57 protein-coding genes and 6 pseudogenes (2 of these 63 running past the window's edge) are annotated in these 56130 nt (G+C 65.2%); 39 read left to right on the top strand and 24 right to left on the bottom strand.

All coding sequences use genetic code 11. The features are described 5' to 3' along the window. The 16 genes from JVH1_RS41570 to JVH1_RS41495 all read left to right on the top strand — a co-directional run. On the top strand, positions 1-260 hold the end of the coding sequence (locus tag JVH1_RS41570; RefSeq protein ID WP_009760402.1) for an SDR family oxidoreductase. 421 nt of this gene lie to the left of the window's left edge; only the last 260 of its 681 coding nucleotides appear in the window; its start codon lies off the left edge, out of view; the stop codon is at positions 258-260. A 66-nt stretch (positions 261-326) separates the two neighbouring features. After that, positions 327-1043, top strand: a complete 717-nt coding sequence (locus JVH1_RS41565) for a glutathione S-transferase C-terminal domain-containing protein (RefSeq protein ID WP_009760401.1) — start codon at positions 327-329, stop codon at positions 1041-1043. A 35-nt stretch (positions 1044-1078) separates the two neighbouring features. Further along, positions 1079-1780, top strand: coding sequence for a glutathione S-transferase family protein (locus JVH1_RS41560; protein WP_009760400.1), 702 nt, complete (start codon positions 1079-1081; stop codon positions 1778-1780). 77 nt (positions 1781-1857) lie between these two features. Continuing rightward, entirely contained in the window at positions 1858-3213 is a 1356-nt protein-coding gene (gene tadD, locus JVH1_RS41555) for a non-phosphorylative glyceraldehyde 3-phosphate dehydrogenase TadD (RefSeq protein WP_157173998.1), read from the top strand. Between the two features lie 79 nt (positions 3214-3292). Then, positions 3293-4816 carry an isoprene monooxygenase oxygenase subunit alpha gene (gene isoA, locus JVH1_RS41550; RefSeq protein WP_009760398.1) on the top strand — a complete coding sequence of 508 codons (1524 nt, stop codon included), beginning with the start codon at positions 3293-3295 and terminating at the stop codon, positions 4814-4816. Between the two features lie 38 nt (positions 4817-4854). Further along, a complete protein-coding gene (gene isoB / locus JVH1_RS41545; protein ID WP_009760397.1) occupies positions 4855-5139 on the top strand; it encodes an isoprene monooxygenase oxygenase subunit gamma in 285 nt (94 codons plus the stop codon). Continuing rightward, a complete protein-coding gene (isoC, locus tag JVH1_RS41540) occupies positions 5132-5476 on the top strand; it encodes an isoprene monooxygenase ferredoxin (RefSeq protein WP_009760396.1) in 345 nt (114 codons plus the stop codon). The genes isoB and isoC overlap by 8 nt, the downstream gene beginning before the upstream one ends. An 18-nt stretch (positions 5477-5494) precedes the next feature. Next, a complete protein-coding gene (gene isoD / locus JVH1_RS41535; protein ID WP_009760395.1) occupies positions 5495-5827 on the top strand; it encodes an isoprene monooxygenase effector protein in 333 nt (110 codons plus the stop codon). After that, positions 5824-6846: an isoprene monooxygenase oxygenase subunit beta gene (gene isoE, locus JVH1_RS41530; protein WP_009760394.1), complete on the top strand. Its 1023-nt coding sequence runs from the start codon at positions 5824-5826 to the stop codon at positions 6844-6846. Before isoD ends, isoE begins: the two co-directional genes overlap by 4 nt. 11 nt (positions 6847-6857) lie before the next feature. Next, the gene (gene isoF / locus JVH1_RS41525; RefSeq protein ID WP_009760393.1) at positions 6858-7895 is read left to right on the top strand and encodes an isoprene monooxygenase reductase; all 1038 of its coding nucleotides are present in this window, start codon (positions 6858-6860) and stop codon (positions 7893-7895) included. A 35-nt stretch (positions 7896-7930) separates the two neighbouring features. Continuing rightward, positions 7931-9313: an aldehyde dehydrogenase family protein gene (locus JVH1_RS41520; RefSeq protein WP_009760392.1), complete on the top strand. Its 1383-nt coding sequence runs from the start codon at positions 7931-7933 to the stop codon at positions 9311-9313. Beyond that, positions 9310-10359 (top strand): glutathione synthase, encoded by a 1050-nt coding sequence (gene gshB / locus JVH1_RS41515; RefSeq protein WP_083849765.1) that lies wholly within the window; start codon positions 9310-9312, stop codon positions 10357-10359. Before JVH1_RS41520 ends, gshB begins: the two co-directional genes overlap by 4 nt. Next, positions 10356-11003 (top strand): FAD/NAD(P)-binding oxidoreductase, encoded by a 648-nt coding sequence (locus tag JVH1_RS41510; RefSeq protein WP_009760390.1) that lies wholly within the window; start codon positions 10356-10358, stop codon positions 11001-11003. The genes gshB and JVH1_RS41510 overlap by 4 nt, the downstream gene beginning before the upstream one ends. Beyond that, complete coding sequence (locus tag JVH1_RS41505; protein WP_371113170.1) at positions 11000-11788, top strand: FAD-dependent oxidoreductase; 789 nt, start codon at positions 11000-11002, stop codon at positions 11786-11788. The genes JVH1_RS41510 and JVH1_RS41505 overlap by 4 nt, the downstream gene beginning before the upstream one ends. Before the next feature lie 41 nt (positions 11789-11829). Beyond that, entirely contained in the window at positions 11830-12834 is a 1005-nt protein-coding gene (locus tag JVH1_RS41500; protein WP_009760388.1) for an AraC family transcriptional regulator, read from the top strand. A 145-nt stretch (positions 12835-12979) separates the two neighbouring features. Next, a complete protein-coding gene (locus tag JVH1_RS41495; RefSeq protein WP_009760387.1) occupies positions 12980-14026 on the top strand; it encodes a hypothetical protein in 1047 nt (348 codons plus the stop codon). 312 nt (positions 14027-14338) lie between these two features. Here the strand turns inward: JVH1_RS41495 and JVH1_RS41490 are convergent, their stop codons facing one another. Together JVH1_RS41490 and JVH1_RS41485 are read right to left on the bottom strand one after the other, a co-directional pair. Next, positions 14339-14461 (bottom strand): hypothetical protein, encoded by a 123-nt coding sequence (locus tag JVH1_RS41490; RefSeq protein ID WP_257016439.1) that lies wholly within the window; start codon positions 14459-14461, stop codon positions 14339-14341. Positions 14462-14598: 137 nt separating this feature from the next. Then, the gene (locus tag JVH1_RS41485; RefSeq protein ID WP_237735176.1) at positions 14599-15081 is read right to left on the bottom strand and encodes a hypothetical protein; all 483 of its coding nucleotides are present in this window, start codon (positions 15079-15081) and stop codon (positions 14599-14601) included. Between the two features lie 303 nt (positions 15082-15384). Here JVH1_RS41485 and JVH1_RS41480 point away from each other — a divergent pair, with 303 nt between their 5' ends. The 3 genes from JVH1_RS41480 (at position 15385) to JVH1_RS41470 (ending at position 17769) form a co-directional block, all read left to right on the top strand. Next, the gene (locus JVH1_RS41480) at positions 15385-15528 is read left to right on the top strand and encodes a hypothetical protein (RefSeq protein ID WP_009760382.1); all 144 of its coding nucleotides are present in this window, start codon (positions 15385-15387) and stop codon (positions 15526-15528) included. A gap of 295 nt (positions 15529-15823) precedes the next feature. After that, positions 15824-16600 carry an enoyl-CoA hydratase gene (locus JVH1_RS41475; protein WP_009760381.1) on the top strand — a complete coding sequence of 259 codons (777 nt, stop codon included), beginning with the start codon at positions 15824-15826 and terminating at the stop codon, positions 16598-16600. Positions 16601-16845: 245 nt separating this feature from the next. Then, positions 16846-17769: a phytanoyl-CoA dioxygenase family protein gene (locus JVH1_RS41470; RefSeq protein ID WP_009760380.1), complete on the top strand. Its 924-nt coding sequence runs from the start codon at positions 16846-16848 to the stop codon at positions 17767-17769. Between the two features lie 36 nt (positions 17770-17805). Here the strand turns inward: JVH1_RS41470 and JVH1_RS41465 are convergent. Continuing rightward, positions 17806-18267, bottom strand: a pseudogene (locus tag JVH1_RS41465) (IS5 family transposase); the annotation flags it as partial. 249 nt (positions 18268-18516) lie between these two features. On the opposite strand from JVH1_RS41465, the pseudogene JVH1_RS41460 reads away from it, so the two are divergent. Continuing rightward, a pseudogene (locus tag JVH1_RS41460) lies at positions 18517-19742 on the top strand (IS110 family transposase). A 19-nt stretch (positions 19743-19761) separates the two neighbouring features. On the opposite strand, the pseudogene JVH1_RS41455 reads toward JVH1_RS41460, so the two are convergent. The 8 genes and pseudogenes from JVH1_RS41455 to JVH1_RS41420 all read right to left on the bottom strand — a co-directional run. Then, positions 19762-20109: pseudogene (locus JVH1_RS41455) on the bottom strand (transposase); the annotation flags it as partial. A gap of 171 nt (positions 20110-20280) precedes the next feature. After that, positions 20281-20805, bottom strand: coding sequence for a hypothetical protein (locus JVH1_RS41450; RefSeq protein WP_043779688.1), 525 nt, complete (start codon positions 20803-20805; stop codon positions 20281-20283). Positions 20806-20859: 54 nt separating this feature from the next. Further along, positions 20860-21507 carry a hypothetical protein gene (locus JVH1_RS41445; RefSeq protein WP_043779685.1) on the bottom strand — a complete coding sequence of 216 codons (648 nt, stop codon included), beginning with the start codon at positions 21505-21507 and terminating at the stop codon, positions 20860-20862. Beyond that, positions 21507-22211 carry a hypothetical protein gene (locus JVH1_RS41440; protein WP_043779684.1) on the bottom strand — a complete coding sequence of 235 codons (705 nt, stop codon included), beginning with the start codon at positions 22209-22211 and terminating at the stop codon, positions 21507-21509. Before JVH1_RS41440 ends, JVH1_RS41445 begins: the two co-directional genes overlap by 1 nt. A gap of 52 nt (positions 22212-22263) precedes the next feature. Further along, the gene (locus JVH1_RS41435) at positions 22264-22797 is read right to left on the bottom strand and encodes a hypothetical protein (RefSeq protein ID WP_009760375.1); all 534 of its coding nucleotides are present in this window, start codon (positions 22795-22797) and stop codon (positions 22264-22266) included. A 10-nt stretch (positions 22798-22807) separates the two neighbouring features. Further along, positions 22808-23404: a hypothetical protein gene (locus tag JVH1_RS41430; protein ID WP_237735175.1), complete on the bottom strand. Its 597-nt coding sequence runs from the start codon at positions 23402-23404 to the stop codon at positions 22808-22810. A 47-nt stretch (positions 23405-23451) separates the two neighbouring features. Next, positions 23452-23907 carry a hypothetical protein gene (locus JVH1_RS41425; RefSeq protein WP_009760373.1) on the bottom strand — a complete coding sequence of 152 codons (456 nt, stop codon included), beginning with the start codon at positions 23905-23907 and terminating at the stop codon, positions 23452-23454. A gap of 105 nt (positions 23908-24012) precedes the next feature. Continuing rightward, positions 24013-24426: a hypothetical protein gene (locus tag JVH1_RS41420; protein WP_009760372.1), complete on the bottom strand. Its 414-nt coding sequence runs from the start codon at positions 24424-24426 to the stop codon at positions 24013-24015. 853 nt (positions 24427-25279) lie between these two features. On the opposite strand from JVH1_RS41420, the gene JVH1_RS41415 reads away from it, so the two are divergent. Beyond that, complete coding sequence (locus tag JVH1_RS41415) at positions 25280-26440, top strand: globin domain-containing protein (protein ID WP_043779682.1); 1161 nt, start codon at positions 25280-25282, stop codon at positions 26438-26440. Between the two features lie 359 nt (positions 26441-26799). Here JVH1_RS41415 and JVH1_RS41410 read toward each other — a convergent pair whose 3' ends face one another. Beyond that, positions 26800-27519: a pyridoxamine 5'-phosphate oxidase family protein gene (locus tag JVH1_RS41410; protein WP_009760369.1), complete on the bottom strand. Its 720-nt coding sequence runs from the start codon at positions 27517-27519 to the stop codon at positions 26800-26802. Between the two features lie 669 nt (positions 27520-28188). Here JVH1_RS41410 and JVH1_RS41405 point away from each other — a divergent pair. Then, complete coding sequence (locus JVH1_RS41405; RefSeq protein WP_009760366.1) at positions 28189-28911, top strand: type 1 glutamine amidotransferase domain-containing protein; 723 nt, start codon at positions 28189-28191, stop codon at positions 28909-28911. A 415-nt stretch (positions 28912-29326) separates the two neighbouring features. On the opposite strand, the gene JVH1_RS41400 is transcribed toward JVH1_RS41405, so the two are convergent. After that, positions 29327-29449 carry a hypothetical protein gene (locus tag JVH1_RS41400; RefSeq protein ID WP_272943932.1) on the bottom strand — a complete coding sequence of 41 codons (123 nt, stop codon included), beginning with the start codon at positions 29447-29449 and terminating at the stop codon, positions 29327-29329. Positions 29450-29965: 516 nt separating this feature from the next. Here JVH1_RS41400 and JVH1_RS41395 point away from each other — a divergent pair. Further along, positions 29966-30139 (top strand): hypothetical protein, encoded by a 174-nt coding sequence (locus JVH1_RS41395; RefSeq protein WP_192817837.1) that lies wholly within the window; start codon positions 29966-29968, stop codon positions 30137-30139. Next, positions 30072-30772: pseudogene (locus JVH1_RS41390) on the top strand (Tellurium resistance). Before JVH1_RS41395 ends, JVH1_RS41390 begins: the two are co-directional and overlap by 68 nt. Before the next feature lie 487 nt (positions 30773-31259). Here JVH1_RS41390 and JVH1_RS41385 read toward each other — a convergent pair. Next, positions 31260-31784, bottom strand: a pseudogene (locus JVH1_RS41385) (histone-like nucleoid-structuring protein Lsr2); the annotation flags it as partial. 7 nt (positions 31785-31791) lie between these two features. Here JVH1_RS41385 and JVH1_RS41380 point away from each other — a divergent pair. From JVH1_RS41380 to JVH1_RS41370, 3 genes are all read left to right on the top strand, one after another. Then, a complete protein-coding gene (locus JVH1_RS41380; RefSeq protein WP_009760361.1) occupies positions 31792-32067 on the top strand; it encodes a hypothetical protein in 276 nt (91 codons plus the stop codon). Positions 32068-32172: 105 nt separating this feature from the next. Next, positions 32173-32421 carry a hypothetical protein gene (locus JVH1_RS41375; RefSeq protein WP_371113166.1) on the top strand — a complete coding sequence of 83 codons (249 nt, stop codon included), beginning with the start codon at positions 32173-32175 and terminating at the stop codon, positions 32419-32421. Positions 32422-32526: 105 nt separating this feature from the next. Next, positions 32527-32775, top strand: coding sequence for a hypothetical protein (locus JVH1_RS41370; protein WP_009760360.1), 249 nt, complete (start codon positions 32527-32529; stop codon positions 32773-32775). Positions 32776-32858: 83 nt separating this feature from the next. Here the strand turns inward: JVH1_RS41370 and JVH1_RS41365 are convergent. Then, positions 32859-32945: pseudogene (locus JVH1_RS41365) on the bottom strand (hypothetical protein); the annotation flags it as partial. A gap of 1371 nt (positions 32946-34316) precedes the next feature. Here JVH1_RS41365 and JVH1_RS41360 point away from each other — a divergent pair. Both JVH1_RS41360 and JVH1_RS41355 read left to right on the top strand, forming a co-directional pair. Then, the gene (locus JVH1_RS41360) at positions 34317-34868 is read left to right on the top strand and encodes a TIGR03086 family metal-binding protein (RefSeq protein ID WP_043779707.1); all 552 of its coding nucleotides are present in this window, start codon (positions 34317-34319) and stop codon (positions 34866-34868) included. 51 nt (positions 34869-34919) lie between these two features. Further along, entirely contained in the window at positions 34920-35042 is a 123-nt protein-coding gene (locus JVH1_RS41355) for a hypothetical protein (RefSeq protein WP_009760353.1), read from the top strand. Between the two features lie 453 nt (positions 35043-35495). On the opposite strand, the gene JVH1_RS41350 is transcribed toward JVH1_RS41355, so the two are convergent. Continuing rightward, positions 35496-35849 (bottom strand): hypothetical protein, encoded by a 354-nt coding sequence (locus JVH1_RS41350; protein WP_009760351.1) that lies wholly within the window; start codon positions 35847-35849, stop codon positions 35496-35498. Further along, positions 35846-36307: a hypothetical protein gene (locus JVH1_RS41345; protein WP_009760350.1), complete on the bottom strand. Its 462-nt coding sequence runs from the start codon at positions 36305-36307 to the stop codon at positions 35846-35848. Before JVH1_RS41345 ends, JVH1_RS41350 begins: the two co-directional genes overlap by 4 nt. A gap of 223 nt (positions 36308-36530) precedes the next feature. Here JVH1_RS41345 and JVH1_RS41340 point away from each other — a divergent pair, with 223 nt between their 5' ends. Then, complete coding sequence (locus JVH1_RS41340) at positions 36531-37178, top strand: hypothetical protein (RefSeq protein ID WP_009760349.1); 648 nt, start codon at positions 36531-36533, stop codon at positions 37176-37178. Beyond that, positions 37178-37819, top strand: coding sequence for an RES family NAD+ phosphorylase (locus tag JVH1_RS41335; RefSeq protein ID WP_009760348.1), 642 nt, complete (start codon positions 37178-37180; stop codon positions 37817-37819). The genes JVH1_RS41340 and JVH1_RS41335 overlap by 1 nt, the downstream gene beginning before the upstream one ends. Before the next feature lie 493 nt (positions 37820-38312). Here JVH1_RS41335 and JVH1_RS41330 read toward each other — a convergent pair whose 3' ends face one another. Both JVH1_RS41330 and JVH1_RS41325 read right to left on the bottom strand, forming a co-directional pair. Further along, positions 38313-38675 (bottom strand): cupin domain-containing protein, encoded by a 363-nt coding sequence (locus tag JVH1_RS41330; protein ID WP_009760345.1) that lies wholly within the window; start codon positions 38673-38675, stop codon positions 38313-38315. 2264 nt (positions 38676-40939) lie between these two features. Then, the gene (locus JVH1_RS41325) at positions 40940-41425 is read right to left on the bottom strand and encodes a hypothetical protein (protein ID WP_009760339.1); all 486 of its coding nucleotides are present in this window, start codon (positions 41423-41425) and stop codon (positions 40940-40942) included. A gap of 154 nt (positions 41426-41579) precedes the next feature. Between JVH1_RS41325 and JVH1_RS41320 the strand changes: the two genes are divergently transcribed. From JVH1_RS41320 to JVH1_RS41310, 3 genes are all read left to right on the top strand, one after another. Further along, positions 41580-41780, top strand: coding sequence for a hypothetical protein (locus tag JVH1_RS41320; RefSeq protein ID WP_009760338.1), 201 nt, complete (start codon positions 41580-41582; stop codon positions 41778-41780). A gap of 403 nt (positions 41781-42183) precedes the next feature. Then, a complete protein-coding gene (locus JVH1_RS41315) occupies positions 42184-42519 on the top strand; it encodes a hypothetical protein (protein WP_157173991.1) in 336 nt (111 codons plus the stop codon). A 498-nt stretch (positions 42520-43017) separates the two neighbouring features. Continuing rightward, positions 43018-43170: a hypothetical protein gene (locus JVH1_RS41310; protein WP_157173990.1), complete on the top strand. Its 153-nt coding sequence runs from the start codon at positions 43018-43020 to the stop codon at positions 43168-43170. Between the two features lie 365 nt (positions 43171-43535). Here JVH1_RS41310 and JVH1_RS41305 read toward each other — a convergent pair whose 3' ends face one another. Continuing rightward, positions 43536-44156 (bottom strand): FHA domain-containing protein, encoded by a 621-nt coding sequence (locus JVH1_RS41305; RefSeq protein ID WP_009760333.1) that lies wholly within the window; start codon positions 44154-44156, stop codon positions 43536-43538. A 1291-nt stretch (positions 44157-45447) separates the two neighbouring features. On the opposite strand from JVH1_RS41305, the gene JVH1_RS41300 reads away from it, so the two are divergent. Genes JVH1_RS41300 through JVH1_RS41290 form a run of 3 tightly spaced genes read left to right on the top strand, consistent with a single transcriptional unit; the run spans position 45448 to position 48740 of the window. Continuing rightward, positions 45448-45846, top strand: coding sequence for a hypothetical protein (locus JVH1_RS41300; RefSeq protein ID WP_043779670.1), 399 nt, complete (start codon positions 45448-45450; stop codon positions 45844-45846). Beyond that, on the top strand, positions 45843-46736 hold the full coding sequence (locus JVH1_RS41295; RefSeq protein WP_009760331.1) for a hypothetical protein: 894 nt from the start codon (positions 45843-45845) through the stop codon (positions 46734-46736). The genes JVH1_RS41300 and JVH1_RS41295 overlap by 4 nt, the downstream gene beginning before the upstream one ends. Before the next feature lie 12 nt (positions 46737-46748). After that, a complete protein-coding gene (locus JVH1_RS41290) occupies positions 46749-48740 on the top strand; it encodes a serine/threonine-protein kinase (RefSeq protein ID WP_009760330.1) in 1992 nt (663 codons plus the stop codon). A 230-nt stretch (positions 48741-48970) separates the two neighbouring features. Here the strand turns inward: JVH1_RS41290 and JVH1_RS41285 are convergent, their stop codons facing one another. Together JVH1_RS41285 and JVH1_RS41280 are read right to left on the bottom strand one after the other, a co-directional pair. After that, positions 48971-49276 carry a hypothetical protein gene (locus JVH1_RS41285; protein ID WP_009760329.1) on the bottom strand — a complete coding sequence of 102 codons (306 nt, stop codon included), beginning with the start codon at positions 49274-49276 and terminating at the stop codon, positions 48971-48973. Positions 49277-49695: 419 nt separating this feature from the next. Continuing rightward, positions 49696-50220, bottom strand: a complete 525-nt coding sequence (locus JVH1_RS41280; protein ID WP_009475977.1) for a hypothetical protein — start codon at positions 50218-50220, stop codon at positions 49696-49698. 743 nt (positions 50221-50963) lie between these two features. Here JVH1_RS41280 and JVH1_RS41275 point away from each other — a divergent pair. Further along, entirely contained in the window at positions 50964-51728 is a 765-nt protein-coding gene (locus JVH1_RS41275) for a hypothetical protein (RefSeq protein ID WP_009475976.1), read from the top strand. Between the two features lie 775 nt (positions 51729-52503). Then, complete coding sequence (locus JVH1_RS41270) at positions 52504-53826, top strand: hypothetical protein (RefSeq protein WP_371113162.1); 1323 nt, start codon at positions 52504-52506, stop codon at positions 53824-53826. Positions 53827-54728: 902 nt separating this feature from the next. On the opposite strand, the gene JVH1_RS41265 is transcribed toward JVH1_RS41270, so the two are convergent. Next, positions 54729-54989 (bottom strand): hypothetical protein, encoded by a 261-nt coding sequence (locus JVH1_RS41265; protein WP_009475878.1) that lies wholly within the window; start codon positions 54987-54989, stop codon positions 54729-54731. Between the two features lie 143 nt (positions 54990-55132). After that, a protein-coding gene (locus JVH1_RS41260) for a UPF0182 family protein (protein ID WP_009475879.1) crosses the window boundary here: on the bottom strand, positions 55133-56130 show its end. The gene runs 1984 nt beyond the window's last position; only the last 998 of its 2982 coding nucleotides appear in the window; the start codon falls outside the window, past its right edge — the gene reads right to left on this strand; its stop codon occupies positions 55133-55135.

The following is a 56130-nucleotide window of genomic DNA, read 5'->3' as shown; positions in this document are numbered from 1 at the left end:
TGTACAGCTACCGGATCTCCAAGGCCGCCGCCAACATGGCCGGACAGAACCTGCACCACGACCTGTCCAAGAACGGGATCAGCGTGCTCATGCTCCATCCGGGCATGGTCGCCACCGACCTGACCAAGGACTTCCCCGGCGAGCACACCTACATCACCCCGGAACAGGCCGCCGCCGGACTGATCAAAAACATCGACAACCTCACCCCCGAGAACTCGGGCCGGTTCCAGCACTCGGACGGAACCTTCCTGCAGTGGTGAGCAACAGCTCGCACCCTGTTCGCCAGTGAATCTCCATCCCATCGAGACAGAAGGACGTCACACACGATGATCACCGTCTACGGATATGTTCCCGCCTGGGGGATCCCGGACATCAGCCCGTACGTCACGAAGGTAGTCAACTACCTGAAGTTCACGGGTGTCGAGTTCGAGCACAAGACGCAGGACCTTGCGACCCTGGACGAGGACTCGCCCCACGGCAAACTTCCGTACATCGTCGACAGCGACGGAACCAAGGTCGGCGACTCCAACACGATCATCGCCTACCTGAAGGACAAGCACGGCGACAAGCTCGATGCGGATCTGAGCAAGCAGGAGCTTGCCCTGGCTCTCGCGTTCAATCGGTTGATCGAGGAGCACCTGTACTGGAGCGGCATCATCCAGCCGCGCTGGCGTGAGGACAGCGGGTGGGAGACCTACATCCCGTACATCGTTCAGGGCGCCGAGGTGACCCCGGAGATGCGCGAAGGCCTGGACGGGTTCCGGGGCCGGATCCTCACCGAGTTCGACGGCCAGGGTATGGGCCGGCGTAGCGCGGAGGTCGTCGTCGAGTTCTTCCGGGCGGATATCGATGCCCTGTCCGACTTCCTGGCCGACAAGGACTTCTTCCTCGGCGACAAGTTGCATTCGATCGACGCCTCGGTGTATTCGACGCTGCGGCACATCGCCGACCAGCCGCAGCAGTGGCTCGGATCCGGATATGTCCAGTCCAAGGCGAACCTCGTGGACTACATGGACCGCATCCGCAAGCAGTACGACATCTAACTCGCCGGTAATCGACTGTCTTGGAGCATTGTTCGATGATTGATCTCTACTACTACACAAGCCCCAACGTGCGGAAGGTGCTCATCGCGCTGGAGGAATTGGGACTTGACTACCAGATCGTCTGGACCGACATCAGTGAGGGCGATCAGTTCGAATCGGAGTACGTCGAGATCAATCCGAACAGCAAAGTGCCGGCCATCGTGGATCACGATGGCCCCGGTGGCCGGCGCTTGGCGATCTTCGAATCCGGTGCCATCCTGCTCTACCTGGCGGAGAAGACTGGTCGCCTGCTCCCCGAGGATCCGATCGCCCGCCAAGAAGTGTTGTGCTGGCTGTTCTGGCAGGTGGCCAACCAGGGACCGATGGCCGGACAAGCCGCCCACTTCGTCTCGCATGCCCCGAATCAGGGAATCGACAACCCGTACGCCCGAAACCGCTACGCGGGCGAGGTGGCCCGCCTCTACCGCGTCATGGATGACCGGCTCCGTGATCGCGAGTACCTCGCCGGCGAGTACTCGATCGCGGACATCGCGACCTTCCCGTGGACTCGGGTGGCCGCCGGGCACGGGGTCGATGTCGCCGACTACCCCAACGTCAAAGCGTGGGCCGACCGTATTTCTGCCCGACCCGCCGCCAAGGTCCGGATCTCCGACCCGCGCGAGGAGAAGGCCCGAAACCACGTCTACAGCGCGGAACAGTTCAAGACCCTCTTCCGCCCGGAAGGAAGTCAACCATGAGTATCACCGCAGATTCTCTGTCCAACATCACCCCACCTGGGCTGACCATCGACGGAGAGATCACGACTACCGCAGCGGTGATCCCCGTGATCAACCCCGCCACCGAGTCGGCCTTCATCGAGGTTCCGGACGCCGGAGTCGAGCACCTGGACGCCGCGGTCTCTGCCGCTCGGCGCGCCGCCAAGCACTGGGCTACGCACGACCTCCCCTTCCGACAAGGCATCGTCCTTCGCCTGGTCGACCACGTGCGTGCCAACATCGACGAACTGGCCCGTCTGGTGACCCTCGAACAGGGAAAGCCGTTGGCGAAGGCCGCCGGCGAGATCGAATCGGGTCTGCGTGGTCTCGAGCGGTATGCGAGCTGGGACATTCCTGTCGAGGTCATCCGGGACAACGCCGACGAGCTGATCGAGGTGCACCGCGCACCGGTCGGGGTCGTCGGGGGCATCACCGCCTGGAACTATCCCCTCCTGCTGGCGCTGTGGAAGATCGGCCCCGCCCTGATCACCGGCAACCCGATCATCGTCAAACCCTCACCCCTGACCCCGGTGGCCACCTTGCGCCTGGGTGAGCTCGCGCAGCAGATCCTCCCCCCGGGTGTGTTGCAGGTGCTCAGCGGCGGCGACGATCTCGGCCGGGCGATGACGGCTCACACCGGGATCGACAAGATCACGTTCACCGGGTCCGAACGCGCGGGGAAGTCGATCATGGAGGGCGCCGGCGCGACCCTCAAGCGCCTGACCCTCGAACTCGGTGGCAACGATCCCGGCATCGTCCTCGACGACGTCGACGTGGCGTCGATCGCGGCGGATCTGTACTGGGGCGCCCTGTCGAACTGTGGTCAGGTCTGCGCTGGCCTCAAGCGCCTCTACGTGCCCCAGCACCTCGCCCCCGCGATCGAAGAAGCTCTGGCCGAGGTCGCCAAGGGGGTGAAGGTGGGCAACGGGCTCAACGACGGGGTCGACATGGGCCCGGTCCAGAACGCCGCCCAGTTCGCCAAGGTGCGTGGCTATGTCGATGATGCGGCCCACCGCGGCGCCGACGTGTACTTCCGCGGTGAGGTGCCCGAGGGCCCCGGCTACTTCCACCCGGTCACGTTGGTGCGCGGGGTCGACGACTCCGCGCCCCTGGTTGGCGAGGAACAGTTCGGCCCGGTCCTGCCGATCCTGACCTACACCGACATCGATGATGTGATCGCACGGGCCAACGACTCCGAACTCGCGCTCGGCGCCTCGGTGTGGTCCTCCGACGAACAACGCGCGACCGAGGTCGCCGAACGGGTCGAAGCGGGCACGGTCTGGGTCAACCAGCACCCGATGCTCTCCTCCGATGTGCCGTTCGGCGGCGTCAAGCAGTCCGGCCTCGGAGTCGAGCAGTCCATCCACGGGGTCCTCGAGTACACCAACTACAGAGTGCTGCGGGTCAAACGATGACCGCGGCACCGAACAATCCAGCTGAACCGAACCATCCAGAAGATCACCGCCCATACCGTCACAATGGAAGGCGCACAATATGCTATTGAACCGGGACGATTGGTACGACATCTCGCGAGACCTCGACTGGGAACTGAGCTACGTCGATCCGGCGGTGGCGTTCCCGACGAGTTGGAGCGGTGCGGGGGACGTACCGAAGGAGGCCTGGGACAAGTGGGACGAACCCTTCCGGGTGTCGTACCGCGACTACGTCCGTATCCAGCGTGAGAAGGAGTCGGGCGTCAAGGCTGTCAGCAGCGCCCTGGTGCGTTCCGGCACCTACGAGAAGCTCGATCCCGCGCACGTCGCCACGACGCACCTACACATGGGCACCACCTGCATGGTCGAGCACATGGCAGTGACCATGCAGAGCCGATTCTGCCGGTTCGCGCCGTCCCCGCGCTGGCGCAATCTCGGCGTCTTCGGGATGCTCGACGAGACCCGCCACGCCCAGCTCGATCTGCGCTTCTCCCACGATCTGCTCAAGCAGGATCCGCGTTTCGACTGGTCGCAGAAGGCGTTCCACACAAAGGAGTGGGGTGTCCTGGCGGTGAAGAACTTCTTCGACGATGCGATGCTCAACGCCGACTGCGTCGAGGCAGCGCTGGCGACGAGCCTGACCGTCGAACACGGATTCACCAACGTCCAGTTCGTCGCATTGGCCGCCGACGCCATGGCTGCCGGCGACATCAACTGGTCGAACCTGTTGTCCTCCATCCAAACCGATGAGGCACGCCACGCGCAGCAGGGCTTCCCCACCCTGTCCATCATGATGGAGCACGACCCCGCCCGCGCGCAGAAGGCACTCGATGTCGCCTTCTGGCGGTCCACCCGGCTGTTCCAGACGTTGACCGGGCCGGCGATGGATTACTACACGCCCCTCGATCAGCGCAAGATGAGCTTCAAGGAGTTCATGCTCGAGTGGATCGTCAACCACCACGAACGGATCCTCGAGGACTACGGGCTGAAGAAGCCCTGGTATTGGGACCAGTTCCTGTACTCGCTCGAGAACGGCCATCACGCCATGCACCTGGGGACATGGTTCTGGCGCCCGACGCTGTTCTGGAAGCCGAATGCCGGCGTCTCGAAGGACGAACGGGAATGGCTGCGGGAGAAGTACCCCACCTGGGAAGAGAACTGGGGTGTGATGTGGGACGAGATCATCAAGAACGTCAACGATGATCGGATCGAGGACACTCTGCCGGACACGTTGCCGGCGCTGTGCAACCTCACCCAGCTCCCGTTGGGATCGGCGTTCTCCCGGCACGATCTCGCCGACCACAGCTTGACCTACAAGGGTCGGCTCTACCACTTCGATTCCGAGATCTCCAAGTGGTGCTTCGAGCAGGACCCCGAGCGCTACGCCGGCCACCAGAACTTCATCGACCGCTTCATCGACGGTCAGATTCTCCCGGCCGACCTCGCCGGTGGGCTGCTCTACATGGGTCTGACCCCGGACGTGATGGGAGACGATGTGTATGACTACGCCTGGGCGAAGGACTACCTCCCGTCGAAGCCCGCACCGGTGGAGGAGTCCGTTGAACGCGAACCGATCTCGATCTGAGCTCGAACTTCACTCGATCGGCAAGGAGAAGAACTGATATGGCACCGTTTCCCATTACCGGCCGTTTCGTCGGCGATTTCGTCCCAGTCCTCGTGGCCGTGGATACCGACGACACCTGGGATCAGATTGCCCGCAAGGTCGCGTTGCATTCGGTGGGCCGGCGGGTCCCGAAACCTGAGGTGAGCCCTGGATACGACGTGCTGGTGGACGGCACCGTGATGACGTCCGACGCCACCTTCGGCGAACTGCTCGGCACGCGCACGGTCCCACCGTTGCAATGGGTCGACGTTCGATTCCGGGAGCAGGTGGGTTCCGATGGCTGACGAGCTCGGCAACGACTTCGTCGACCTGGTCGCCGAGGACGAACTGTGGGACGACGAGATGGAATCGTTCGACGTCGGGGACGACGAAGTGCTCGTGGTGAAGGTGAACGGTGAGGTCCGCGCGTACGACGGAATCTGCCCGCACCAGAGCATCTCGCTGGTCGAGGGGGAATTCGAGAACGGTGTCGTCACCTGCCGCGCACACGAGTGGCAGTTCGACGCGCTGACCGGTGCCGGGGTCAATCCCCGAGACACCTGTCTGCACAAGCACGACGTCCGAATCGTGGACGGTGTCATTCAAGTTCGCCTCAAGTCGCCGGCCGCGGCGCATCACTGACCGTAGGAGTTCACACTCATGACCATTGTCGACATGGATGCCTCGGACGAGTCGTCCCCCGACCTTGTGGGTCCGGTCATCCGGGCCGGAAACCTTGCGGAGGCGGTGATCGATGCGATCGAGGAGGACAACCCGGGACAGGACGTGCTGGTGCTCGACCGCGAGGACTACGTCCGCATCCACACACGCGGAGCGTGCCGCCTGACGCAGTCGAGCTTGGAAAAGCACTTCGGCCAGAGTTGTCAGCTGGCCGCGCTCGAGATCGATATGCCCTCGTTCAAGGGGCGCCTCAAGACTCGCACCGATGAATACGTCTGGTTCTTCGAGAACTCGGGACAGGAGAAGTCATGACCAACAAGACACCGCGGTCCCGTTCGCGCGGGCTCAAGACTTGGAGTGCGTTCGGCAATCTCGGGCGACGGCCCACCGAGTACGAAGTGCTCACGCACAACATGAACCACACCACCGGGCCCGTGCCACTCGAAATGGGACCGGACGTTCACGGAAACGTGTGGCTGCGCGAGCACCGTGACTCGATGAAATTGACGGTCGCCGACTGGGATAGCTTCAGGGATCCCGATACCGTCACCTACGGCAGTTATGTTGCCGACCAGGACGATCAGGAGACGTACGTCGAGGGTTTGATCGCCCAGTTCGACGGCGAAGGCTCCGACGAGACGCTTTCGGATGAGGCACTGACCCTGCTGGTGCGGGCCCTGACCCCGACGCGGTATGTCGCGCACAGCCAGCAGATGTTGTCCGCCTACGTCCAGCAGCTCGCGATCAGTAGCTATGTCGCCAACTGTGCCGCCTTTCAGACCGCGGACCAGCTCCGCCGGGTGCAGCTCACCGCGTACCGCACGACCCAGCTGCAGTTGACGCATCCCGAACGCGGCTTCGGTACCGCGGAGAAGGAATTCTGGACCGAGCGCCCCGATTGGCAGCCGATTCGGGCCGCATTCGAATGGGCCCTGGTGGAATTCGATTGGGACCGAGCATTCGTCGCCACCAATCTGGTGACCAAGGCGATTGCCGATCAGCTCTTCCTCGTCCAGCTCCGGCGCCAAACCGCTCGTGTGGGAGCGCGATTGGACTCGCTCATTCTGGAGAACCTCTGGCGTGACAGCTTGCGGAGTCAGCGCTGGTCGGTAGCACTGGTCGAATTCATCGTCGCGGCTGACCCCGGCAATCTGGATGTGCTTCAGGGTCATTTGAGCGAATGGTCCGCACGCGGGAGCGAGATGATCGAGGCCGGCGCCCGGATCGTCGCGTCACCGAGTGGAGCGTCCGCGGACGAGATTGCCACCGCTGTCCGCCAGGACTGGCACTCGTTCCTCGACTCCGTCGGTCTGCGGGCTGAAACCGATTGAGATCTGAGACCATGACTGTCACAGTGAACTTCAGTGGGTACGAGGGACCGGTGACGTGCGGGCCCGAAGAGACACTTCTTCGGGCCGGCCTCCGGGCCGGACTGGCCCTGCCCTACGAATGCGCCAGCGGTGGATGCGGCAGTTGCCGCGCGCAACTCGTGGACGGGGAGGTCAAGACCCTCTGGCCCGACGCCGCGGGACTCTCCGAACGTGATCGCCGACGCGGCAATCGGATCCTGATGTGCCAGTCGATTCCCACGGCCAACTGCACAGTCAAGGCACCGATACTTGACGGGCCGACGGTGAGCCGAGAGGCAGTGCCCGAGCGTGTGACTGCCCGACTCCTGGGCCGGGAAGCGCTGACCCCCGACACCGCTCTGTTCACCCTCGACTTCAGCTCACCCATCGACTTCCTGCCAGGGCAGTTCATGCTCCTGGAATCACCGGACGGGGTTCGGCGGGCCTACTCGATGGCGCACCCCGCCGACGGTGCCGGCTCCACCACCGTGGAATTCATCATCCGCGCCAAGCCCGGCGGCGCGGCATCGAGTTGGCTCTTCGAAAAGGTCCAGGTGGGCGAGGAAATCCTCGTCGAAGGACCGTACGGGCGTGCATACGCACAACCGGGGTCCGAGCGTCCGGCGGTGTGTATTGCGGGCGGCACCGGGCTGGCACCGATCCTCGCGATCACCGAGGAACTTCTCGTCGAGAACCGGGCGCGGCGGGTGGACCTGTACATCGGTGCACGTATGGCCGGGGACATCGTTCTCCTCGACCGGCTCGCCCGCTTGAACGAACTGGGTGCCCGTGTCGCCGTCTCGGTCGAAGATCCCGACCTCGCTGGCAACGAGCCAGCGGGATGGGACGTGTTTGACGATTCCCGGGTAGGGCGGGTGATCGACCACGTCGCCGAAGACTGGACCGATCTCAGTGATCACGACATCTATCTCGCCGGCCCTGCCGGACTGGTCGACGCGGCGTTGCGAGCGCTGGTGCGCGAGCGTGGGGCCTCCGCGGACCGGCTGTTCTTCGACCGTTTCATCGCCTGAACGCAGTACCCCTCTCGAACTCGGAAGGATCCATCATGTTGCTGGAAACCATCGAACTACCGACCGATGAGCACTACGCACGTAACCTCATCGACGGAAGGTGGGTGTTTCCGGCCGCGCCTTACGAGTACGAGATCCGGAACCCCTCCGACAGCACGATCACCGCGGTTGTGCCCCTCTCGTCGCGATTCGACGTCGACCGGGCGATCTCGGCCGCCGGTGACGCGCTGTCGGGACCATGGTCCGAGCTACACACCCGGGACCAGCTGTTGGCTCTGTTGCTGCACCGGCTCGCCGAGGCGGCACCCGAGCTGGCGCGCCTGCAGTCGACCGAGACAGGTCTCGGGTACGCCGATTCCCTCGCCACTATCGAATCGACATTGAGGATCGCTCGCGCGATCCTCACCCGGGAGGTCCTGCACCCACGGCCCACACCCGCAGGCATCTCCGGGCACGTATTGTCCTGGGGGGCACCGTTCTCGGAGATGCTCCTGAATGTTTTCCCGGCACTGGCCGCCGGAAACACCGTAGTGGTCAAGCCGTCGCTGCGCGGTCCCCTGTCACCGGTGGCGGTCGCGTTCATCGCAGACCGGCTGGGATTTCCCGCCGGCGTTCTCAATATCGTGCAGGGCACCGGCGTCGACGTGGGCGCGGCGCTCATCAGTAGTACCGCACTGAAGACGCTGCACGTGCGGGCGAACGAGTCCACCCTGAGCCGGGCCAGCCGAGCTGAACGCCGGACACACGTGCCCCTGCGGACCCTGACCGGCGGCGGCAACGCCGCGATCATCTACCCCGGGCTCGGACAAGACAAATTCGCGACGATGGCCTCCGCCATCGCGGAAGCGGTTCGGGTCCACAACGCGGGCGGACCATTCGGTCTGCACACCGTCGCGGTGCACCGGGACGTCGCCAAGAATGCCATCGCCGCGGTTCTCGGCCAGCTGACCCTCTTCAACAATCGTGCCGCTCCCCTGCCCAGCGAACCCATCCGGCGGCGGGCCTTCGACCGGATCGACGAGTTGGACGCCGGCGGCGGGCGAGTACTGCTGGGGGGAACGATTCCCGATGACATCAGGCATCGAATGGGGTGGCGGCTGCCCACCACGGTCATCGACCTCGGCGACGCGACGTCAAAGGCCGCGGCAAAGGCACTGGCCCACTCCCGTGAACCACTGGGACCCGTGCTCACCATCGTCCATTGGGACACCCTCGCCGACCTCGACAGGGTATTCGACGCTCGGCGCCATCGTGACGGCTACGCATCGATCTGGGGGGACGACTCCGCCGACGACCGCACCCGGTTCGGTGTCGCCGCCCGCGAACAGGGACCGCAAAGTGCCATGTACGGCGGCCTGGTACCGGCCGCATGGACAGGGGAGTCGGCGCATCGCACTACCGGCGAGGTGGCGTCATGAGCGGGCCGCCGGTGCTCGACGACCCGCAGGCCCGGTCCGGACTTCGGTTGGACTTCGTGTTCATCACCGATCCCCTTGACGGGCTGGCACCCGCGCACGACACCACCATCGCCTTGATGGAGGAAGCGCAGTTGGCCGGCCATCGCGTGTTGACCACGACGATCGGCGAGCTCGGCATCGATCGAGGGCGCGCATTCGCCCGTTGCCGGGAGGTGACGTTACGCCCGGCGGTCTTGAGCGAAGACAAGTGGATCGCCGACACCGACTGGTACACCAGTGGCGCACCCCGCCGCCTCCCTCTCGACGAGGTATCGGCAATCTTCATGCGGACCGACCCTCCGGTCGACAGCAACTACCTTCGAGCCACCTTCATCCTCGACATGGTCGATCCCACCACGACGCTGCTGATCAATTCCCCTGCCGGGCTCCGCGACGCGAACGAGAAGTTGTTCGCCCTGCGGATGCCCGAACTGGGTCCCCCCACCCTCGTCTCCGCGGACAGAGACGAAATAGTCGAAGCCGTACATTCTTGGGGCACAGCAGTTCTCAAACCCACCGACGAAATGGCGGGCCGTGGCATCATGCTCCTGCGACCGCATGACCCGAACCTGCACTCGATACTCGACACCGCCACCGTCCGCGGTGGCCAGCACGTGGTCGTCCAGCAGTACATTCCGGAGGCGGAGACAGCGGGAGACCGTCGCGTGATCGTCCTCGACGGAAAACCGATCGGATCCGTCCGCCGCATCGTCGAGACCGGTGGCGCCGGCGACGAATTCCGGTGCAACATGGCCACCGGTGCACGCGTCGTGCGCGACACCGTGACCGCCCGCGATCGTGACATCTGCAACACACTCGGACCCGAGCTCGTCAGGCGCGGACTCGTGTTCGTCGGAATCGACATCATCGGAGACAGGCTCACCGAAGTGAATGTCACCAGCCCCACAGGAATCCGCGAGATCGATGCGCTCAGCGGAACCCACCTGGCAGCCGACACGATCGAATGGGCGGTTGCACGGTGCACAACCATGACGGAGATGCGATGAGCACGGCGGTCCCACCGAAACAGCGCGAGCAGATCGTCGTCATCGGCGCCGACGCCGCGGGTATGAGCGCGGCCCATCAGGCGCTGCGCAGCGCGAAAGCCGCGGGACGCGACGTCGACGTGATCGCGCTCGAGAAGACCTCCGACACCTCGTATTCTGCCTGCGGAATCCCGTACCTGGTGTCCGGGACGGTCGGCACGACCGACGAATTGAGCGCTCGCACGCCCGAGAAGCATCGGGCGATGGGGGTGGACCTCCGGATGAACGTCACCGCAACACAGATCGACCTCGATACTCGCACGGTCACCTACGCCCACAACGCCGGAGGTGAGGAGGAAGTTGTTCGATTCGACAAGCTTGTCCTCGCCACCGGTGCCCATCCGATCATCCCGGAGTGGGCGGTGACCGACGGGGGTGAGCTGGTGGGAGGCGTGCACCCGGTCAAGGATCTCGATCATGCCCGGCACTGGCTCGATCTCGTCTCTCGCCGGTCACGCGATGGAATAGCCATCCGCCGCCGCGCGGTGGTGGTGGGCGGCGGGTACATCGGCGTCGAAATGGCCGAGGCGATGGTGCAACGCGGATTCAGCACCACCCTCCTGACGCGCAGTGCTGTGATGAGCAGCCTCGACAGCGATATATGAGTGAGAGGGTGCGCGAAACCGTCCAAGCCGGCGGAGTTGACGTCGTCACGAACACCACGGTCGCCGATATCGACATCGACAGCATCGACGGCCACGTTCGGTCGGTCACCGGCAGCAACGGACAGGTCTACCCCACCGACGTCGTCGTCCTCGGACTCGGTGTGCACCCGGCCACCGAACTCGGCGTGGCCGCGGGATTGCCCATCGGCGAACGCGGCGGCTACTTGCCCAACGAGCGACAAGAGGTCGCCAAAGGCGTATGGGCGGCCGGGGACTGCTGCGAGGTCATCGACCGAATCCGGGGGAAGTACGTCCTTGCACCCCTGGGCACCCACGCGAACAAGCAGGGTCGTATCTGCGGGTACAACACGGTTGGCGGATCGCACGAGTTCCCTGGTGTTCTGGGCACCGCCATTACCCGGTTCGTGTCCGCCGGCACTCACGTGGAGGTCGCCCGTACAGGCCTCGGTACTCGGGAGGCGACCGAGGCGGGGTACGACGTGGAGTCTCTGGTCACTGTCGGCGGCACGGCGAGTGGATATATGCCGGAGCGATCACCGATCGCCACCAAGATCATCGCCGACCGTCGTACGCGCCGGATGCTCGGTGTGCAGATCGTGGGCGGGGCGCAGTCAGCCAAGAGGATCGACACTGCCGCCGCGGTGCTGTGGGGCGAGATGAGCGTCGACGACCTTGCCGCGATGGATCTCTCGTATGCCCCACCGTTCGCCACGGTGTGGGAAGCGATTCAGCTCGCCGCCCGCCGATTGTCGGATCGGATGTGACCGCGCCGAACCAGCACCGCTTCGGGACGAAAGGCGCAGTTGTGGACAGTGTGCCTGAGCCGATGCCGATGGAAGACCTGCTCGTCGAACTGAACTGTTGGGCCGGTGGGATCGGGGCCCGCGAGGCGCGGCCAGGGGTGACCGTCTGCCGGTTCGAGGAGCCGGGTCCGTATTCGTGGGAGCCGGCCCATGGCGTCACCTTCGGTCTCGTCGCCCAGGGGCGACTGTCCGTGGACATCGATCGCACCGCGCACGGATGCGGCCCACTCGAGGGAGTCGTCTTCACGGACCGTCTGTGCCCCGCGATCGAAGTAGTCGCGGCCTCCGCCGACCATCCCTTCCTCGCGATGTTTCTGCAGATCGACGCGGCGATCATTCGCCGCATCTCGACGGATGTCTTGGTCAGCGATGCCGCGGCGGTGCCGATGGCCCGGCGTGGCCGTGCGGGCGGCAATCAGTGCAGCGGCACCTTCGGTGTCGATGCGCGACTACTCCACTCGGTTCTCCGGTTCCTTCATGCACTCGATGGCGAGTTGGACGAGCGAGTGCTAGCACCGATCTGTTTGCAGGAGATCGTGTATCGCCTTCTGCAGATCGTCAGCTGTCAGGATCCGCTCGAGGTTGCTTCACGCGAGTCCGACGTGGATCCTACGCGGGCGGCGATCGAGTACATCAGGTCTCACCTCACTGAATCGATGAGTGTGAGTGACATCGCGCGGGAGGTTCAGCTGAGTGAGTCGGCATTTGCGCATACCTTCCGTGCGACGATCGGCGTGAGTCCCTACCAGTTCCTCAAATCCGAGCGGCTGGACGCTGCTCGACGCATGCTCATCTCCCGTTCCGGCATCAGTGTGAGCGAAGTTGCACGCGCCGTGGGCTATTCGAGCGCGTCCCACTTCATTACAGAGTTCAAGCGCCGGTACGCGGTCACACCCCGCGAATATGCGAACGGGAAGTACTCCTGCGCTGCGCTGGAGGCCCTCGACCGTCAGGACGGCACCCACGCGAGAACAGCAGAAATAGTGCACTTCCCGGCAGGCAACTGATACGCGAAGGCCGGCGGATATCGTACGGCCGATTTGACGCCGCGACGCATCTCATACGACGCAATCTGTACGGCACTGAATCTGGGCAGACTTCCGAACTAAAAGGGTTGCTGCGGAGCTGAACTCAAGGAATGGGAGATCGACAATGCCGGCGAAGAAGATCGTTCTGGGGGTGGTAGCCGCAGTAGGTTTGATGCTGTTCCTCTTTCCCCTCGTTTCCAGCATGCTGCAGAAGACCCAAGGTGTGGAAGAGCTCACGGGTAGCCTGCGGACCAGTTTCGAACCGACGGCGTTATCCCAGACGCGCACCGACATGGACACGATCCAGGCGATGGCCGATCAACTCCAGACCGAAACACTGCCGGCCCTCCCCGGCGCGCTGGCGATGACACCCGACCAGTTCCAGAGTTACATGGGCGAGAACTTTCCACAGGTCACCCACGGTGTCGGTCAGCTCGACACGATCCTGCCCAAGTTCCAGGCGCTGGTCGCCGGTTTGGAGACACAGGCGCCGAACTTCCGCAGCGCTGATCAGATACCGACAAACTTTCTGCCCAGCGCGACGGTGCCGTTTCTGTTCTACGTTCCGGGAGCGGTCCTGTTCCTGGTAGCCGGTGGAGCACTGATCCGAGGCGACCAGCGGCGGACATCTCTTGCACGTGCAGCGCTGCTCACAGCCACGACTGTCGGCGCGGTCTTCATCATTGCCCCCCTCCTGCTGTCCGTTCCGCAGAAGGCGCACGCCACCGATGAGCTCACTGGAGCGTTCGCTACGGTCTTCACCGGCGAAGGCGCGGCCGCCGTGCGCGCCGACATGAACGTCATTCAAGACATGTCCGATCAATTGCAGGAGCAGACACTCCCAGCGCTCGCGGGAGCCTTGAAGATGGACACGGCTCAGTTCCAGAACTTCATGTCGCAGAATTACCCCGACGTGGCCACCGGCGTCGGAGCGCTCAACACCGTGCTCCCCCGCTTCCAGGGACTTGTCGGCGGCATCGAAGGGAACGTCGGGAGCTTCCAATTGGCATCCAGTATTCCCACCTCCCACACGGCGACGACCACCCTGACCCTGTGGTTCCTTGTTCCGGGCGCGGTCTTGGTGGCCGCCGGCGTGCTCGGGCTGGCTTTGCGTGAGCCAAATCGTTCCCCCCAGCCGAGGCCCCGCGAAAGTTCGCTCGCCGTCTCCTGAAAGGTGGTGCGATCGGCCGCGGGAGTGGGGTGAGTGCTCTAGTGCACTCACCCCCACCCCATGCGGTGCCCACGCGGGCGAGGGCTGGCGTGCGTGGTGGAAGTGCGTGCGCTGCCCGGTCAGCCCTCGACAAGAGATCCCAGACCGACGACCACTCAGACGCCGCACACACCGAGGAATGCGATGTCGAGGGTCTCGAATACTGAACGCTCGCTACACCGTGGATCCACCGGAGCTCCGGTGGATCCACGGTCTCTGCCGCAGTCGGCTATATGTACTACTGCGCCAGCTGCATAGCCCAGCTCGGCTCGATCATTCCTGTTCCCACCAGAGTGTGCCGGCCTCTGAATCCTCGTCGTCGTCCAGAGGCCAGCCGCCGAAGGTGGCGCCGGTCAGAGTGAGAATCGCGGTGAAGAACTTCTCCAAGAATGGCACGAAAGTCTGCTCTCTGTCCCCAATGGGACCATGTGTGTTAGTTGCTGCACGGCGCTCTCCCCGCGGCGTGCCGACCCGGTGATTCGCCGAAGCAGGCATGGGCATTGCCATGGGCCCTCACCGGGACGGACAGGGGGTTACGCCGCGTGATTGGCGGGCGCCAGCATCGGCACCAGAACCGAGTGAACCCCCGTCACACTGAGCATCTGCCGGATCGGGCCGCCTTGGCACAACTGGGAAGCCAGCATTCGTTCGCGGCACCGCTCGGGATTGGCGGTCCTCGGATCGATCGGGATCCCGATCAGTATTTCCGCTGACGTTGCACTCCGGCTCGCATCTACCAGTAACGATTCCTCGTCGACCGCCCGGATGGGCACGTCGCGTCGGCCGCGTACCGAACCGATGATCACTACGACGTAGTCGTCGCCGTCATGGGTGAAGGTAATCAATCGGCAGTGGCGCCCGGCAACCACGAGTCTGACGTCCAGGCCGCGCTGTGGCAGATCTCCCGCCGTATCACCTTGGACCCGTCGCAGTCCCGACGTTGTCGAGGCTCGATGCCCCGCCCCGATGACGGTTCGCCGTGAGGTCCAGCTGAAAAATTCGTCTGTCGCGTCCATTGGTCGCGCCTCTTCTGTGCATCCGATCGTCCTGCCGGGCCTGCACCCGATCCCAACATTGTGTTGTGGATCACATAATCATAGGAGTGAAAAGATCGCTAGTCAATTATTCACCGTATAGACTTTCTTAGTAGTGAAAGGTTTCCTGCCAGGCAGATGTTAGCCGAGCAGAACTGGCACAGCAATCAGGACGCCCGGCCGGTCGGATGCAGTACCGGACCATGCCAACCAGACCCCAGGGCGCACTGCTGCGTCATGCGGCTTCCGGTCCGGACCAGTCGACGGGTCGTGAGGTGTGTACGAATGAAAAGACAATCGGAGTTGGTGGCGCCAGCCATCCGCGGGGACGAGCCCGGATCACAATGCCGACTGTGGGATCTGATCCTCTGGTCGGTGATCGTGATCGCAGCGGCGGTAGGTGTTGCGGCGGTGCTCACCGCCCGATGACCAAGCCGCACCGGAGCTGCCAGTAGTTGGCCGCATGAGTTCCGGTTTCTCTGCCCGCAGTCCGGAGCCGCGGCTGACCTCCTGGCACACTTCACCGGCCCGGCCCGGCCCGGGCCGCCGGCATGCTGCTGTGCAGGATTCGGCGGCCCCCTGCACGGAGCGCGCGTGGACGCACTCTGCCACCGTTCCAAACAACACAGGATGACGGAGCGCCGCGGCTTCTGACCGCTATGACATCGGCATTTTCACAAGCTCAACACAGGCCACAATCAAGATGGGACCGAAAGGAACAGCGGTGAACGAGTTCGACACGATCCTGGTCGAGCGTACCGGGCGGGTCGGTACGGTCACACTGAACCGGACCAAGGCGCTCAACGCCCTCAACACTGCGATGCTCGCGGACGTCATCACCGCGCTCGACGACCTGGAGAACGACGCCGGGATCGGAGCCATCATCCTGACCGGCTCGGAGCGGGCTTTCGCGGCCGGCGCCGACATCAAGGAGATGCGTCCCCGAACCTACATCGATGTGTTCGCCAGCGACTTTCTCGCAGGTTGGGAACGGTTGGCAGCGGTACGTAAGCCGACCATCGCTGCCGTAGCCGGATATGCGCTCGGCGGCGGCTGCGAGGTGGCGATGATGTGCGACTTGGTCATCGCCGCTGATACCGCGAGATTCGGCCAGCCCGAGGTCACCTTGGGCGTGATCCCCGGTCTCGGTGGCTCACAGCGCCTTACGCGGGCAATCGGCAAGGCCAAGGCCATGGACCTACTACTGACCGGACGCACTATGGACGCGGCGGAGGCCGAGCGCGCCGGACTGGTCAGCCGTATCGTTCCCGCCGAGCAACTGCTCGGCGAGGCGCAGAGTATCGCCGAGGCGATCGCATCGATGTCGTTACCGGTCGCGATGCTGGCGAAGGAAGCAGTCGATCGTTCCTTCGAGACCACTCTCGGCGAGGGATTGCGCTACGAACGGAGGGCTTTCCATTCGACGTTCGGACTCGACGATCAGAAGGAAGGCATGTCCGCGTTCATCGAGAAACGCGCACCGACCTTCACCCACCGCTGAGTGCCGACGGGGCCGCTGTCGCGCCTCCACCCCGCCCGGCCATTCATCGCGCTGCAGGTGGGTCCCTCACTGCGCTCCTGCGCTACCAGGTCCACCCGCGGCCCGGCGGGCACAACGATTCTGCTGACTCGTTGCAGATTCTCACGATGATCACCCGGACGTCCACCGCCACCCTGCTCCGCCTCTGTGTAATCAGAAGGACCTCCCGCCGCGCTGCCGCGGTCACCACCTGCAAAGGAATGCCAATGACCCCCCAGCATCATATCGACCACCCCACAGAGGGACTGCTCCGCGAGATCACCGACGAGGAGCGGGCGGATTTCGCTGCCAATGGAGTTACTCGTCTCAAGGCCGTAATCGCTGCGTCGTGGATCGACTACCTCCGGACCGCGGTGGATCGGCTGATGACCGACGTTCACGCCACCTCTCAGAACTACACGACCCCGGGTCAGCCTCGCTTCTTCTCCCAGGCCTTTCCTCGCTTCGTCGACTCGGCGTTCGACGCCTGGGCTCTGTGCGGACCGACCAAGAACATTGCCCGCCAAATCCATCCTGCAGTGAGGTCGCTACGGTTCTTCTACGACCAGGTGTTCGCGCAGGAGCCGGGGTCGGCCCAGGGTGCGCCCTTCCACCAGGACTACGCCTATCTGCCTATCGACGGCGATCAGTACTTCCGTATCTGGGTCCCGCTCGACACCGTCACGACCGACAACGGTGCCGTTCACTACCTGAAAGGCTCACACCTCGGTCCGGTCTACCGACCCCGCAGTTTCAGCGGCAATCCTGAGGTTGCTGCCGTCTATCAGCGTTCGCCCTACCCCGAACTACCCGATTTCTCCGCCGACTACGACCGCCATGAATGGTTCATCGGTGACGCCGAGCCGGGCGATGCGCTACTGCACCATCCCAAGACCGTCCACGGATCGCCCGCCAACCATTCCAGTCGCCCCCGCCGTGCCGTAACAACGATCTTCGCCGGCGACCAAGTCGTCTGGGATCCGAGGCCGGGCACCAGCTTCGACCATATTGCCAGCATCGGCGGGTTCTCTGTCCCTCCGATGACCCCCGGCTCACAGATCAGCGGCGACATGTTCCCCGTTGTGTGGCAGAACCCCCGCGCCATGACTGAGAGGTTCCGGCACCACCGGCCGTCTCCCGCGAAGCGGTAGCTGATCACGCCCCCGGGCGGTGGCTTAGAGCGTGTCTCATGTGGGCAGCTTCTTGAAGCAGGTGAGTGCCGCGGCGAGGTGGAGAAAGCCGGCGAAGTGTTCGCCGTGGCGTTCGTAGCGAATGGTCATGCGCCGGTAGCCGGTGAGCCAGGCGATGGTGCGTTCGATCTTCCACCGGTACCGGCCGAGGCGATCGTTTCGCTCGATGCCGCGGCGGGCGATCCTCGGGACGATGCCTCGTTCGCGCAGCCACCGTCGGTGAATGTCGTAGTCGTAGCCCTTGTCGGCGCGAAGCTTTCCCGGTTTGCGTCGGCGGGGTCCGCGCCTTGACTTCGTTGCCGGAATCGCTGCCACCATCGGTTGCAGCATCGTGCTGTCGTGGGTGTTCGCCCCGGTCACACCCACGACCAGTGGGATTCCATTCGTTTCGGACAGAACGTGGATCTTCGATCCCTTCTTGCCGCGGTCGACCGGGCTGGGGCCGGTCAGTGATCCCCCCTAATGAGAGCCAGCGAGTCCGCTCATGCGGCAGACTCGTCACCGGTAGCGGCGGGCAGGTGAGCACTCTTCCCCCCTGGACCTGGAGTCCTGAAAAAGAGCGTGCCCCTGCCCGTCCGCCGGGAGAACGGAATCGCTGATGGGATGTCGTGCCCGCTCCGGCGTGAGCACTGCTTCATTAGGGCGCTGATGGTTCTTCCGCACGCTGCCCGAATGTGGTCGAAGTCGAGGACGATGGGAGGAGTCTCAATGCAGTTGTTCGTCGGAGATGACTGGTCGGAAGAGCACCACGATGTCGAGCTGATGGACCCGGCCGGGCGCAGGCTCAGCAAGGCCCGGCTTCCGGAAGGAGTGGCCGGGATCGCACGGTTGCACGCGATGGTCGGCGACCAACTCGGCGACGATGTCGACGAGTCCGAGGTGGCGATCGGAATCGAGACCGACCGCGGCCCGTGGGTGGCGGCGTTGGTGGCCGCCGGCTACACAGTGTTCGCGGTGAATCCGTTGCAGGCAGCTCGCTTTCGAGAGCGCAGCGGTGTCTCGGGCGCCAAGAGCGACGCCGCCGACGCACACATGCTGGCCGACATGGTCCGCACCGATTCCCACCAGCTGCGGCCGGTGGCCGGCGACAGCGCCGAGGCCGAGGCAGTCAAGGTCCTCGCCCGGGCCCACAAGACCCTGATCTTTCGAACGCACCCGCCAGACCCAGCGACTGCGGCACGCGCTGCGCGAGTACTTCCCGGCCGCATTGGAGGCGTTCGACGACCTCGATGCCGCCGATGTCCTCGAGCTGCTCGGGAAGGCGCCGGACCCGGCCTCGGCGGCGCGACTGACACGCGGGCAGATCACCGCGGCGCTACGGAACGCCCGCCGCCGCGACATCGAGACCAAGACCGATCGGATCCAGGCAGCCCTGCGAGGTGAGCAGCTGGGCAGGGCGGCGGTGATCACCGCCGCCTACGCGGCCACCACCCGCTCCGCCGTAGCGGTTCTGTCGACGCTGAACGCGGAGATCAGAGCATTGCAAGGGCAGGTCGATGCCCATTTTGGCCGGCACCCGGACGCTGAGATCATCCTGTCCCAGCCGGGGCTCGGATGGTCGCTCGGTCCCCGGGTGCTCGGGGAGTTCGGCGACGACCCGGAACGGTATGCCACCGCGAAGGCTCGCAAGAACTACGCCGCCACCAGTCCGATCACCCGAGCCTCCGGCAAGAAGAAGGTCGTCGCGGCCCGGTTCGTCCTTGGGCGATCGGCTCGTCGATGCGCTGAACTCGCAAGCGTTCTCGGCCCTACACGCTTCTCCCGGCGCTCGTGCCTACTACGACAAACAACGCGCCCGAGGTCTCGACCACGGCCCTGCCCTGCGGCAGCTGGCCAACCGGCTCGTCGGCATCCTGCACGGATGCCTCAAGACCCGCACCCACTACGACGAAACGACGGCCTGGTCGCATCACGTCGAGAAGGCTGCTGCTTGACACCCAAGCTCCTGGGATGTCTTTTCGCCCGAACGCTTGCCGCATCCAGGATCGCTGCCGTCCAGTCGAGTTCACCCGCGCTACCGAGCCGATCGAGCACCTCGCGATGCAGTTTCTCGAACACCCCATCCCGCACCCAGGCACTGAACCGTCGATGCGCGGTCGGCACGGTCACTCCGAACGAGGGCGGCAGGTGCCGCCACGCGCATCCGCTGGTGAGCACATACACGATCGCGGTGAACACCGCCCGGTCATCGGCCGGCGCACTGCCACCTCCCTGCGGCCGGGCGACAAAAGGCGGAATCAACGGTTCGACCATCTCCCACAGCGCATCCGGAACCAACCTCAGTGACAACTCATCTACCACGCGTCACATTATGTCCCACGTATCACTTCATCCACATGAGACACGCTCTTAGCCACTCCCGACCACATGTGGACCGAGGCATCAATCCCAGATCCACATCGCCTCGGATACTCCGGCTCTCTATTGCCCGGAGTATCCGAGGTCGTGTCGCTCATCTGTATCGGTGTCGTGTCAGTTTCCGATGACCGGCAGGATCAGCGCGATCCGCAGTTTCTGGTCGATCGTTTGCCCGAGGGCGAGTGATCGGTCCAACAAGGGGGCCAGGGCTTGGACTTTCGCGTCCGCGTCGGCGAGGGTATGCACGATCTGCTCCGCTGGAACGGCGGCGGCATTTGCCTGATCGGTTGCAGATGCACCTGCGTCGATGATGCCGCCGAGTGGGGCGTCCGCGGATTTCAGGGCGTCACCGAGCGCCTGGAGTTGGGTGCCGAGATCCCCGAGGGTCTGGTCAGCGCGGGTGAGGGAGTCGAGCACCCCGATGACTTCTGGAAGGCCTTGGTTGATGGCGGCGTTGGCGGGAGGCAATTCCTTCGCCCCGGACAGTGCGTCGTTGGTGGTCTTGTCAACGGTTTTCGCTTGATTGACACCGTCTTTGAAGATGTCGTTGGTGATGCTCAAGTCTCGTGTGACGATGAGGATGCCGCATAGGAGTGCGATGGTGAATGCCAGGGCAATCGCCCAGGAGAGCCGAAACATGGTGTGTGTTCTGCCTTTCACTCGTTCCGTGTCATTTCCTGACCAGTCCGAGCGTTACGGGGTGGGGGTGGTCGCGACGCCGAGAGGGGGGAGGTTCAGGGAGTTGACCGGGGGACCGACTACCGCGAGCAGCGGTCCGAGTTCCTGGATGTGCCGGGCTTCTTCCTCGACGTTCGCGAGGGTCGCGGCGATGGCGGTGGCCTTGGGGCCGAGCGTTCCCAGGGTGCCTTCGATCGTGGTCAGTCCGGTGTTGATGGCCTCGAGTTGGGTGGTGACCGAGCCGACGGCGGTCGACAGTCCCGCCACCGTCGGGCTCGCTTGGTTGGCGCGGTCGGTCACGTTCGCGACCAGGCCCGGCAGGGGCTCCGCGATCGTGCTGACGGTGCCGGTGGAGGCATTGAGTGTCTTGGCTTGCCCCGTCAGCTCTCCGGCCTTGGTGGTCAGGCCTTCCAGGTCGTTGGCCAGCGGGTCCAACGCCTGGATGTCTCCGGCGAGCTGGGCGTGTTTGGGGACGAGGATGCCGGTGAGAGTGTCGAACTGGCCGGCGGAATCGATGACCTCGAGGCTCAGCTGCGACGGTCGTCCCAGGGGGTCGACGACGTCGTCGAGTCCGGGAAGGAACCCGTTGACGGCGCAGAGCAGCGCGGCGGGCGCGAGCCCCAGCCCGAGCACTACCCCGAGCCATGCCTTTTTGGTGATCATCAGTTCCCTCCCGGTGCTGGAATGAAGGCTCCCTGTTCGGGAATCAGCGCGAGTTTGTTCGTCGTCCGCGTCAGCTCCGCGTTGAGTGCGTTCACGAGATCGATCGCCGTGGTGAGCTCGTTGTTCACGTCGCTGACGGTGGTGTTCGCGTCCGCCGAGATTTGATGCAGCGAAGCCGCGAAACCCTGCAGCGTGGTGGCGACGGTCTCGAGCTGTCCGGCGATCGCGGTGTCGCCTTGCCCGGCGGCGAGCAACGCCCGTGCGTCCGGCAGCAGCGCGGCCAGGTGATCGATGTCGGCGGCGGTTGCGGCGTTGAGCTGGGCCAACACCCCCGCCAGCTCGTCGAGTTGCTTGTGTGCCGTGGCCGGGGCGGTGAGGTCTGCCCGTTGGGCGAAGTAGTCGTTGGTCAGCCGGAAGTTATCCACGATCGTGCGTGCACTGTCCTGCACGAGCTGACCCTTGTGGATGGCCGCCAACACCAGCCCGAACAGGACAACGGCCAGGACCGCGGCGAGGCGGCCCATCCATTCGGTGGCTACGGCGAACCCGGTGGAACTCGGTGTCGCAGTGGTGGGTATGTCCAACCGGTGGGGCAGTACGCCCTTTCGGTATGGCAGCGCCGATGCCGGGATATCGAGTCGCTGAAGTCCGGCCAGGCCTCGGCGGGGGTACGCCTCTGGCGGTAAGTCGGTGCCCTGCTGCATGTCACGTCCAGTCGAGAGTAGGTACAGATCGGTCGGGGCAGAGAAGGTGGGTTCAGCCCGGGAGCGGAAGCATCTGGTTGATGGTCTGCGCGGCCGCGACCGAACCTTGCAGGTCGCTGACGAGGCCCTGAACGATGGCCAGTAGCTGCCGCCCCTGGTCGCCGAACGCTTCCGCGGATGACACGAGCGGGAGCACGGTGTTCTGGACCTCGCCGAGGATGCCCTGGATGTTGGTCAGCTGCTCGTTCGTCAGCTGTGCGCCGTCGGTGCTGCTGGCAAGCATCTGCGCGGCCGGGGTGATCGCTTCATCCAGTTTGGTCAGCAGCGGCCCGAGTGCGGCGGTGGCATCGAGCGCGGTTTGCGCGGTGTGGGTGAGTTCAGTCAGCTGCTGGAGCTGATTGGTCAGTCGGTCGTTGACGTCGACGATGCCCTGGGAGGCGGTGATGCTCGTTTCGTTGGCCTTCTGCTGGTTGTCGAGTCGGGTGTTCAGGTTGAACACGACGAAGGCGAGCAGGCCGAGAACCCCGACCGCGACGATCGACAGGACCAGGCGCGCCGGTCCGCCGCGGCGTCCGAAGAAAATCAAGGTACTTCTCCTACTTTCCAGACAGGTCGTTGGCGGATTCTTCCGCCGACAAGCGGGCGCTGTGGACCTTCGCGGCGGTGGATCGTGCGTCGGTGAGGATGGCGTCCAAGGTGGCGCGGTCGTCGGTCAGGGCCGCGGTGGCGCCGTCGACCGGCGGCTGGAGTGAGCTGATGTGCTCGGTCAATGTGTCGAGTGAGGCGACGAGATCGGTCACGTTCGAGCCGGCGAGGTCGAGGGTCTTCTGCACGTCGCCGGTGATTTGTCCGGTGAGGGTGTTCAGTTCCGCCGTCACCGCCGCATCGGTGGTCAACACACTCGCCAGTGATGCCTTCATCTTGTCGAGCGCGTCGAACGCGGCCAGCGTGACCTTCTCGTGCTCGACAATCTGATCCAGGGCCGGGTTGTAGTTGCCGGCGGACACCACGGCCTGGTCGAGGCGGTACGGGGTGGCCGTCAAGTCGTAGATCCGGGGATACAGGTATAACGCACCCACCGGAATCAGCGCGAGAACCAGGAGCACGCGCGCCACATTCGTTGTGGTCGAGGCGCGCCGCGGCGTATCGGCGAATCCGTCCGGTGCGATCTCATCGGGAGATGCGATCGGCATGGTGGCCTCGCTATCGAGGGTGTGCCGGTTCCGGCTCGAAATCGCCGTCATGACTCGACAACCGAGACCAGCGCAATGGTGCGCAACGCCGTCAGCGTGTGTGTGAGAAGACCCTTCACCACGAGCTTGTGCGTGAGGATTCCGCCGAGCACCTTCATCCCACGGTTGGTGAAGAAGCCCACCGGGATCAACCCGCCGGCTTTCATCGGCAACTGTGAAACGTCGAGGATCTGGTCCACGCTGGCACTGATGGTGACGCTCGGCCGACCCACGATGTCGTTGTAGACAATTGCCTCGTCGGTGCCGAACACGATCGTGCAGGCGCTGTCGGTGTCGGTGCTGTAGATCGACACCGGCCGGGAGATCTTACGTGCGAACTTGACTCGGGACGGGAAGTTCTCGACGTTCTGCCCGATCAGCATCCCGACGATGCTGGCGACGCCGTTCGCGTCGTCCCCGTCGTACAGAGTGACCGGGTATGTCTCGGATTCAACAGTGGTCATCGATCATGGCCTTTCACAGCAGGGGTCAGCGATATGTCATATCGGCCCCTGCGCGGGACTCGCCTGGAGAACACGCGAGTCCCACACGGGCCGTTTGTTAGTGGGTCACACGTCCCAGTCCGTGGGCACCTGACCCCACGACAACAGGAAATTGTTGAAGGCTCCAGCATTCTCGATGGCCGCCGACATCGGCCCCTTGGCGAACTTGACCTTTCCGGCCAGCAGCAGTTTTCCGCCCTCGGCGTCGCCCTCGGCCGCGCGCTGCCACGTCTCGAGGGTCCCGTTGATCTTCAACCACAGGTCGCTCTCGTCGAACTTGCGGATCGTCCAGGAGACGATCTTGGCCTTCTCCCACTCGATATGGCAGGCCACATCGTCTTTACCGATGGTGCCGAATTCCATGCGATTGGTGAACGAATCGGGGTCCTTGAACCCCTTGTACACCTCCGCGTTCGCGTTGACAGCCTCGAGCGCCAGTTCACACCACTCCTGCGAGAAAAACTTCAGCTTGTCGGTCATCGGTTCGACTCCTGTTCAGTCACTCTGTCTCAAAAGAACTGTGCAGATGCACATTTCATTAGACTGGAGGGCGCCTCGGTACTAGCTCACATCTCGCCACGACATCGCCGAGTGACACCGCTCACATCCGCAATTACCGTAGGCATTGATTTTTCACTCGTCAATTACTGATTCCTGCCTGCTTTTGCGACATGAAGGATTATTGACGGGCGCCCCGATCGGGGCCATCACCGGACTACCCGCACTTCGGGAACACATTCGTGCCTGCCGATTCGTCACCAGCCAACGAAGAAGCGCCGTGTTTCAATCCACAGATTCGAGCTCGTGTCATGAGCCTGATCGGCCCTCCATGCCGCGCCGTGACACGTGCGGCGGGCCGCAGCCAGTCGCATACCCGAGCGGCTGATCGCTGCGGTCGTCAATTGGTTTTGGGATCCTGCTGATTCGTTTCGCATTCGACCCGTAATCACCACCGCGGGCCCGCGAACGCCTCACCAGGTGTGTAATCCGAGGGAAACACCCGGATAGAGCCGACTACGTCCGCGAAACGGAACCCGGCAGGATCCATCCGGCCTATCGATGAGGTGAGATTGACGATGTCCTCGGTGCTGATCGCCGTCGCCGGCGCCGACTGAAGGCCACTTGTCCTGCGGTTCTCCGGAGATGTTGCGCAATGTCCCTTTTCGCAGCCACGGCGGTGTCGACCGCATGAGGGGTTCAGACTTCAGCATCATCGGCACTCGCTCAGCCCTGGCACACCGCTCACGTCACCACGATCAGCGTGAACTCGTCCGGGGGAAGTGGGGACGACATCACGCACCATTCCGAACGAAGACAAAGGGCACCGATTGTCGTGGATCCCCTGATGATTTCACTGGTCCGATCAAGCTTCAAATCTATCGGAGCGATCCCTGAAGGCGAGGACAAGTTCGCACGTTCCTTCTACGCCATTCTGTTTGCCACTCATCCCGAGACCCGCCAGCACTTCCCGGCAGCCATGGACACGCAACGCGATCGGCTGATGCGGGCGATCAGCTACGTCATCGACCAACTCGAGACGCCGGAATCCGTACTCCCGCTGCTAGCCCAACTCGGACGAGATCACCGCAAATACGGAGTCACAGAGGAGCACTACACCGCCGTCGGCGAGGCACTCGTCGCCGCGCTGGCCAACCTTGCCGGACCCGAACTCTGGACCGACGAGACGGACCACGCGTGGCGTCTGACGATCGCACTTATCGCCTCGATCATGACCGAGGCCGCCAACTCCGACGAAGGACCCCCGACACGTGTGGGCATGGTGATCGAACACCGCCGAGTACTCGACGACCTCGCCATCGTGCGTCTGGAACTCGACCACACGATGTCGTATGAACCGGGACAGTATGTCAGCGTGCAGGTACCCAGCCGTCCGAGGATGTGGCGCTACCTGTCGTTGGCAACGCCACCCACACCGGACCGGATCGTCGAGTTCCATGTCCGACGAGTATCCGGTGGCTGGGTGAGTCCCGCGATCGTAGGAGACTCACAGATCGGCGACACCTGGCTGATCGGATCACCACTCGGTTCTCTCGGTATGTGGCGAGAACCTCGCCGAAGTCGGCTGATGATCGGTGAAGGAACCGGAATCGCTCCTTTGCGAGCGCAGTTGATGGACACCGCACAGCTCGACGGCCACCCTCGGACGCATCTGTTTGTCGGCGGCACCTACCCCTGTGACCTGTACGACCTCGACATGCTGTGGGCATTGACGCGGACGAATCCGCAGCTGACCGTCATCCCGGTAACCGAGTACAGCGACAATCCGTGGTGGGTCTCCAGAACGTCGCACACCTCGGGCGGGGTGCACGATCCACTGACCGGCCAGATCAGCCGTGTGGTCGCCGAATACGCGGACTGGACCGACCACGACATCGAAGTCGTGGGATCACCGTCAATGGTCCAGACAACCAACTATCGATTGATGGCCGCCGGAGTCGATTCCTGCAACATTCGCCATGACCCGCTGTACTGAGCGCCGACGCCGCCAAATCTTTGAAATCGCCACGATGCGCGGATCTCACCGCTGAGACCGCGAGCTCGTCCGCGGTCTCCGAGATGTCTTCCCTCACCCTCGACGTCGTCTTCCTGATCCTCGACACCTGCCGAGGCACGCTTCTTGTTCGACCGACAAGGCGGTCGTCACGCACCCGGGTGTAGTTCAGGGTCGTCACTGCCGAAATCCTCGATGCCGCCCTCCCGCAACTGAGCGCCGCGGCACCTCATCTTCCTCCTCTACCACCACACCGTCCGTCAGCCGATCACACACGCTTGGCGTACGCGTCGCGGCCGCCGACTGGATCGACACCTGGGTAACATCTCGTTCGACGCCCTCTATGTCAACGCCGAGGACGTGTCCGGGTTCATCGTCCCGCCGCTGTCGGCGCGCGAGTCCAGCACCGCGGAGAAGCCCGATTTAATCGGCTGTGTGAGTTCGGCGCCGACCGACTGAGCATCAAGTCTCGTCGTGTCTTTCGCATCGAAATAGTCGCCGGCCTTGCGTTTCACGTCGTCTGTCCCCCAGTCCCGGTGATGCGGAACACGCGCCATTCGCGGAATGTGCTTGCGGCAGTGAATGTAGGCCTCGTCGACATCGACGACCACCCAGCACTCCGGCGTGCGTCCGTTCGACCCGCCGACGGGAAGGCCGACGACCTCTGACCGCAGGTCCGCGTCCTCCACGAGCCGCGCTGCGCCGTTGACGTGCAGGCCGATGAGATCGTGCACGAAATCCACCAGAATGAGTCCGACATGCGGGTTCTCGAGGATGTTGCCGAGGCTCGCCATCACCCCGTTACCCCGGTACTCGGGGTAGGCGAGCGTCGTCGAGTCGATGACGTGAATAAATCCCGGAGCTCCGGCACGCAGGCTGTTGTCGCATTCGCCGGACGCGTCAGCGGTGGCGACGAAGGTCATCTCCTGACGACCGACGAACTCGATCATGGCCAGATTGAGATGGTCGAGAACCTGATCCGCGTAGAACCTCGCGGCGCGATCCGCCGTGCCGTGCCGTTGTTGGAGTTGTCGCTCACCCACACTGCCGATCTCGCTCATTCGTACCCCGCTCTCTCACGCCCGGTCATGTCGCCCGCCCACCGCTCCGGCTGATCTTCATCTGAATGCTCCGGGTGGTGAGTTCGCCCTGACCATCCGGACGGTTCGCCGTAACTCCGCACCCGCCGGGTCGAATTCGGCGAACCGATGTGCATCGAGTTGGACCGGACTGATCTCACAGCAGGTCAAACTGTACCGTGCCTGAAACTTGGCGTGACATCATCTAATTTGTCATCAGGTTTCTGAATCTTCAACGGCCGAAGGCGGCGCCAGCGATCACGACAGCAGCAACAACCGCACCCGCTGAGTGCAAGTACAAGTAGAGGAAGGATCGCAGGTAGAGGCAGTCGGGTTTCACCGAAGAACTCCTTCCACCTTGATCCACCGCAGTTCAGAGCTCGACGTTCACACCGATGAACCGACGAGCGTGCAGTACGGCCGGCGATATGCGCATCTGTGCTAACCATGCGTTGCGCCCGACTCGAGTAGAAGGATCCTGCTGACTCGTTGCGCATTCCCTCACAGAATCACCACTGCACCTGTCTGTGCCGCCTCACCAGTGTGTAATCCACGAGTACACGGTGGACCCGGAAGTTAGAGGTCCGCCGATGGAAGCCGACATGGGGCGCATTCCGCCCTTACCGAACACATGAACAGGTGGGATCCAGGATGTCTTCCGTATTGATCGCCGTCACCGGTGTCGACTATTGGACACTCGCGGACGGCACCAAGCACCCCTGTGGGTACTGGCCGGAAGAACTAGCCACCCCGCACCGCGTCTTCGACCATGCCGGCCTCGAAATCACGATTGCGACACCGGGGGCAGTGATACCCACGGCCGATCAGGCGGGCTTCAGTCCAGAGATGAACGGCGGCAGCGCCGAAGCCGGTCAGAGGATTGCGGACTACCTCACGTCGATCGCCGACGAGCTCAACAACCCGAAGGCGTTGGAGGACACCGATCCCGACGCCTTCGACTTCGTGTTCGTTCCGGGCGGCCACGGCCCGATGGAAGACCTGGCCGATTCGGATCGATTCGGGGAAATCATTCGTAGCTTCCACGATGCCGGGAAACCTGTTGCGGCCGTGTGCCACGGCCCCGCAGCACTTCTGTCCGCACGGACCGACGGCGGATCCTGGCTGTTCGCCGGTCACAAGATGACAGCATTCAGCAACGTCGAAGAACGTCAGGTCGGCTTCGCAGACCGAGCCATGTGGCTCCTGGAGGACCGTCTCGTATCCGAGGGGGGCGTCTATAGTGCCGCTCAACAGCCCTGGGGCGAATGCGTGGTCGTCGACCGGAACCTCTACACGGGCCAAAATCCAGCCTCGTCTGAAGGGCTTGCCCGTCGCTTGGTCGACGCGATTACGGACAGTAGCGGACTTGAGTAGGAGCGCTCGGCCGGATCCGCAGGCATCCGCGATCTGACTTACCGATTCAGTATGACCAATCGGCGTGGTGGTCCCTAGCCATCACCGCCTACCCTCGCGGCACCTCCGCGAAATCGTGTTCGATTCGACTCACAGTTCACCCCTGCGGCAGGGAGTGACCCCAAGATGCGCGACCCGATCTCCGGATGGTTTTGGACACGACACTAAAGGCCCTCCCGGACCAGCCGATCCCGCCGTTTCGTCTCGCCGAACCGCCGGCCCCCGGCCGCGGCGGCGCAAAAGGTGGCAGTAGCGGCGCGACCCGCGCACGCGCGTCCTAGATGTCACCGTCCCCCATCGCGACGGAGTGGAGAGTGTCTCGGATCAAGGTGTGCTGCTTCCACAACCGTGACGAGTGGTGGGCCGAGGCCTCGGTCTAGCACGCCGCCCTCGCCACGCCGAGGGTGAGGGTGAGGGAGCCGTTGATCCGCAGAAGCAGCCGGTCGGTCGGTCGGTCGGCGATGGTGAGGCCGGAACCTCCGGTGCCACCAACATGCATCACCGAGTCCCGAGGCACTTTCAGCCCGTCGAAGACCCGAGATTCGATACCCGCGAACGCCCGGACCGTCCACCGCATCCATCAGAGAAGTGACCGTCCACTGGGCACCGGTGCCGTACGTGGCGACGCCGATGACGTCGACAACTCCCCCATCCGGTTTTGGTGGCCGTGACGAGGGGTGCTCTCGGCTTGCGAACCCCTACCGGACACACCGGCCTTGACCGCACCGGCCTAGTCTCACCCAGCCTGCGGGCCGCGCTGCTCCAGCTCTGGAACCTCTGACTGTTCTGGTCCAGCGGGGGCGGATCGAGGTCCCAGTTCAGAGCGTGGGTGTATCCGGTCGTTGTGGGCGATAACGGCACCGACGCAGACCGCCATCATCACCGCGCAGGCCGCGACGAGGCCCCACACCCGGTGTCCGGCCATGCGTCCCAGGAGGGCGGCGCCGGACACGGTGGCTGACGAGCATCGCTGCGGTCAGGTCGAATCGGCGCGGCGGAACCATTCGACAAGTTCATGCGAATCTACCGGCGCGGCGAACAATGGAAGATCCGGAACGTCTCCGTCGGCTGGGACAGCGGCCTCAAGGCCCTCCTCACCGAACACGGTGTCACCGTCGACGATGCCCCCACCCACCCGCCTGCCCCACCCCTGCGCCCACTCCCCCGACCCAGGCACCCAATACCGTGATCGCCCTCCCGCGCCCACCCCGCCTCCGGCACCGCAGCCCCGGGTCCAGCTCAGCAAGATCACCCTCACCAAGGCAGCCCCACCGTGTCCCTCGCCAAGCGCGGCGACACCGGAACGATGCGGATCAACCTCAACTGGACCCGCGGCCGTCGCGGCCTCCTCGGCAACGGCGCGATCGACCTCGACCTCGCCTGCCTATACCAACTCAACGACGGGTCCAAAGGCGTCGTCCAAGCCCTCGGAAATGCGTTCGGCGACCTGCACTACCCGCCCTACATCGCCCTCGACGGCGACGACCGCTCCGGCACCAACGCCGGCGGCGAGAACCTCCACATCAACCTCGCCCACCTCGCCGACTTCAAACGCATCCTCATCTTCGCCTACATCTACGACGGCACCCCGAACTGGTCCACCGCCGACGGCGTGGTCACCTTGTACCCACCCCACGGCCCCGAAGTGGAGGTACGCCTCGACTCGCCCGACAACCGCGCCCGATCCTGCGCCATCGCCCTGCTGAAAAGCGAAAAGAACGAACTCACCGTCACACGAGAAGTGAGGTACATCAACGGAACCCAATCCGAAATCTCCAAAGCCTACCGCTGGGGCCTGAAATGGACTGCCGGCCGCAAATGACCGCACCCGAGGGGACCGATCGAGGGGTGATCGCCGCCGGACGGACGACCCACATCCGACGACCACACCACGATGTCAGCGCGAGTGCCGGGAATCGACCACCGGGACTGAACCGAAGCCGATCGGCCTCGCCTGACCGCGAGAAAGACCACACCACGACACACCGCCCGGGCAGATTCGGCCACCGATAGTCGCCGTTTTGGTACGGGAGACAGTTCTCGGCACCGACACTCACCCAGCAGGTGCCAGCGGAACTCCCATCGGCCACTCGGTGCACACTGTCGACCAGCGCTCGTGAATGCAACCTCCCGTACCAGTCGCACCGACCGTCCGCCCGCGTTCAGGGCTGTGACACCGGCGCGCTCATCTTCGGTGAGCCTGGCTTCGAAGAGACAGGCAAGGGTTCATCCACCGAACGTCCGTCGGATTCAGAGAACCCGGCAACCCGGAGTCGGTGGGTCGCGCTCAAGAGCGGACACCACTCGGTTCAGCCGCCCACAGCCGGCAACTTCGCCGCAGCGTCATGGAAGGCACGCACGATTGCGGCCGAAATCCGACCGCGGAAGGACACTTCACGGCCCTCCCCGATCGCCCACTCTCGAATCTCCTTGGCCGTCTTCTCCACCGGAGCCGTGCCCGCCGCCGCTCCCTTCACCGGAGCCTCCTTCTCGACAACCTTCTCCGCGGCCGTCGTCTCCACGGCCGTCGTCTCCCCTGTCGTTCTCGCCCCTGCCGTCTTCCCCGCTGCCGTCGTCTTCGCCGGAGCCTTCTCCACGGCCGTCTTCTTCGCCGGAGCCTTCTCCACGGCCGCCTTCTTCGCCGGAGCCTTCTCCACGGCCGTCGTCTTCGCCGGAGCCTTCTTCGCCGGCACCGTTTTTGCCTGAGCCTTCGTTGCCTGAGCCTTCGTTGCCTGAGCCTTCGTTGCCTGAGCGTCATGGAAAGCTTGCACGATCTCGGCCGAAATCCGACCGCGGGGAGACACTTCGCGACCCTCTCCGATCGCCCACTCTCGAATATCCTTGGTCGTCGTCGCCGCCGGAGCCTTGCTCACCGCCGGTACCTTCGTGGCGACAAACTTCTCCGCGGCCGTCTTCGTCGGAGCCGTACCCGCCGCCGCTCCCTTCACCGGAGCCTCCTTCTCGACGACCTTCTCCACGGCCGTCTTCTTCGCAGCCGTCTTCGTCGGCCCTGTCGTCTTCGCCGGCGACTTCTTCGCGGCCGTTTTCTTCGCGGGAGCCTTCCCCGCGACTATCTTCTTCGCGGCCGCCTTCTTCGCCGGCACCGTTTTTGCCTGAGCCTTCGTCGCCTGAGCCTCATGGAAAGCTTGCTCGATCTCGGCCGAAATCCGACCGCGGGGAGACACTTCGCGACCCTCTCCGATCGCCCACTCTCGAATATCCTTGGTCGTCGTCACCGCCGGAGCCTGGCTCACCGCCGGTACCTTCGTGGCGACAAACTTCTCCGCGGCCGTCGACTTCGCCCCTGCCGTCTTCACCGGAGACTTCCTCGCCGACGCCTTCTTCGCAGCCGTCTTCTTCGGCCCTGTCGTCTTCGCCGGCGACTTCTTGGCAGCCGTTTTCTTCGCGGGAGCCTTCCCCGCGACTATCTTCTTCGCGGCCGCCTTCTTCGCCGGCGCCGCTTTTGCCTGAGCCTTCGTCGCCTGAGCCTCATGGAAAGCTTGCTCGATCTCGGCCGAAATCCGACCGCGGGGAGACACTTCGCGACCCTCTCCGATCGCCCACTCTCGAATATCCTTGGTCGTCGTCACCGCCGGAGCCTGGCTCACCGCCGGTACCTTCGTGGCGACAAACTTCTCCGCGGCCGTCGACTTCGTCCCTGCCGTCTTCACCGGAGACTTCCTCGCCGACGCCTTCTTCGCAGCCGTCTTCTTCGGCCCTGTCGTCTTCGCCGGCGACTTCTTGGCAGCCGTTTTCTTCGCGGGAGCCTTCCCCGCGACTATCTTCTTCGCGGCCGCCTTCTTCGCCGGCGCCGCTTTTGCCTGAGCCTTCGTCGCCTGAGCCTTCGTCGCCTGAGCCTCATGGAAAGCTTGCACGATCTCGGCCGAAATCCGACCGCGGGGAGACACTTCGCGACCCTCTCCGATCGCCCACTCGCGGATCTCCTTGGTTGTCCCCTTCGCCGAACCTTCGGAAATCCTCGGTGATACCGCCATCGTGCTCTCCTTCTACGTCAGGGCAATCGTCGAACGCACACAGTAACGGCAGGCTCGTCCCGCAAATGAGGAAGCTCACCGAACTAACAATTCAACGTCTCAAGACATTGTCCATGTGGGCAGACCAAACACGATCCTCTTCGAGCCCAAAATCACATCGCACCGAGCTTCATCCAGGACGAGCACGACTCACCCCGACAGGGACTATTCTCCGCCGAAATCCCGAAATTGCCTCGGCAACTGCGGCATTGAAGTGGTCGACATTGCCGAATTCGGTGTTCACGGTGCCGAGCAGGGTGTGCGCCTGACGGCCCACCACCTACTCACCGAAGACTGTGCCGCAATTCCGGCGGTGCAGCGCCTCCCGGACTCGGGTCACAGCGGCACCGAACCTTACGTCGCGAAGGCCGCGCGCCGGCCACATCCCCAGCAGCCCGGAGAACACCGTCGTGGCCGTGCCGCCGCATTCGGGGGGTGGTCACCCACAGCCGGCATCGTTCTCTTCCGCACCGCACTCACACACGGTTCACCCGAAACCGACTGCGGCACCGTGCACACGAGTGGAGACAACTCGACTTAACACCGCGATGATCAACAGGCACCGGGACGGCTACCCCTCGCGACAACAGTGGGGCGCGCGCCGGCCGAGAAACCGCGGGTGCTCACTCCGATCAGCTGGCGTCAGCCCGGACGTCGCCGCGTTATCCCAATGTCAGATCGAAAATCGTGACCGAGCGAGGCGAGCACCATCTCTCGGGCCCATCCGTCGGCATCGCGCGGCGCCGACCGCACCACCATCAGCGTCGGTGGTTTTTCGTCCGTCGACCAGCATGAGCGCGAGTTCATTGCATCCGTGCCGGCACTCGTCATGCAGCCCCTGCGCGACGATCGTGTGGGTCACGTTGTCGGTCGCGGTTCGGCGGGTCTGCGCGAAGTCCCGCCACGTGCACGCCGTCAGCTAGGCGTCCTGGCCGAGCCTGATGATGTTCCGCCGGCCACCGCAGGACCGCCACCTCGACCTCCTCGTCGAGCACCAGTTCCGTCAACGACTTGTCGGCCAACGGTCGCGTGCGGATGATCAGGTCCGGTGGGATGTCCTGGCCGCGCCGTGTTTCCCTCGGCAACCACGGCGCCGACGGACAGACCGATATACACCGAAGGTCAGCTCCCCCATCGCACCTGTTCCCTTCAGCGCTGACAAGGTCTCGGGGCACATCGTCACGACTCGGCACCCGGCCCCGGAGCCCCCGTGTCGGGGGTGGAAGATCTCCCGGTTCAGGCGCAGCGGCGGCCGGTGTGGGTCGCTGTGTGCGTAAGAATGCGCGCTACCAGCACAGATTCGGTGAGGTGCGGTTGACGTACGGTGTGGGGATGGGATCGCCCATCACCAGTCTGTACGCGCGCGTGGCGCAGGACTTCACCGATCGTCTCCTGGGCTGCCCGCAGGACCGCTGGAACTCGGCCTCCCCCTGCCCAGGCTGGACCGCCTGGGACGTGGCCGCCCATGTGGTGGGTAACCACCGACGGGCCTGCGCAGGGCTCAGGGGAAATGACTACCGGGTGCCTACCGCCGGGGAGGACGTGGTGGCCGCCTGGCTGGATGCGACGGCCGCGGTACAGGCTGCCCTGGAGTCGGAGGCGACCGCCCAGCAGGTATTGGGTGCCGAGTTCGGCAACCTGCCCTTCGAGCAATTCGTCCGGCGGATGGCGTGCGCCGACACGCTGATTCATACCTGGGATTTCGCGCGCGCAACCGGGCAGGACGAACACCTCGATCCCGAGGCAGTCGAGCTGGCCCGAACCTTTCTGGTCGCAGAAGACGACCGGATCCGGCTCCCCCACGCCTTCGGGGCCAAGGTGGCACCCACAGACAACGCCGACGCACAGACCCAGCTATTGAACTTCCTGGGCCGCACCACCTAACAGAACGAACTGCGTGACGCACAGAGTCCGCCGCACGGCTCTATCGACGATGTGCCGATCGACTGGGCTGATCGCGCGACGACGCCATTCTTCATCGTCGCGGTCGCGTTCGGCGGTCTGGTCGCGATCGCCGTGTGGCTCGATCTGCTCTTCAGGGTGACGTTGCTGCCCTGAACTGAGGAACCGCATCGAAGACGCTGAGTGCGGAGATCTTCTCCGCCATCCCGCCTTTTCCCGGATCGACCGCGACCGGAGATGCAACGCGCCGTTGCCGGCCCCGTCATGCCTCCCGCAGCGGATTCAGATGCGTTCGCTCGGCGCCCAGAACCTCACTGCCCACCGAATGTAGGGTCGGGAGCCGGCTCGGTGGCAGATCCTGACCGAAAGTCGCGCAGCCACTATGAGCAGAGCGGATTCCCGCTCAGCTGTTCTTCTTCGCGACCGTGGCCATGGTGCCCCGTTTCCAGCTCCCGCACTCAAACACTCGCTCAGTGTGCGGCTCGGGCCGGGACGACGAATAGAGACCGTATGCTCGCACAGCACGGTTCCAGGTCGCGAGCCGACCACATCGGCCCCCCGACTCCGCTGAGTCGATTCGATCAGGTCCTATTCAGCACAATGGCAACACTATTCGGTCTGTTTAGGGTGCCCTGTGCCCGCATGCTTCAGCCACAACGTGCGGTGCTCGATATCCAGCACATACCAGACCCGGCCACCGGCGGTGACCTCGTACTGCCACTGCTCCATCTCCACCCCGTTGTGCACCCCGGTCGCGAGCTTGCCCTTCAACCGGTGATGGCGCGTCGTCGACTCTCCGACGACCGTGCGGCGTCGCAACTCCTCGTACGCCACCAATGTGTTCGCCGGCGCCTGCCGGCACAGCTCGTCCCACCCCTTCGCCGCGTCACTGGTCGCGAACCGCAGCTCCCACAACTCGCCCGATGCCGGCGGCGCGACCCGCTCACCCCGCTTCGGGCTCACAGCTCCGGCACCGGCACGGCCCCGAAGTCACCCTCAGACGGCGCCGACAGGATCCGGGCCAGCTCCGGATCGGCATACACCTCCGCCGTGTGCCGCCACGTCTCGATCGTCCGGGCCGGCGGTGCCGGATTATCCAGTGACGAACCCGCCCGTAGCGACGCGATCAGCTCGTCGACGAAGTCGGCGAGTTCCTCAGCCGACAGGTAGCTCACCCACGGGAACGCCGCCGCCACCACCTTGCGGACCAGAGCGCTGTCATCGGAGTGCAGCAGGGCGTCGACCATCGCCGTCGCCGCCGCGAGCACCTCCCGCTCCTGATCCGCCCGCACCGCCGTCATCAACACCAAATCCTCATCGCCGCGCCGCGTCACCCGCAGCGGCCGCGCCCCCGACCGCTGCCACTCCGACAGTGTCGCCTTCCCCTTGTTCTGGATATCCGAGAACGGCACCTCACCCACAGACATACTTTCAATCTACTTTCAAAGTACGCGGTCGGCAAGGTCGGGATGCGCGGTCCTCTGGCCCCCACAGTCTTGCTGCAGCCGAGACAGGGCCGGGACCCGTGATCGCGGCGTGCGTATCTGACCGTCCGATCCATGCGCCAAGCACGACCCTGCGGGTGATCGGTAGCCAAGAAATCAACACTGAATTACACTGTTAATGAGCGTTAGGAGGACTCTTGTGACTGTCGCAGACGATCGTCAGGCCCGCGTTGCCGCAGAGCAGTACGCCGCCGGCGCGCTGTCGTTCGAGGACGCCTTGACCCGCACCGTCGGACACCCGATCGATCGAGCAACGGTCGCCACAGCTCTCGAGTACCTCGCGTCCCTCGGCGCCCTACAACCGCACGGGGCGCTCTCGCGTCACGATGCCGACCTACTCGACGAAGCCGGCTTCACCGACGACGGCGAACGAGCCAGCTTCTCCGTCGCGCTGGGACGGGCACAGTCCATGAGCGATCTGCGTCGCTCCGCCCTCACCGCCGCCGAGGTCGCCGACCTGCTGACGGTGAAGGCGCCCCGGGTCCGCCAACTCACCTCGATCGAACATAAACTCTGGGCCCTCGACGACGTCGATCGACGAGGACGCCTGTACCCGAAGGTGCAATTTACCGACGCCGGGATGGTGCCGTACCTCGACCAGATCCTGCCCCAACTCCCCGCCGACCTGCACCCCCTCACCGTCAACGCGGTGCTGACCCTGCCCCGCGTTGACCTCACCACCGACGGTCACCCCGCATCGGTCGTCGAGTTCCTCACCTTCGCCGCAGCCGAGAAGGACCTGCCCCTCGTCCTCGAGGTCGTCGAACGCGCGACGAGCCTCGGCTAGTGGCCACGACCACCCCACCCTCGATCGCGGACATGCGCGATCAGGGGGTACGCGACGACGAACTGGTCACCATCGCGGCCACCACCCGCCGTCTCTGGCGTATCCACCCCACCGACGGCGCCCACGTGTTGCCGTGGCACGGTTTCCGCACATACGGGCCACTGCTGCGCTTCGACCATCACCCACGGCCGAGAACGGACCACCCCAAGTACGGCATCTGGTACGGAGCCAGTAGCCCGCGCGGCGCCCTCGCCGAGGTCTTCCAGGAAACCCGAGTGATCGACCGATTCCATCGCACCCCGTACCTCTCAGCACTGACCCTGGACCGCCCACTCACCCTGCTCGATCTCGGAGGGTTCTCCGGCGGCACCTGGCCGACCCGGCTCGGATGCAATCACTCTCTCGACTCCGGCCCGCACTCCCAATCCCAGGCGTGGGCCAGGACGATCCACCGCGCCCACCCCAACCTCGACGGCATCGCCTACCGCGGCAGATTCGCCGGTGAGCTGTGCGTGGCGCTGTTCGAGCACGCCGCGAACGCCTTCCCCACCAACCCAGCGCTCTCACTGCCACTGTCCCACGTCGGACTCGCACGCCGTATCGACAGCGCGGCAGTGGAATTGGGATACCAAGTCGTTTGACCGTCGCGCACGGGGATCTCCAGCTACAGCCACGACGACACCGAGCCTCCATACGATTGCGTGATTCGAGGTACCTGTCGGTGGCGTCGACGTCGGTTCGGGCGAAGCCCGGGTCGACGTTCTCGACGGCGAGTATTTCAGAGCCGCTGCGGGCGTGAATCCTCCATCCGTGCGGGGCGGTGATGTCGACCGCGAGTGCGTCCACGCTTCCGCAGCAACGAGCGGCGACCTGGTCGGGGCGGGGCGTGATGATCTCGGTGTCCGAGTGGGATGAGGTGGTCCTCTCTGTGGTTATTCGGGGTCGCGAGTGATGTGAGGGTGACCTGATGGCCCACAACGCGAGATGTCCCGCCGTCGGGGCGTGAAACGTCCAGTCCGGGCCTCGGCCACTACCAGAATCGTCCACCGCATCCGTCCCTTGGGCGCCGTGGGTCGGCGCGATGCCCCAGCGCTTGCGCGTGCAATGAGCGGGCCGGGACGCGCTACCTGTCGTCTACCTCTTGGCGTAGTCGGCGACGCCGGTCCAGTCGATGACCACGCAGGGCTCATCGCCGAGAATCCAGGCGTCGTGTCCGGGCGGGCAGATCATGAGATCGCCGGGACCGAACTCAATGTCCTCCCCGTCGTCCATGACGATCTTCATTCGACCCGAGATGACGTAACCCATGTGAGCGGCTTGGCAGCTGTCCGTCTTGGCTATCGGTTTGACGTGCTTGGACCACTGCCAGCCGGGTTGGAAGGTCGCCCTCCCCACCGCGCCGGACGCGATGTTGACGAGTTCGAGCTTGCCCATATCGTCCTCGAAGGGGCGGGTTTCCTCGGGTGAATCGAGACTCTTGCGGATCAGACCGGACATCGGTTGTCCTCCCAGGTCGTTGAGGCGGCACCCACCGATGCGGCGGACCTCCGACCGGCCAAATCGGGAACCGCGGGATGAATCGAATTTTCTGGCACTTCAATTCTGGGCGGGCACCATCGTGTGCCGCAATACCGAGCGGCGGCCCGTCGGTGGGACGGTGGCGCACCGGGCGAACCACCTCTACGCCGGGAGCACCCCACTGACACCAGGGTCCACGCCAGTGCATTTTGTGGGCAGAGCTGCTACCGGGGCGGGAGAGTCGTCGAGTTACCGGGTGGGTAGGTAGCGCGGCGGCGTTCTCGAAAGCGTGTTAGGTGATGCTCCATCACGACTTTGGGTTCGGTGTGGATGCTACTTGGGTGGCGGGCGATCGCGTGTTTGACGTCGCCGTCGAGTACCTGCACGATGTCACGCGGACCGCACCGGCTCAGTCTTATCCAATCCCGCGGCTCCCCCGGAGCCTGCCGCGCCGCGGGGAGGAGATGACCGGATGACGCGACGAACCCGACGCTGTCCGGGGTGGAGTATCGAAGATGCGGGCGAGTTCATCGAGGTCAGGGCAGCATCAAGCGAGGCAGACCAATGGGATGCGCGCTACAGCGAACGGGATCGCGTGTGGAGCGGAGAACCCCACGGCGCATGTTGACGAGATGACCAGCGCACGGCCGGAACGCGACCTCGACGTCGGTTGCGGTGAAGGCGCCGACGCGATCCAGCTCGCCCTCAGCGCTCCTTGGGCGCTCCCGGACAGGCGCCCCGGCGGCCCGCCCACTGCCGATCCTCGACTTCGACAACACAAGCTGACACCGCTCTACGTATCTGACGCTCGAGGGTAGGACATTTCAGCCCCGCAGGCGATGTTCTCCACCTGCCTTGAGAACGAGAATTGTACTTGTTCAGGAATCGAATGACCCTCAGCCGAAGCGCTATTGGGCACACTAAGCAGGAGAGGAGGTCATCATGTATACGTGGATATTCACCGGATTCCTCAATGGGGTCAGCGGCGGTTTGATTCCCCAGGTGTGGGGACCAATCTAATCCGGCATCAGCACACACCAAACACTGTGTGCGACTATGAATGCCGGAGGGGCAACGGAGGAATTTTCCATCAAACTCCCCTGCGGCCGGATGGGCGGCCCGAATCGGCGCCAGCGACCGATCGGGTCGCCGACCATCCGCACGGGGCGGCGTGGTGTGAACCGTGCTGGACTTCCTGCCGTTCCGCCCTGATGCCGGCTCCGGTTGGAGAGTCGGGTGTTGAGGGTAGGGAGCCGCCTCGTACTCGTCCGTGGGAACTATCCGAGGCTCGCCGATGATTACCCGCATATCCAACCAGTCGCCACTCGATCGGCGCGTACTCGGCGACCGTGAACCTGACTGCCGAAGAGTAACCCCACTGGCGCCACCTCAGGTGAGCACACCCAGGCCCCCGTTCTGCCCGTGCTCTCTGGCGTACTGGTCGAGGCGGTCGGTGATGCTCGCCCGCACCCCGTGCGGGGTCCGCACTGCCGGGCTCACCGACCGACCGTCCACGCGGACGTCATCGTCCCAGTGGATGCGGGCTTGCCGACGGTTCGGCCGCCCCGAGGGCGGTGGCGAACGACCGCACCAGCGCATCGCGCACTGTCACTCGGTCAGCGCCCTTCACCAGCACGACGCTCAGCTGCCCGACATCCGACGGCGCTGCCCGTGGTGGTGGCGGTGTCGTGAGGTCGGGAGTGCCCTTCCGGGCGATATCCGCGACGGCCAGCGTGGTCGCCCCCCTGTGCGCGATCAGCGCCTCGACGAGGCCTACCCCTCCAGCACACGGTGACCGTCATCGAACGCGCGCGGGGACAGCACAACCACCACCTCCTCCACCGTGACCAGACCTCGGATGAGTCCGGACCATAGGGCCCAGGCGGCCGGCATCGGCGCCGAAGGCGTCGAGATCACCGATGGTGCGGGCTAGGGTCGTCACCGGCAGCCCATCGACGACCCCTGCCACTCCTCCCGCCACAGCGAACCCCGCTGCCCGATCACCTCGGGCAGCGACAGCCGGATCCGGCGGGTCGCGGTCAGCTCCACGACATCGGTATCCAGATCCCCCCAGCCCGTACAATCCCGGCGGCGGTACGGTGCGAGAACACCACGGTGGGCACCAGCCGATCCAACGACTCGGGTCCGGCGGCGGCCGAGAACCGTCCTCCGGACCCACATCGGGGGCGAGGAGAGTTCCATCCTCCGACACTGAACTCAGGAACCGCCTGCACCCGCTCGGCCTATGGTCCGGGCGTCCACCCCTGGCCCTGGACACACAAGATCGGGATGCCGTCCGGCGTTTGGGAAGCCTTGTCGGTCGTGGGGTCGCATGGTTCCCCAATGTTGTGGACACCGACGATGTCGGCGGTGACCCAGACGCCGTCCGGGTAGTAGTCGCGGGAGTAGACGCAGACGATATCCTCGCCGGTGGTCACGTCGACTCCGACCCGATTGCCTGAGCATCGCTGACCCGCTGTCCCAGGAACGGGTTCGGGCTGACTCGCACCGGTGGCGTACGCGATCGTTGCTCCGCCGCTGACGGTGGCGGTTTGAGCGGCCGAGGCGATGCCGGCCCCGAAGGCGATGACCGGCGCGATGACGGCCGAGGCATGGCAGCCACACGCAAAGTTCTGTTGTTCATTGTGCTCACTTACCAATTTCTGATGGGCCAGGCTCAGCGCCGAGCGCGGCAGTGGAATTTGTTGTGGTGACGTGTTCGCGGGCATCCCGGTCGAAAGGTTGGGATTCCCGCGCCGTACCCATCCTGATCCCTGGCACCCGCGGACACCATCCTCGCCAGGGTGGAAACTCGTCACACCGGATGAGTTTCCGACCGTGATCGACCTCTCGGGCCGACCCGATCGAGGAAGCCCGCAGCCCGTGCCGCGCCTGACACCCCTCGACGACGACAAGCCGCGATCATCACCCTCGGGCCGCGGCGCCATGACCGGGAGCGGGCGGCTCGAGGCTCTCGTCGCCGGCGTCGGCGAAATCACGCACGGCGCCGGCGAGGAGTGTGCCCGCCTAATAGGGCCCGCGGGCGGCGGGCAACGACAGCGGGACCGAGGCGCTCTGGGATGAGGTCGTTCGCGCAGGCGGCAGCGGCCCGGCCCTCGAGGTGCAGGGACGGCCACACGATCACGACCTGTTCCCCGGCGAGCCGTCCGGGAGGCGGCGTCACCAGGACATGCCGATGTCCTCGATCGCTGCAGCCGGATGTGCACCGCCCGCATTGGATACCTGCAATGGGACCCTTCCGCCGACGGCATGGCGTTTTACATCGTGTCGATATTCGAGCGAACACACCCGCGAAACCACTCGCCGGGACCCAATCATCACCGATGTTCAGGTGTGACGACTTCCCACCCGAGAGCTGATGTTTCAGCACCTCGCACGGGGTGACGATTGTCCGTACCAAACGGAGATTCTCCCCGGATCCCGGAAGCAGCGGAAGCAGATTCCGCCTACAGATAGAGGAAAGACCATGAACAAGAATGTCATCCGAGCGGCCATCGCTTCTGTTGCGGTGGGGCCCGTGATCGTCCTCGGATCAGGTGTTGCAGCAGCCGCTCCGACGCTGGAGCCAGATGGGCGACCCTCGGTCGTGGGGACGGTCCTCCGGGCTGATGGTCTACCAATGGAGGGCTGGACCTGCACGGTATTTCAGGGCCTCACCGTCGGGATGGTGTCCGCCCCGGACGTGAACACCCATCACGGCAAAATCGTCAATCCACTGTTTGGCGCCTGGGCTGCGGGCCCGGTGAACGGTGCCTGCATGGGAACCGGAGGGGTAGCGTTTCCATCCGGAATGGCCGGGTGACGACCTCAATAGACCTGGTCGCAATTGCCCACTGTCGCTACGTCACAACACGGGATGGTGGTCGGCGCCGTCGGCAACACCGTGTGTACGCCCTCGGTGGCGCCGCCAAGCCAGCGCACGCAGAATCCACCGCCCTTGCAGTAGCGCCGCGCACCATGCAATGGGCACCGATGTAGCGGTCGTCGACCGTTGCGCCGATCTCCCGGCAGCAGGCACCGGCGAGCACAGCGGCCGGAAACGCTCTGGATCGTCGGCGGGGACCCACACAGGGCTGGGCTCTCCCGATAGGCTGCCCGTCGCAGAGCTGCGGCGGCGGTTTCCGACGCCTACACTCGCGGCGGACTAGGACTGTGTGGTGGTGCACGCGGATCCCGCGCTCGAGCGCATGCTCAGCCACGACGAGGACGGGTTGGTCGGCCGCTCGGTGACCGAGATCGTCGATCCGGAGTCCTCGCCGAGCGACGCCGATGCGTTGGGACCGCTGCACGATTGCGCGGCATGCTCGTACTTGCCCCGCGGGAGGGTTTCATGGTGCGGGCGGCGGTCAGCGGATCGGTGCTGGTGCGGCAGGACAATCCCCTCCTCCTCGTCTGCTTCCAGGACATGACTGAACAGCTGTGGAGCCGAGGGCGCGCGCCGCGCTTCACCTGAGCCGAGAGGTCTGTGCCCTACGTTGAAACAGAGTGCGCGCCTGGTCGGAGGCACGGTTGGCCGCGCCAACGATACTGTTAGGCAGCGTATCTGGGTTTTCCGATGACTGAAGAGGCTTCAACTAGATTCGGATTACACTTTTCCCCAATGGTTTTCAATGTTCTCCCTGCGGCGGCAACGTCGCGCGACTCATCGGATGATCGATGGCGCTTGGATCGGCACCACAGCAGGACGGTTGGTCGGCCGGTCGAATCACTGACAACGGCCGGCATCTCGCTCGGGCTGCGGAAAGCACCCGGTGCACCGACTCGCGGCGGCCCGGGAAGGATCGGGGTGAGCCTACGGCCGAGAGATTTGTCTCGGATTCACAGATCGCTGGCGGTGATGATGCCGCTGTGCCGGGCGCGGGCGACGAGTTGCATGCGCTTCTGGTTGTTCGGCAGATCCTCGAGACCGAACTTCGAGAAGAGCACGCGGAGATGGCATTTGATCGTGTCGACCGTCAAGAAGAGGTGGTCGGCGATCTCCTGATTCGAGGCGGGGTGGGCATAGGCTGCGTCGTTCTTGTACGGCCGGCACAACTCCACCAGGACCGCGAATTGCGCCGGAGTCAGAGCGGCTCGGGTGGGCAGGGCGTCGGCGGTGCCGGTCATCTCCCCGCTGGCCGCAATGAAGGTGCGGAAGGTCAGTGACGAGGAACCGACCCTAATGACGTCACCGGCGTGGAGTCGTCGCCGCCCACTGAGGCGGTCGCCGTTGACGAAGGTACCGTTGCGGGAAAGTCCGTCATCGGTCACCGTCCAATAGGATCCGATCCATTCGATGGTGGCGTGCAGCCGCGACACGTTCGGATCCGATGGCAACGCGATATCGGCCTTCTCCGAGCGGCCCACGGTGATCCGTGGTGCGTCCACGGACAACACGAATTCGCGGGTGCCGTATCCGCCATCGAGATAGCAGAGAGTCGGTTCGCTCAATGCGTTCATCGCCGTCCTCCCCCGCAATTTCGGGCACACGACTTTCGGTCGGACGCTTCGCCCTGTTGCCAGTCTAATTCCGCAGGTCGGCGCGGCACCATGGTCGGCGGTGCGGTTCCATCGCGAACCGGCGTGCCGCATCCGACGAGGGGTGATAAGGGTCCACCCGGCGGGTGATGATTCGGCCGCGACGAGCACGTCACACTGAAAGTCGACCACTTCGACCTGAGAAGATGCGATGCCTCGAACCCGTCACCACAGCCACCACGTCCGCCAGGAACTCGGTGCGCGTCGGGTATTGCCCCGGCGCGCAGCACCGGCGCAGACTGAAGGTACCGAACGCGCACCCGAGGGGGTGGGGCAGATGCCCCGACCTACCCGCTGGCGGCGGGCGGTCATGGTGATGTCCACCCTTGTGGTCGTCGGCGCTCTCGGGTTTTTCGGGTTCCTCTCAGGGCCCCCGCTTGCGGTCGCGGCGCCACACTCGGTGGCCACCGATGTTGTGCGGCAACAACCCGTCGCGCCGTGGCCGACGATACCCCAGCTTCCTCTCCCAGGGTTGGGAGAGAATCTCGACCCGACACCGTACGCAACTGCGCGCAATCAACCGCCGCTCTGTGTACCTCCGGATCCAGGCTGTTCACCTGCTCCAGACGGTGTCGCTCCCTGGACGCCACCCCAGCAGGAACCATGGATCCCACCCGAGGAAGAGCCCTGGATCCCACCCCAGCAGGAACCATGGATCCCACCCGAGGAAGAGCCCTGGATCCCACCCCAGCAGGAACCATGGATCCCACCCGAGGAAGAGCCCTGGATCCCACCCCAGCAGGAACCATGGATCCCGCCCGAGGAAGAGCCCTGGATCCCACCCGAGGAAGAGCCGTGGACGCCGCCGGAGGAAATCATTCCGGACGAGTTCCCGGGTGAGATCGGCGGTGGCGGCTGCTATCCGGCCGGCACACACTGCACGGAGCGCGACATCGATATCCCACCGATCGGCGGCGAGACCATCTGCGACCCCGCCGAATCCCCTTGTTTCGATACCAACACCATTCCTCGTGAACCCCTGAGGACCGGCGACGGCACCTGCATCCCGCTGTGTACACCGCCGGAATGCACCCCACCATGCACACCGCCGGAGATTCCGCTGCCGGAGCGATGCACTGACGCGGCACCGTGTCCCCCGGTGAGGCAGATCCCGGGATCACCGCGGCCGGGACCGGGACCGGGACAAGAGTCCACGCTTCCCGGTTCGGTCGGGCCGATACCGGAGGTGCCCAGCCTGATTTCTCCAGCTGGCGTGATCCCTGACGAGGTGTCGCCACCACCAGAGCCCGGGCTGGTGTTCACCGCTGAGGCCGTGGAACCGGGTGACGCGGTGACCCTGGCCGGATCAGGATGTCCGCCGGACGCCGAGGTACTGCTCTCGGTTGATGGTGCGCGAGTCGGCGAAATTCGCGCCGACGCCACCGGCGTCTTCCGGACACCGCTACGCGCCGTGGGCGCCGATGTCGGACGTCACGACGTGTCAGCCGACTGTGGCCCCACGTTCGCTGCGCCACTGGATATCGTGCTCGTCAGTCAAGCGACGGGATCCACCGCGACCGCCGTGGTAATCGTGTTCTTCCTACTCGTAGGTCTGTCGATCTACCGTCGACGCCTTCTCACTCCACAGCCCGGCCGCGAGGAGGAATCATGATCATGCGGTGGTTGATTTCGCTCGTCATTACCTTCGGGACAGTGCTACTCGTCGTTCCCGGCGCCGGTGCAGCAGAGTCGGTGGGGATGACGGTGACCGTCAACGGTCAGGATATCGTCACCGCCGGCCCGACCAATCCGATCCGTCTCGACCCGCACAGCCCTGCGCAGGTGACGGTGAATCTCGACAACGACACCGCGTCCCCGGTCACCGTCGCTGCGGTCGACCTGTCCGGGCACGTCCTCGGGTTGACCTTCTTTTCCTATCACACCGCGGTCGGGTTGACCGTGGCGCCGGGACAGACCCAGTCCCTCGATTTCGAGCTCGATCTGTCCGGGCTCGACGGGCAGGCCACCGGCCTGATCAACGGGACGGTCACCGTCCGCGGCGGCGATGGGACCGTTCTGGGCGACATCGCGACCGTGACCGATGTGCGCGGCTCGCTGGTGTCGGTGTACGGGCTGTTCGGGCTGGCGCTGGCTCTGCTCACCGCACTCGCGGTGCTCGACGCCGCCCTCGGCATCGCCCGGCGCCGACTGCACGAGAACCGGTGGCGACGCGGCCTGCGGATGCTTACCCCCGGCATCGGGATCGGGTTGGTGCTCGCTTTCACCCTGTCCGCCACCCGGGTGTGGGCGCCGACGCTGGATCGGTGGCTGCTCCTCGCCGGCGGATTCGCCGCCGGCTTCTTCATCCTCGGCTACCTCACCCCCACACCGGACACGGACGAGGACGAGGACGTCGACGACATGGCCGACGACGAACTCGAGGACGGTGACGTCGTGGACGACGACCGGACCGGACGGATCGGTGAAGATCCCACCGACCGGTGGCCGTCAGACACCGGCCCGCCGTCCACTCGCCCCCTCGGCAGCAACCGACCCCGTTGATCGGACCGGCACATGGATACCGACATCGATCGTGTGGCCGCCGCCCTCCCCGCGTACGAGGTGAGCGGCGAACTCGGCCACGGCGGATGGGGAATCGTGCTCGCCGGACGCCATCGCGCCCTCGGCCGCCCGGTCGCGATCAAACAGCTGCCGCCCGCCTTCGCCACCGACCCGGGCATCCGGCGCCGATTCACCGCCGAGGGCCAGCTGCTGGCCTCCCTCGACCACCCGCACGTGGTGCCCGTCTACGACTTCGTCGAACACGACGGCCTGTGCCTGCTGGTCATGGAACTACTCCCCGGCGGCACGGTGTGGAACCGGTTCACCCGCACCGGATTCAACGCGCATGCCGCCGTCGCGGTGGCCCTGGCCTGCGCCGCCGGGCTGACCGCCGCCCACAACCGGTCCATCCTGCACCGCGACATCAAACCCGAAAACCTGCTGTTCGCCGCCTCCGGGGCGATCAAGGTGACCGACTTCGGCATCGCCAAGGTCATCGGCGGCGACCAAACCCTGGCCACCAAGGCCGGTGATGTCCTCGGCACCCCGTCCTACATCGCGCCGGAACAGGCCCGCGGCGGCGAACTCACCCCCGCCACCGACGTCTACGCGCTGGCCACCATGCTCTACGAACTCCTCGCCGGGGAACTGCCGTTCCCACCGGCTGACGACGCCATGGCCTTGCTGTTCATGCACGCCTTCGACGCCCCCACCCCGCTGCAGGAGACCGCGCCCGCCGTCCCCGACCCGATAGCCGACGTGGTCATGCGCGGACTGGCCACCGACCCCACCCTGCGTTACCCGTCCGCCGAGGCCTTCGGGATCGCACTGGCATGCGCCTCCACCGGACGCTGGGGCCCGGGGTGGCTGACCACCGAGGGCATCCCGGTGATGGGAGCCGACACCATCGTCTCGGCCACCGGACTCGGCCCCCCGCACACCCCGACGCTGACCGACAGCGACGACCATCCACCGTTGCCGCTGACCCGACCACACGCCGCACCCCGACGGCCCGTCCCAAGCCCTCCCGGCACCGAACCACACCGGGCCGACCCGGCAGCCACCACCGACCCGACCGCAACCACCGACCCCACCGCATCACCCACCGCGCCGGCACCCGGGTCGCGTGCGACGGAATCGCCGCCGACGGTGCGCCCGTCGATCACCGTCCACGCTCCCGGCGCCCGCCTGGCCGACGTCGCCGGCGCCGACCTCGTCAACGTCCGCACCGTCGTCAATCTCCCCTCCCCTCGTGTTCCGCTGGTCATCGCCGCCGCCCTGGCGGTCATCACCGTCCTGGTGGCATTGCTCGGTCTCGGTGCGCCCCCGATCGATGTGCCCCCGGTCGGCGCTGTCACCGTCGCCGGCGCGGACCCGGCCGGCGGTGCGCCCGTCCCTGTCGATCTGACCGCGCCGGTGCCGGTGGCGGTGGCGAGTGCCGGCCTCGCCGACGCCGCGACCCTGGCCCTCGACGTACTCGACATCCCGGTCAAGAACACCGGCGCCGCGCCACTGATCAACCAGGGTGCTGCCGCGGTCGCGACACTGTCCCCACTCGGCGGACAGTACTTCGTGGCCGGAACTCTCACCGGAACCCTGACCCTGCTCCAGGCCGGTCAGGTGATCGAAACGTGGACATTTCCGGTCCGCACCACCCAGCCGGCGACCACCACCGCGGCCGCCGTCGGACTCGCCGCCGCGGCGCTGTTCGCCGTGGCCTACCTCGAATCGTTCCTGCGTTCCCTGCGCCGGGGTCGGGGCCGGATCACCGGCATCATCGGTGCCACCGTCACCGCCGGCGTGCTCGGCGCCGCGATCGTCGGCGCCCTCTGGATTCTCACCGCTCGCCCACCGACCACCACCACCGTGGCGGTCTGCGCGGCAGTCGCGGCGGCAGCCGGGGCCGCCGCCGCCGTCGGCGCCGCCCGCATTGGCCGTCGCCGCCGCTACCGTCGAACCCACCGCAACACCAGATCCGCGGGCACCACCACCGACCAGCGGTAATACTTCGTCCCCGGCGACAGCATCGCCCGGGAACGACCCGTCCCCCGGGCGCGGTCCACCCGTGGAGCGAGCCACGAACCCGACACTGCCCGGGAACCGAAGTCCCGATGCCGCACCACCTCGTGCTCATCCGCAAGACCACACCGACGGCGGGAAGAGGGACTGCCGTCGCGAACCGCGGCATCTACCTGAGGATGAAATAGGTTGTCGCACAGAAGGTGATGGAGCGGTTACGGGATCTCCGGAGGATCGGGCAGGCCGATGGTGGGGCCCGGGAAGGCGATACCGTCGGTGCCGACACCGACACCACCCACAGTAATCCCGGGCAGGGAAACACCGGGGATATAGACGGATACGGTCGGTGCGGGCGGCGCAGCCGAGGGGTCGGCCGCGGTAGCTTCTTCCGGCACTTCCCAGCTGTAGCCCTCCCGCGGGCCGCTCTCATTGGTTGCCGCGCCGGCGATTCCCCCGCCGACGGTCAGGGCCACTGCGGTGAAGGCGATCAGGGGGACAGCGAATTTCATAGTGTTCGACATGGTCAAACTCCTTGCGTGATGAGGTCGAGTGAGGTCTGGGGCGTCCCGGAACGGTACGGATATCGCCGAGATCAGCTTGCGGCCTTTGGACTCACCGTCGATCCCGAAAGATTGCTTCGATTGGGCACTCCGGCGGGTAGGGAAGCCGGTGGTCTGCGGCGACGGGTAGCGGTGGTGACCCGCCCCGCCTGCACCTGACCGGCCGGTCACGATTTCGTGCGCGTCCACGCGGGTTCGATGAATGAGGATGCGGCATCATCGCCAGCTGGGCGATTGCCGCAGGATCAGTCGTTGCCCCCGGAAGAGAAGCTTCGACACACCATGTTCGGGGCGATACGCCCCCCACAGGGCCGGCCCGGTGTCTCGTGGGTGGGCCGGCCCTGTGGGAGTCCGCGATCCCTTACGGGCAGGGATGGCGATCAGCAGACGAACGGAATCGGGATGACGCAGATGCCGGGGCCGCCGCCCTGAGCAGGTGCAGGTGCCTGCTGGATCGTGCCGCCGTCACCTCCGGGGGCCGCTCCACCGTTGCCGCCCGCACCGTTGCCGCCGACACCCCAGCCGCCGACGCCGTCGCCGCCGGTGGTTGGGCCCGTGGTGGCGTCGCCGGAACGCGCATTGCCGCCGTCGCCGCCGCTGCCCACCTCGCTGTTGCCGTTGCCGCCGCCGTTGTTCAGTCCGATGGTCGGGCCGCCGAAGGAAATTCCGGGGGCGCCGGCGCCGCCGTCACCGGCGTTGGCGTTGCCGGACTGGGCGTTGCTTTGTGCGTCACCGCCCGTGCCGGGGGCCCCGACACCCGGTGCACCGACCCCGGGTGCACCCGGTGCGCTACCCCCGGCGCCGCCCGGTGCCGCGGGTTCGGCGGACGCAATTCCCGCACCAGCCGACAGCGCAAAGGCGGCAATGGCAATCGCCGTGACAGTGCGCTTCTTGATGTTCAACATGTGAAACTCCTTGTGTTGCTTGCCGGTTTTGCTGTCCCGACAAGATTCCCGCGAAATGAAGCGAATTGATATCCTCGGCAGGTCTGAAGTTCCTCACCCCTGCATCGGCAGTGCACCGACGCGGGACGCGCTCCCCTACTTTCTCTCGGCGTCACCGAACCGATTGGCGCAAATAATCTTTGCCGGTCATGCGATGGGGACCAAAATAATTGGTGGAGTGCGAGTCTCGGCACGGCAACACTGGCAACGGGATCGCTCGTGACATCCGGCGCTCCACAGACGCCCCACAGACGCCCCGCAGGCTCGCCGCCTTACTGCGTGATAGGCAGGGAAATCGATTCCCAGGGATATCGATCGACAGGGAGATCGATCGGCACGCGTTCGACAGGTGACCGCGCCGAGGGACCTTGGCGACGGCCGTGGGCTGAGCGGAGGTAGAGGTCTGTGCGAGCGGGCTGTTCGCCCATACCGGGCTCGGTCGAGGATGCGCAGGGAGAGGGTGCACGAACACCATCGGGGGTGAGGAACTTTCACCCCACTGTCGAAGATCCCCCGTGCCTGTCCGCGAGAAGCTAGTAAGCGTTGATCGGCACGGAAACGCTGCCCCCGCCAAAGAAAGATTCGCTATGAGGCCCAACTTCCTTCGCTCGGCTCTTCTGATCAGTGCTGTCGTACCCGCAGCTCTCCTGCTCCCCGCACTAGCCTCGGCCGCCGAACCCACATCGGAAGGAAGCCGGTCGGCAGTGGAGCGCGAGATCGACAAGATCGGCTGGCACGATGGCTTCGAGATCACCGTCGACGAGGTGACCGTGAACTCGGACGATGCCTCGACGACACTCGATTTCGACCTGAACTACAAGAACCTGGTGGGAGTCAGCCACACCCCCACCGACAAGGCATACCTCGAGGTCGATGGCGCGGTGGTCAAATTGTCATTCGACAGCCCCGAGATCGCCGGCGGCGGGGAAGCGTCCGGTACGGCGACCGCCTCCATAATGGCTCCGTCGGAGACACTCGACGGCGACGATGTCGTCGACAGCGTCGTCCTCGTTTACGGCCAGGCCGACGAGAACCAGACACGAATCCCGCTAGCCGAACACGACAGCGTCGAGAGCATCGAGCCGAGGGGCCTCCCGGTCGGGATGACATTCGGCACTGACATGGAGATCACCCTGGACGAGGCGTTTCTCTGGCCGAGTTACCAGCCTGGCGAGAAGGACAAGCACGAGGTCTGGGTCAAGATCAACGCAAACTGCGGCCGTTGCTCGACCGGCGGGTTTTCTGATGTCAACCCCGGCGACTTCGAACTGACAGGTCCGGACGGCCAGTCCGCCCGCGGCGACAAGCGCGGTGGATTCATCTCCGAGAACGTCTCCTCTATAAACAAGATCGAAGGCGAGTGGATCGTATTTGTCATGGACGAACCCGTCCCTGGCGCATACACATTCCTATGGGAGAACAGCAACCCGGCAAAGCCTGCGCAGGCCTCGACGGAGATGACCCTCTGAGTGCCGAACGGCCCGAGGCATGACATCGGGCATCCAGCACTGGCACGGGCATGATCGGTCATGGCCTTCGAGGCAGGGTGAAAACATCCTCCACCCGTCGTTGAGTTTCGATCGGTTTTCATCCGGGACAGGTAGGGCCGTCAGGCAGCCGGGTGGCAAGAGCGGAAGGTTGCGACTGTTCTTGACCCGGACCAGCAGGTGCGCACCGGTGTTGCGGACCGCCGTGAGCAGCGCCCTCGAGGCGAAGTTGCAGTCGGCCAGCGCGATCACCCCGAACCCGACGACACCGGAACCCACATCGTCACCCATCACTGCGCCGCCTGCCCGCCCACCGGACCCGTGACCGACCTGGCCTGCACAACCTGCGGGCAGGGACCACTGCTCGCCGCGTCCGACCATCCCCACCGAGGCTGGCGCACTGCTCGACGAGGCGCGGGCGTGGCTACGCGACCGCACTGGCAGCTCGAGCCCGGCCTGACCTGCCCCCGCTTACACCACCGTCGATCACGGCACGCCACACCAGCCCCGCCACCACTGACCAGTGGAAATCGCACAAGTCACCATCACCGCCGCCGCAGGTTTGTCTCGTATCCCGGGGACCCAATACCGGCCTGGATTCACGATCACCGTGGGATGGGAAGAAATCGACCCTAGGGTGCGGCTGATCAGCCCTAGGGTTGGTGCTCGTCACCGCGGATGCGGACGAGGGTTGTCGATATCCACGAGGGCGTTCCGCCAACCGAAGGGATGCCCCGGACGATCGAAGAAGAACCCCATGTCCGAGCCAGGAATACCCTGGGCACAAATCATCGAGAAACTGCGGTACGGCCAAATGACCATGGCCGAAGCGGCCGCAGCAGCGAACACCACCGTCGCGGGAGTCGAGGCGGAACTACGCACCGCACGGTTCCTCGGACATCACGGCGCCGAAGCCGCAAAGATGGCCGAGAAAATCCTCGAGATGCAGAAGTTCGCGGAGGCCAAGAAAGCGGCCGAGGCCGCAAAAGGCGTCCAGAAGCTCAGCCAGGGCGCCCGGAACGCCAACAGAGCCGCCCAAGCCACCAGGGCCTTCGGTCCGGCTAAGAGGGCCCGGGAGGCCCGGCTGCTCCTCGGTCTCAGTGGGCCCGCTCTGGCCCTCCTCATGGTCGGCATCGCCGCCATCGGCCTGATCGGTGCCGTCTACGTGAACTACGGCAACACCCCGGTCCAGCCCGGCCCGAAGATGCTGAACCGGCCCGCCGCGACACCGGTCGAGGAACCCGCTCCGGGGGATGAGGGGATCGCTCCCGTCGAGCCGGCACCCGACCCGGGGGACCCCGGGCTCGTTCCGGCCGAGCCCGTGTCCGATCCGGCGACGCCCGAACCGGTTCCGGCTCCGGCGCCGCCCGCTCCACCCGCTCCACCCGCCCCAGCTCCCGCCGACCCCGCACCTGTGGGCGCTCCCGCTCCGGCGGCCCCTGCTCCCGCCGCGGCGGGCCCCGTAGACCCGGCTCCCGCGCCGGCCGTGCCTGCTCCGGCAGTCGAGACAGCGCCGGCGCCGGCGATACCCGACACTGGCCATGACGGCAGCGCACCCGTGCAACCCGCGCCGGCAATCCCCGCACCCCCAGTCGAGGCTGCGCCCGTGGCCCCGGCGCCTCCGATCGAAGCTGCGCCCGTGGCCCCTATGCCCGATTCTTCACATGGCGCTCCACCTGACTTCGGTGGCTACGGGGCGGATCCCGGAACCTACACGGACCCGGGGGCGACGTACACCGACCCGGGAACGACCTACACCGACCCGGGAACGACCTACACCGACCCGGGAACGACCTACACCGACCCGGGAACGACCTACACCGACCCGGGGGCGACGTACACCGACCCGGGAACGACCTACACCGACCCGGGAACGACCTACACCGACCCGGGGGCGACGTACACCGACCCGGGAACGACCTACACCGACCCGGGGGCGACGTACACCGATCCCGGCGGCACCGGAACCGACCAAGGCACATACAGATTGCCACAAAACTGGTCGCCTGAAGACACCCCATGCGGCGCTTCGGAGTGCGCACCACAGTACGGCGATAACCCAAACGCAGCACAGAATTAGCTCCGCATACATGCCCCAATGCGCATCTACCGGCCCGCTCGGAGGGGGCCGGTAGATCACCGCTTTGGACGCCACCACCGAGGCAAGTTTCAGTTCCCGTCCAGTTAACCCAGCGCCGACACGACTTCCGCATCGGGAATCGACGCTAACCCGGACGGGACCGGTCCGCCACGATTTCTGATTCCCTACAACCGCGGCAGGTTTGTCCCATATCCCGGTCGGCCCCCTTGGGTGTCTCGCCCTCGGCGGACCCGATCGAGCGCGGCAGGCGCTCGCCCGGACACCGGGTGTCGTCGATCCGGGCATTGACACCCAGAATTTGTCCACATAATCGAAGCGGAAGGAGACACCGAGGCCGTCGAAAAGCTGATGACCGCTGGCCGGTGCCGTAGTCGGAGACGGCGACCAGGTTCTGGGCACGCTCGATCACCGACAGCAACAAGCGAGCGCCTGCCGTTTCCGGTTCCACCCTGGCCGTCCTTCCCCAGCATCCGCTGGCGGGCGCCATCGTGGCACCCGCTCACGTCGGCTCGTTCGATGATCCGAGTGAACACCGAACAGGTTCGATCGGTCGACCCCGTCGCCGTCCGATGCCATCGTCTCCGTGTAGTCGAGTATGACGATGCCCGGGGAGGTCACCAGCAATACGCGATTCACATTGGCAATGAACTCTGGTGCACGAGCAGAAGGCGGTCGCCGTTCTCGGCACATATTTCGACACCCATATTCCGGCGGTACGTCCGTTCCCACGTGGATCACTGACCGGTCACCAATGGTTGCGCGGGAACGCCCGCCGACGCCGCACATGGTGTGGTCCGGGCCGATGCGGACAGTCCGTTCTCAAACAAGGGCTTGAGGTGCCTGAGAAGCTGACGGCGAGCCCGCCGTGCCCACCCGAACGGTCAGAGCGAATTGATCCCTTCCAGGGCCGCGACAACGGCGGCCGGGAGCAGCACACCGAACCCGGCCGAGGCCAACCTGGCCCCGGCGGTCCGATGACCGGCGAGGTGGAACACACCCAGTCCGATGAGACCTACAGCAGCGGCGGCCAGCACCAGGTAGAACGGGGTGAGGGCCAGCACCGCACCGCATCCGACGGCGAACCCGACCACGACCCAACCCCACCGCAGATCTTCGACTTCGAGACTCGACCCGGTCAGCATCAACCACTCCCTCGCTGACCTGGACTTTACCCGCCCGCTGGGCTATTCGGCGCTCTGCCCGCCGCCGATCTCATGTGCCGGGCGCTGTGGCAGATCATCGTCGGGCAGAGACTGGTGGAGCACGGTGATGGCTCACCGACGGCCTATTCCCCTGCGGTTTGGTAGGCGTCGACCGCCTTCTGCAGGCGGGCGAGTGCGGCGACGATCGCCGCGTAGTCGCCGCTGTCCTGGGCGGTGCGTAGGTTGGCCAGTGCCGCGTCGAGTTCGTCGACCGCGGTGGCCACATCCGCGGGTGCGGGTGCGGGTGCGGGCGCTGTGGGGGCGGGGGTGTCCTGCTGCTGCGGTGGGGGTGCTTCGGTCCCGGGCGGGGCAGGGGGTGGGGCGGGGGTTGCGGCGTCGCCGCCGGGCGCGGTGGCCGCGCGACCGGTTCCGGCGCCGAAGACCTGGTCGAGGGCCTCGGCGAGGGTGGGGGCGTAGCCGACCCGGACACCGCCGGTGCCGGGCTCACGGTAGCTGACCAGCACCCGCGAGAGTTGGGGGAAGGTGGAACCGTTCTGTTCCGAGGAGATCCGCTCGGTGTAGAGGGGTTCGAGGTAGAGGACCCCGCCGTCGGCGATCGGCAACGTCAGCAGGTTGCCGTACTGGATACGGTTCGAGCGCTCGAGCAGGGTGCGTTCGGAGGCGACCCGGGTGTCGGAGATCATCGAATTCTGAATCTGTTGCGGTCCCTGCGTGAGGGTGTCCGTCGGCAACCGCAGCACGGTGAGCGTGCCGTAATTGTCGGGGTCGGAATGCGCGGAGATGTACGCGGAGAGGAACTCGCGGTTGAACCCCACCATCGCGCTGGCCAACCGGAACGACGGTTCCGCGGTCACCGGGTCCCCGACCAGCACGTAGAACGGTCGCTGGTTCGGGTTCTCCTCCACAGTCGGGTCGCTGGGCACCGACCAGAAGGCGTTGGTGGTGAAGAACTCCCGGGGCTCGTCCACGTGGTACTTGGCCAGCAGCTCCCGCTGCACCTCGAACAGGTCCTCGGGGTAGCGGAAGTGGGCGCGCAGCTCCTCGGGCACCGCGTCCTGCGACTGCACGGTGCCGGGGAAGATGTTCATCCACGCGGTCAGGACCGGATCCTGGTCATCGA

This window comes from Rhodococcus sp. JVH1 (assembly GCF_000280725.2).
Lineage (GTDB): Bacteria > Actinomycetota > Actinomycetes > Mycobacteriales > Mycobacteriaceae > Rhodococcus_F > Rhodococcus_F jostii_A.
This window is presented reverse-complemented; position numbering and strand designations above follow the sequence as displayed.

What these genes read in the sequence shown, in the direction of transcription:
- JVH1_RS41565 (WP_009760401.1), top strand. Translation starts at nt 327, where the DNA reads ATGATCACCGTCTACGGATATGTTCCCGCCTGGGGGATCCCGGACATC.
- JVH1_RS41560 (WP_009760400.1), top strand. Translation starts at nt 1,079, where the DNA reads ATGATTGATCTCTACTACTACACAAGCCCCAACGTGCGGAAGGTGCTC.
- isoA (WP_009760398.1), top strand. Translation starts at nt 3,293, where the DNA reads ATGCTATTGAACCGGGACGATTGGTACGACATCTCGCGAGACCTCGAC.
- isoB (WP_009760397.1), top strand. Translation starts at nt 4,855, where the DNA reads ATGGCACCGTTTCCCATTACCGGCCGTTTCGTCGGCGATTTCGTCCCA.
- isoC (WP_009760396.1), top strand. Translation starts at nt 5,132, where the DNA reads ATGGCTGACGAGCTCGGCAACGACTTCGTCGACCTGGTCGCCGAGGAC.
- isoD (WP_009760395.1), top strand. Translation starts at nt 5,495, where the DNA reads ATGACCATTGTCGACATGGATGCCTCGGACGAGTCGTCCCCCGACCTT.
- isoE (WP_009760394.1), top strand. Translation starts at nt 5,824, where the DNA reads ATGACCAACAAGACACCGCGGTCCCGTTCGCGCGGGCTCAAGACTTGG.
- isoF (WP_009760393.1), top strand. Translation starts at nt 6,858, where the DNA reads ATGACTGTCACAGTGAACTTCAGTGGGTACGAGGGACCGGTGACGTGC.
- JVH1_RS41520 (WP_009760392.1), top strand. Translation starts at nt 7,931, where the DNA reads ATGTTGCTGGAAACCATCGAACTACCGACCGATGAGCACTACGCACGT.
- gshB (WP_083849765.1), top strand. Translation starts at nt 9,310, where the DNA reads ATGAGCGGGCCGCCGGTGCTCGACGACCCGCAGGCCCGGTCCGGACTT.
- JVH1_RS41510 (WP_009760390.1), top strand. Translation starts at nt 10,356, where the DNA reads ATGAGCACGGCGGTCCCACCGAAACAGCGCGAGCAGATCGTCGTCATC.
- JVH1_RS41505 (WP_371113170.1), top strand. Translation starts at nt 11,000, where the DNA reads ATGAGTGAGAGGGTGCGCGAAACCGTCCAAGCCGGCGGAGTTGACGTC.
- JVH1_RS41495 (WP_009760387.1), top strand. Translation starts at nt 12,980, where the DNA reads ATGCCGGCGAAGAAGATCGTTCTGGGGGTGGTAGCCGCAGTAGGTTTG.
- JVH1_RS41485 (WP_237735176.1), bottom strand. Translation starts at nt 15,081, where the DNA reads ATGGACGCGACAGACGAATTTTTCAGCTGGACCTCACGGCGAACCGTC.
- JVH1_RS41480 (WP_009760382.1), top strand. Translation starts at nt 15,385, where the DNA reads ATGAAAAGACAATCGGAGTTGGTGGCGCCAGCCATCCGCGGGGACGAG.
- JVH1_RS41470 (WP_009760380.1), top strand. Translation starts at nt 16,846, where the DNA reads ATGACCCCCCAGCATCATATCGACCACCCCACAGAGGGACTGCTCCGC.
- JVH1_RS41450 (WP_043779688.1), bottom strand. Translation starts at nt 20,805, where the DNA reads ATGTTTCGGCTCTCCTGGGCGATTGCCCTGGCATTCACCATCGCACTC.
- JVH1_RS41445 (WP_043779685.1), bottom strand. Translation starts at nt 21,507, where the DNA reads ATGATCACCAAAAAGGCATGGCTCGGGGTAGTGCTCGGGCTGGGGCTC.
- JVH1_RS41440 (WP_043779684.1), bottom strand. Translation starts at nt 22,211, where the DNA reads ATGCAGCAGGGCACCGACTTACCGCCAGAGGCGTACCCCCGCCGAGGC.
- JVH1_RS41430 (WP_237735175.1), bottom strand. Translation starts at nt 23,404, where the DNA reads ATGCCGATCGCATCTCCCGATGAGATCGCACCGGACGGATTCGCCGAT.
- JVH1_RS41425 (WP_009760373.1), bottom strand. Translation starts at nt 23,907, where the DNA reads ATGACCACTGTTGAATCCGAGACATACCCGGTCACTCTGTACGACGGG.
- JVH1_RS41420 (WP_009760372.1), bottom strand. Translation starts at nt 24,426, where the DNA reads ATGACCGACAAGCTGAAGTTTTTCTCGCAGGAGTGGTGTGAACTGGCG.
- JVH1_RS41410 (WP_009760369.1), bottom strand. Translation starts at nt 27,519, where the DNA reads ATGAGCGAGATCGGCAGTGTGGGTGAGCGACAACTCCAACAACGGCAC.
- JVH1_RS41405 (WP_009760366.1), top strand. Translation starts at nt 28,189, where the DNA reads ATGTCTTCCGTATTGATCGCCGTCACCGGTGTCGACTATTGGACACTC.
- JVH1_RS41400 (WP_272943932.1), bottom strand. Translation starts at nt 29,449, where the DNA reads ATGCATGTTGGTGGCACCGGAGGTTCCGGCCTCACCATCGCCGACCGA.
- JVH1_RS41395 (WP_192817837.1), top strand. Translation starts at nt 29,966, where the DNA reads ATGCGAATCTACCGGCGCGGCGAACAATGGAAGATCCGGAACGTCTCC.
- JVH1_RS41360 (WP_043779707.1), top strand. Translation starts at nt 34,317, where the DNA reads ATGGGATCGCCCATCACCAGTCTGTACGCGCGCGTGGCGCAGGACTTC.
- JVH1_RS41330 (WP_009760345.1), bottom strand. Translation starts at nt 38,675, where the DNA reads ATGTCCGGTCTGATCCGCAAGAGTCTCGATTCACCCGAGGAAACCCGC.
- JVH1_RS41325 (WP_009760339.1), bottom strand. Translation starts at nt 41,425, where the DNA reads ATGCCCGCGAACACGTCACCACAACAAATTCCACTGCCGCGCTCGGCG.
- JVH1_RS41315 (WP_157173991.1), top strand. Translation starts at nt 42,184, where the DNA reads ATGAACAAGAATGTCATCCGAGCGGCCATCGCTTCTGTTGCGGTGGGG.
- JVH1_RS41310 (WP_157173990.1), top strand. Translation starts at nt 43,018, where the DNA reads ATGCTCGTACTTGCCCCGCGGGAGGGTTTCATGGTGCGGGCGGCGGTC.
- JVH1_RS41305 (WP_009760333.1), bottom strand. Translation starts at nt 44,156, where the DNA reads ATGAACGCATTGAGCGAACCGACTCTCTGCTATCTCGATGGCGGATAC.
- JVH1_RS41295 (WP_009760331.1), top strand. Translation starts at nt 45,843, where the DNA reads ATGATCATGCGGTGGTTGATTTCGCTCGTCATTACCTTCGGGACAGTG.
- JVH1_RS41290 (WP_009760330.1), top strand. Translation starts at nt 46,749, where the DNA reads ATGGATACCGACATCGATCGTGTGGCCGCCGCCCTCCCCGCGTACGAG.
- JVH1_RS41285 (WP_009760329.1), bottom strand. Translation starts at nt 49,276, where the DNA reads ATGTCGAACACTATGAAATTCGCTGTCCCCCTGATCGCCTTCACCGCA.
- JVH1_RS41280 (WP_009475977.1), bottom strand. Translation starts at nt 50,220, where the DNA reads ATGTTGAACATCAAGAAGCGCACTGTCACGGCGATTGCCATTGCCGCC.
- JVH1_RS41270 (WP_371113162.1), top strand. Translation starts at nt 52,504, where the DNA reads ATGTCCGAGCCAGGAATACCCTGGGCACAAATCATCGAGAAACTGCGG.
- JVH1_RS41265 (WP_009475878.1), bottom strand. Translation starts at nt 54,989, where the DNA reads ATGCTGACCGGGTCGAGTCTCGAAGTCGAAGATCTGCGGTGGGGTTGG.